A 55,062-nucleotide genomic window follows, 5' to 3' on the forward strand; every position below is an offset into this window, starting at 1 on the left:
ACCGCAGAAATGGATATGTACCCGACAAGCAAGAACCTGGTCGGCTGTCAGGCCGCCAAGGTAAAGACCAAAAAACCGTCAGTAACCGCTCGAACCGTAATCAACCTGAAAATCGAACCCGGTGACCCGCTCGACACCCGTTTCGAGCTGGCCATCAGGCAGGAGCCGCAACCAGCGATACCCCGGAGCCTGCCCCCCGACCTTGAAATCATCGCTGCCCGGCTCAAACTGAATACAGGTCGAAGGCGAGGCAATCAGGCGCACCCCCTTGCGCAGCTGATCAATCTCCTGATGCACATGCCCCCATAAAACAGCCCGCACCTGCGGAAAACGATCGAGCACCGCAAACAACGCCTCAGGGTTTCGCAACCCGATCGGCTCCATCCACGCACAGCCAATCGACACCGGATGATGGTGAAAACACACCAGATGATGCCGCTCCGGCGCCTCACTCAGCGACCGAGCCAACAACTGCAACTGCTCATCCTGCAAATACCCCGGCACCGAACCCGGCACGGCCGAATCGAGCAACGTGACCCGCCAGTTAGCCACATCCACCACCGGCTCCAGCAACGCGCTCTGCACCGCCGCCTCGGCCATGATCTGTGGTTCATCGTGATTGCCCGGAATCCAGCGCGCTGGCGCATCCAGTTGATGGGTGAGCTCGCGGAACTGCTGATAAGACTCCAGCGTCCCGTCCTGAGACAAATCACCGCTGGCGATGACCAAGTCGATATGCGGTTGCTGAAGCTGCACCAACTCGATGACTTTTTGCAGGCTGTCCCGGGTGTTCATGCCCAGCAACGTTCCGTCCGCTTCGGCGAACAAATGGCTGTCGGAGAGTTGCACCAGCAACGCCGGATCGGCGGTGGTCAATGTGGATACGCTCGGCAAGGCGTTCTCCCAGGGCTGAATCACGGGTGTGGATGGGTACCGCAATTATGCTGGGGGACGCTCAAAAGGGGAAATCCGTGAGCCAGACGCAGTTCACAACTACTACCGAACGACGGCGTACTCATGCCCGCAGGCCAGACAATGGCTCAGCCATTCCCCCAGAAACATATTCAGCTGGGCCTTTTCGTCCGGCTGGTGCATCGACGCATTCGGGTAAGGATAGATGCTGCGAAAACGCCGTGCATGTTCGGCGCTGACGACTTCGGCCATGCAGGCGTCGTGATAGACCTGCACTTCCAATTGCGGTATCGGCAGCCAGGGCAGGCTGTGCTCCTGGCGCACTTGCAGGGTCGTGGTGTACGGACAGACCTGCAACACTTCCAGCGCCAGCACGCCGAGCATCTGTTCGCCGTGGGTCACGGCAATGCGCCGCGCCGCCGGCTCGTCACGCATGTCTGGCAGCAGTCGCATCAAGCGCGCGTAGTTCGCCTCGCAGGAAGCTTGCAGCCCGGCAAGGTCCACTCGATAACGATCGCGCAGCTTGTTTACGACCATAACCCCCTCACTTCAGCGCGGTTTAAAGCTAACCATTGCAAGGCAATGATGCTGGCCGCGTTGGCAATTCGTCCGTCACGTACGGCTTGCAGGGCATCTTCGAACGCCCAGACCGTGACGCGGATATCTTCAGCTTCTTCCTCCAGCCCATGCAGGCCGCCAACCCCGTTCGTGTCGCAACGCCCCAGGAACAGGTGCACAAATTCATTGCTGCCGCCCGGCGACGGGAAATATTTGATCATCGGCCAGAGCGCCCCGAATACAAGCCCAGCTTCCTCCTGCCCTTCGCGGTGAGCAACTTCTTCCGGCACTTCTTCCTTGTCGATCAGACCAGCGACCAGCTCGATCAGCCAAGGGTTGTCGGTCTTGCCCATGGCACCGACACGAAATTGCTCGATCAGCACCACTTCGTCGCGTTGCGGGTCGTAAGGCAGCACGCACACCGCATCGTGACGAACGAACACTTCACGATTGATCTCGCGACTCATTCCACCGGCGAACAGTTCGTGGCGCAAGTGCACACGGTCGAGCTTATAAAAGCCCTCGTAGCACTTTTCGCGCCGAACGATATCAACGGCGGTCGGAATGGCGTTGGCAAAATCAGTCATGAAAATCCTCTTTACTGCAAATCCGTTACGAGGCTTTTTTTACTTTCAACCTCGACTTCGCGCCATCCTAACGCGCCTGCGACATTTGATGCAGCCCCTTTCCCGTCAGCGGGATAGACGGTGAGGGCGAAACCAACTCTAATTAGCTTAGTGGCGAACTGACTGCTTCGTTGATAGTCGAAGCGGATAACTTTTTGCCTTTCCCTTTTTTGCAAAGGACGCCCATGTCGCTTTTTAAAATTGCCTCCGTGGCCGCAATCGCCCTGACGCTGGGCGCCTGCCAGAGCCTGTTTCAGCCGAGCTACCGGGCGCCGCTGGAAACCACTCGCGACGCCACCGAAACCCTGAAACCGGGGTGCACCACATCGGAATGCCCGCTGGTAAACATCGATACGATACGCTTCCCCGCCGAACCGCAGCTGGACGCCATCGTCGAAAAGCGCCTGCTGCAATTGACCCGCACGTCACCGGACGCCCCAGCGGCACCCACACTGACGGCCTATCGTGACGAGTTTTTGCGCACGGCCGCTCCGCGCTCCAGCAGTTACCTGCAAGCCAAAGTACGTGAGCAGCATGACGGCTTGGTGATCGTCGAGTTTTCCAGCTACCTGGACACCGGCGGCGCTCATGGCACACCGGGTCGCAGCTTTATCAACTATTCACGCCAGCAGCACAAAGTCCTGACCCTGTCGGACATGTTGATTCCAGGCCAGGAAGAAGCCTTCTGGAAGGCAGCACAGGTCGCGCACAACAGCTGGCTGATCAGCACCAAGCTCGATCAGGAACCGGAGTTCGTGAAGAGCTGGCCGTTCCAGAAGACCCAGAACGTGGCGCTGACCTACGGCGGGGTGATCCTCAAGTACGAAACCAGCACCATTGCGCCTTACGCGCTGGGCCATATCGAACTGAAGATCCCCTACCCTCGCCTGAACGGCATCCTCAAGCCCGAGCTGTTTCCCGGCCGTAGCTGAAGGCCCGGCCCAGCACCAACTGCAGCAGCCCTGCCAGAATCAACGACGGCAGGGTTGCGCCGATGTCCGGATACAGATTGGCCAGCATATGATAGGTGCTCACCCCGCCCAACCAGGCGAGCAACGCCGGCCAGCGTAAGGCGGCTGACGCCACTAGAGCCGAGCGTTTGCGCAAGATGAAGTGATCCACCAGCACCACGCCGAACAGCGGCGCAAACACCGAACCGATCAACAGCAGAAAGTTCTGGTACTGCGCCAGTGGCGCCAGGCACGCGATCAGTGTGCAGATCACGCCGATGGCCAGCGCCAGATGTTCGACTTTCAAGCGCAACAAAATCCCGCTGGAGACGGCCGCCGAGTGAATATCGGCGAAGGCGTTTTCCGACTCGTCCAACAGGATCAGCAGCAGCGGAATGCCAAGGCCGGCACCGGCCAGCGCCAGCAGCAAGGCATTCACTTCACCGCTCGGCGCGAACGCCAGGGTGTAGGCCACGCCCAGGCTCATCAACCAGAAATTGCCGATAAAGAAACCGATGGCCGTGCCGCCGAAGACGTTTTTCGCACGCTTGCCGAAACGCGAGTAGTCGGCAATCAGCGGCAGCCACGACAGCGGCATCGCGATGGCAATGTCGAAACCCACGGCGAACGGCATCGTTCCATCACCGGCCTGCGCCCACAAGGCGGGCAGATCGGCTTTGGCGAACAGGTTCCAGGTCAGCCAGATGCACGCGGCCAGCAACAGCCAGATGCCCCACTTGCGCAGGATTTGCCGCACGAAGGTCAACGGACCGCTGACGGCCAGCAAGGTCGCAAGGGCGCCGAAGAACAAGGTCCAGAGCAGCGGATTCGACAGCAGGCTGCCTTCGCTGAAGGCCCGCGCGCCCAACAGGCTGGCGGCGTCGCGCATGACAATGATTTCGAACGAACCCCAACCGATCAGTTGCAGCAAGTTCAACACGGCCGGCAAGCTCGCACCTCGTTTGCCGAGGCTGAGTTTGAGCGCGGCCATCGACGACAGGCCGGTGTCGCTGCCAATCACGCCGACGGCGGCCAGCAGCAAAACGCCGACCAGGGTGCCGAGAAAGATCGCCAGCAACGAACCGGACAGGCCCAGGCCTGGCGCGAGCAGTGCGCCGGTCTGCAGCACCATCAAGCCGATGCCGAGGGAGAACCACAGGGAAAACAGATCGCGGCCGCCGAACACACGTTTATCGGTCGGTACCGCGATGTCGGGGGAATACGTACTCGGTTGAATGCTCAAGGGTGTTGACTCATAGAGATGATAGCCACAAGCCGCAAGCTTTAAGCTGCAAGTGAGAAGCAGGCGTTATGCGCGCTTCTAACTTGCAGCTTGCCGCTTGCCGCTTAAACCTTTTTGTAAAGCTGACTGCCTTCCTGCTTGAACCGCTCAGCCTGTTCCGCCAATCCTTGGGCAACCTCGGCATCCACGGTTTCGATCCGCTGGTTGGCCGCGTATTCGCGGACTTCCTGGGTGATCTTCATCGAGCAGAATTTCGGACCGCACATGGAGCAGAAGTGCGCGACCTTGGCCGAGTCCTTCGGCAGGGTTTCATCGTGATACGAACGGGCGGTGTCCGGATCCAGACCGAGGTTGAACTGGTCTTCCCAACGGAATTCGAACCGCGCCTTGCTCAAGGCATTATCGCGAATCTGCGCACCCGGATGCCCTTTGGCCAGATCGGCGGCATGCGCGGCGATCTTGTAGGTGATGATCCCGGTCTTCACGTCATCCTTGTTCGGCAGGCCCAGGTGTTCCTTCGGCGTCACGTAGCACAGCATGGCGCAACCGAACCAGCCGATCATTGCCGCACCGATCCCCGAGGTGATGTGGTCGTAACCCGGCGCGATGTCGGTGGTCAGCGGGCCAAGGGTGTAGAACGGTGCCTCGTCACAGCATTCCAGCTGCTTGTCCATGTTCTCTTTGATCAACTGCATCGGCACGTGGCCGGGGCCTTCGATCATGCATTGCACGTCGTGTTTCCAGGCGATCTTGGTCAGCTCGCCGAGGGTTTCCAGCTCGCCGAATTGTGCGGCGTCGTTGGCGTCGGCAATCGAACCCGGACGCAGGCCATCGCCCAGCGAGAAGCTGACGTCGTAGGCCTTCATGATTTCGCAGATGTCTTCGAAATGGGTATAGAGGAAGTTTTCCTTGTGGTGCGCCAGGCACCACTTGGCCATGATCGAGCCGCCACGGGAAACGATACCGGTCACGCGCTTGGCGGTCAGCGGCACGTAGCGCAGCAGAACGCCGGCATGGATGGTGAAGTAGTCGACGCCCTGCTCGGCCTGTTCGATCAGCGTGTCGCGGAACAGCTCCCAAGTCAGGTCTTCGGCAGCGCCACCGACTTTTTCCAGGGCCTGATAAATCGGCACCGTACCGATCGGCACCGGCGAGTTACGGATGATCCACTCGCGGGTTTCGTGAATGTGTTTGCCGGTGGACAAGTCCATGACCGTGTCCGAACCCCAGCGAATGCCCCAGGTCAGCTTCGCCACTTCTTCTTCGATGGACGAACCCAGCGCGCTGTTGCCGATGTTGCCGTTGATCTTCACCAGGAAGTTACGGCCGATGATCATCGGTTCCAGTTCGGTGTGGTTGATGTTGGCCGGAATAATTGCGCGGCCACGGGCGATTTCGTCACGAACGAATTCGGGGGTGATGATTTTCGGCACGCTGGCGCCGAAGCTGTGGCCGGCGTGTTGCTGGTCCAGCAGGCCGGCGGCGCGGGCCACTTCCAGCTTCATGTTTTCGCGGATGGCGACGTATTCCATCTCGGCGGTGATGATGCCTTGGCGGGCGTAGTGCATCTGGCTGACGTTGGCCCCGGCCTTGGCGCGGCGTGGGTTATTGACGTGAGCGAAGCGCAGTTTGGTCAGTTCGGCATCAGCGAGGCGCTCCTGGCCGAAGTTCGAGCTCAAGCCCGGCAGGCGCTCGGTGTCGCCGCGGGACTCGATCCACGCTGAACGCACATCGGCCAGGCCTTTGCGCACGTCGATGATGACATTGGGGTCGGTGTACGGGCCCGAGGTGTCGTACACAACCACCGGCGCGTTGATCTCGCCGCCGAAATCGGTCGGGGTGACATCCAGGCTGATTTCGCGCATCGGTACGAGAATGTCGGGACGCGAGCCCTGGACATAGATTTTTTGCGAGCGGGTAAACGGTTGAACCGACTGTTGATCGACTTGGGCCGAATCACTCAGGTTCATCGTGTTTTTTGGTTTTATCGTCATCACGGGCTCTCCAGACAGCATCCAGGCAGTGGGATTTTGTCGGAGCGAACCTGTAACGAATGGACGCAGCCAATCAGCCATGACAATGCCGTTGGTGCTGTGCTCAGTGCTCGAGGGGTGTTCGATTGTCGAACAACATCCCGGACGAAGCACAAGAGGACTCGCCGGGTGACGAGAAATCTTGTTCCCTACGCAGGCGCTAACCTGATCAGGTTCAACGGGATCCGAAATTATTCGATCTCAGCCTCATAGCAAGGCACCCCGACAAGAACCCGGCCAGTCTAGACACAACTGGCAGAGAACGCCAATACCGCTACAAACACCATGATGAATGGCGCATTCCGGATTGTTCACGCCCTCTGGCGCAACTACACTCGCTACGCCAAGCCACGCATTGACGTGGTACGCGCCGCGCCTTAGCCTTGGCGCTCAAATTATTTGTGTAATATTTATTCTAGGGAACGCCTATGCTGCGCAAACTTTCACTGGTTATTGCCGTGTCTTGTGCGTCCAATGGGATGGCCTGGGCAGCAGAAGCGCCCGTATCAAACAAAAACGATCTGGTGAGCGTCTACCAGGAAGCGAAGGCCAACAATGCCGACCTTGCGGCGGCCATTGCTCAATACGGCGCACAGAAAGAAGTCGTACCCCAGGCCCGTGCCGGCTTGCTGCCCAATCTTTCGGGCGGTGCCGAACTGGCCAACGTGCGCACCTCTATCGATCAGCCTTCATCGACCGCCAATCGCAGCGCAAATTCGTATCAGGCCACCTTGGCGCAGCCACTGTTCCGCGCCGATCGCTGGTTCCAGTTCCAGGCCGCCAAGGACGTCAACGAACAGGCCGCCCTGCAACTCTCGGCCACCGAGCAAAACCTGATCCTGCAGACTGCTGAAAATTACTTCAACGTGTTGCGCACCCAGGACAACCTGGCGTCGACCAAGGCCGAAGAAGCGGCCTTCAAACGCCAGCTCGACCAGTCCAATGAACGTTTCGACGTCGGCCTGTCGGACAAGACCGACGTGCTCAACTCACAAGCCAGCTACGACACCGCACGCGCCAACCGGATCGTTGCGCAGCGTCAGGTCGATGATGCGTTTGAAGCCCTGATCACCCTGACCAACCGTCAGTACAGTTCGATATGGGGCGTCACCCACAGCCTGCCGATCTTGCCCCCGTCTCCGAACGACGCCAAAGCCTGGGTCGATACGGCGGCCAGACAGAACCTGAATTTGCTGGCCAGCAACTACGCGGTCAGTGCCGCAGAACAAACCCTCAAGCAGCGCAAGGCCGGTCATTTACCGACGGTCGACGCTGTGGCGAAATACGAAAAAGGTGACAACGACGCACTGGGTTTCAGCAACCCGAACGGCTTTGGTCAACCGTACAGTGGCAACGTCGAGCAAACGACCCTGGGCCTGCAATTGAACATCCCGATCTACAGCGGTGGCCTGACCACCTCCCAGGTGCGTCAGTCGTATGCCCAGCTGGACCAGACCGAGCAGCAACGCGAAGCGCTGCGTCGGCAAATCGTGGAAAGCACCCGCAATCTCCACCGCGCGGTGAACACTGATGTAGATCAGGTTTCGGCGCGCAAGCAGTCGATCATCTCCAACCAGAGTGCGGTGGAAGCGACCGAAATCGGTTATCAGGTAGGGACACGCAATATCGTCGACGTACTGGATGCGCAGCGTTCGCTGTACACCTCGGTACGCGACTATAACAACACTCGCTACGACTACATCCTGGACAACCTGCGCTTGAAACAGCAGGCCGGCACTTTAAGCCCGGGTGATCTGGAAGACCTGAAGCGTTACCTCAAGGCCGACTACAACCCCGACAAGGACTTCCTGCCACCGGGTCTGGCGAAGGCAGCGGAAGAGCAATTGAAAGCAAGACCTCCGCAGTAACAGGTCACCGATGTGGTGAGAGGGAATTACTTTCTCACCTCATTTATCAGCGATCGATCAACCGCCCCAGCCCATCCAGCAACCGCTGCAACGCCCCTTGATTGGTGCGCATCACCTTAAGCCCCGCCTCTGCCATCCGCTGCGCATCGCGCGGCAACTCGAACAGCCGCTGCACTGCCAGCGCCAGACCTTCGGCATCCTCCACTTCCTGCAACGCCCCGGCGCTGCGCAATTGCGCGGCGATTTCGAGGAAGTTGAACAGGTGCGGGCCGCTCAGGACAGGCTTGGCCAGCGCGGCCGGTTCCAGCAGGTTATGCCCGCCGTTCGGCACCAGGCTGCCCCCCACGAAAGCGCTGTCGGCCAAGGCGTAGAGAAACAGCAATTCGCCCATGGTGTCCCCCACCAGCACCGAGGTGGCCGAGGTCACCGGCTCGCCCGTGGAACGACGCAGCGTCGCAAAGCCCTGCTGCTGACACAGCTCGAACACTGCGTTGAAACGCTCCGGATGGCGCGGCACCAGAATCAGCAACGCATCGGGATGATTGGCCAGCAACTGGCGATGAGCCGCGAGGACCACTTCGTCTTCGCCTTCATGGGTACTGGCGGCGATCCACACCGGCCGATGGAGCGCCTGCCACTGAGTGCGCAGTTCGACGGCACGTTGCAGCAATTGCGGGTCGATGGTGAGGTCGAACTTGATCGAGCCGGTAACCTCCACGGTGTCAGGACGCGCGCCCAACTCCTGGAAGCGCCGGGCTTCAGCCTCTGTCTGTACCGCAAACAGGCTCATCTCGGCGAGCATCGGCTGTGTCAGTTTGCGAAAGCGGCCATAGCCCTTGGCCGAGCGTTCGGACAGTCGCGCGTTGGCCAGTGCCACGGGAATACCGCGTTTGGCGCATTGGTGGATGTGGTTGGGCCAGAGTTCGGTTTCCATGATCACCGCCAGCGTTGGCCGGACCCGATCAAGGAAGCGCGCAGCGGCGCAGGGCAAATCGTAGGGCAAATAGCAGTGCTGGATGCGCGGCTCGTTGGCGAACAAGGCCAGGATGCGCTCGGAGCCGGTCGGGGTCATGCAGGTCACGGTTATCGGTAACTGTGGATAACGTTGCAGCAAGGCACGAATCATCGGCGCCGCGGCAATGCTTTCGCCCACCGACACCGCGTGCACCCAGATACCGCCCGGCTTCATCACCGGCAGTCCAAGGGAGAAACGCTCGCCAATACGCTTGGCGTACGCCGGCGCCTTACGCGCCCGCAGCCACAGCCGAATCGCTACCAGTGGCAGCCCCAGGTAAAACAGCGCGGTATAGAGAGTTCTATTCATGGCGGCGGAGTTTATCGACTTTTCTCGCCGATCGCCTGCAAGTGCACGGCAAAACGTTCCGCCAACCAGCGAGCAGCCGGGCCCAGCGGTTCATCACGACGCCATACCAGTTCCACCACCAGCGCCGGCGGGGTCCATTCGCTGCTCAACTCAACCATCAGGCCCTGATACGCCGGGTATTGCACTACATGCCGTGGCAACCAGGCCCAACCGAGGCCGCGCACCAGCCATTCGGCCATCACGTAGAAACTGTCCGCGCGCCAGACTTGCGGGCTGGCCGGTTCGCTGCCGGGATAGACACTAGACTGTGTGGACATCAACAGTTGTCGATGCTGCGCCAGACCCTGGCAATCGACTTGAGCCTGTTTCGCCAGTGGATGGCCGACGCCGCAGACTGTGACCATCTCGACGCTGCCCAGCACTCGTCGCTCAAGGGCTTCGGGGATCTGGTCGTGATAAAACAGCAACCCGAGATCGGCCCGGCGCTCCACCAGTTTGCGCGCCACATCGCCTTGGGCAGCGCTGGTCAGTTGCACTTCGAGGCTGGGAAATTTTTCCGCCAGGGCTTCGAAGCTTTCGATGATGGGCTGATAGGGCATGGCCTCATCCTGCGCCACGCGCAGACGTGCTTCCTGGCCACGCATCATGGCCAGCGCGCGGCCATTGAGGCGCTCGCACTGACGCAACACTTCACGCGCTTCTTCCAGCAAGGCATTGCCGGCCTCGGTGAGTTTCGGCTGACGGCCACTGCTGCGGTCGAACAGGCTCACGCCCAAATCTTCTTCCAACAGTGCAATCGAACTGCTGACCGCCGACTGCGCCTTGCGCTGATTACGCGCCACGGCAGAAAAAGAACGCTGCTCCGCTACGCTGACAAACAGTCGCAGTTGCTCAAGATTCCATTGCATAGACCAACCCATCTTCAGAACAGATAGGTAATGACTTTACCGCATCTGAAGAGTCTCTAAAATGCCGATCTCAGAAAGCAACACTTCACCCAGAGGATGCCCCCATGACCGCTTACTACTACCTGGCCATCGCCATCTGCGCCGAAGTGATCGCGACCGTTTCGATGAAAGCCGTCAAAGGCTTCAGCACGCCCCTGCCATTGGTTCTGGTGATTGTCGGTTACAGCATTGCCTTTTGGATGCTGACCCTGGTGGTGCGCAGCGTTCCGGTGGGCGTTGCTTATGCGGTGTGGGCTGGCATGGGCATCGTGATGGTCAGCGTCGCGGCACTGTTTATCTACGGGCAGAAACTGGATGTGCCGGCGATGCTGGGGATGGCGTTGATTGTGCTGGGCGTTGTCGTCATCCAGTTGTTCTCCAAAACTGCAGGCCACTAAGAGCAGCTGCAAGCTGCAAGAGGGATATTCTCCGGCTCTTGCTTGCAGCTTGAAGCTTGAAGCTTGAAACTTGCAGCTTCGCTTTGAACACTGAGGTCGCCGCCATGCCATCCCCTATTTCCACCGACGTTCTGATTGTCGGCGCTGGTGTCGCCGGCCTCTGGCTGAATGCGCGTCTGCGCCGCCAGGGGTATTCGACCGTGCTGGTGGAAAGCGCCAGCCTCGGCGGCGGGCAAAGTGTGAAGTCCCAGGGCATCATTCACGGTGGCGCCAAGTACGCGTTGCATGGCGCTCTCACCGGGGCGTCGGAAGCCATTGCCGACATGCCGCGCCGCTGGCGTGAAGCACTGGCGGGTGATGGTGAGCTGGACCTGTCTGGCGTACGCCTGCTGTCCGAAGCCCACTACCTCTGGTCCCCCGGCACGCTCGCCGGCAACCTCACCAGCTTCTTCGCCAGCAAGGCCGTTCGCGGCCGTGTCGATCAGGTCAAGGGCGAGCAACTGCCACCGGCCCTGCAAGACAAACGCTTCAAGGGCAAGGTCTATCGCCTGGCAGAACTGGTGGTCGATGTGCCAAGTCTGATCCAGCGCCTGGCCGATCTGGCCGGTGATGGCCTGCTCGCCGGACAGAAAATTGAACCGTTGCTGGAAGGCAACGTTCTGCTCGGTCTCAAGGTCGACGAACGCGAGATTCGTGCCCAGCGCATAGTCCTGAGCGCCGGTGCCGGTACGGCGGCATTGCTCGAAGCGCTGGGGCTGAGTCAGCCCGCCATGCAGCGCCGGCCGTTGCACATGATCATCGCCAAAGGCCCGGGCCTCAAACCGATGTACGCCCATTGCCTGGGCGGTGGCACCAAACCGCGCCTGACCGTGACCACTCACCCGGCGGCCGATGGCCAGTGGGTCTGGTACATGGGGGGCGATATCGCCGAAGCCGACGGCGTTGCCCGAGAGCCCGCCGAGCAAATCGCCACCGCCAAGCAAGAAGTCGGACAGTTGCTGCCCTGGATCGACCTGAGCACCACGCAATGGGCCACCTTGCGCGTGGACCGCGCCGAGCCGCTGCAATCGGGGCTTATCCGCCCCGACAACGCCTTTGTTGCCGAGCAGGGTCGGCTGTTGGTCGGCTGGCCCACCAAACTGGCGCTTGCGCCAGACTTCGCCGACCGGGTCATCGCGAACCTGGCGCGTGACGGCATCCAGCCAGGCCAGACCACGCCGCTGCCACCGCTGCCAAAACCACCGATGGGCGTGCCCGCCTGGGATCAACTGCTGCCATGAGCCAACCGACCCTGCACGATCTGCACCGCCCGCTGGGCAGCACCGGCCTGCTGGTTTCTCCGCTGGGCCTGGGCACGGTAAAACTCGGCCGCGACCAGGGCGTGAAGTATCCCGACGGCTTCCAGATTCCCGACGACGACGATGCCCGCCGACTGCTCAAACTCGCCCGCGACATGGGTATCAACCTGATCGACACTGCTCCGGCTTATGGCCGCAGTGAAGAACGCCTCGGCCCCTTACTGCGAGGCCAGCGTCTAGACTGGGTGATTGTCAGCAAGGTCGGCGAAGAGTTTACCGACGGCCAGTCGAGCCATGACTTCAGCGCCGCCCACACTCGACTGTCGGTGGAGCGCAGCCTGCAACGCCTGGAAACCGACTTTATCGACCTGGTGCTGGTGCACTCCGACGGCAACGATCTGGCAATCCTCAATGACAGCGAGGTCTACGCGACCCTCGCCGAGCTCAAGGCCGAAGGCAAGATTCGCGGCTTCGGTTTTTCCGGCAAAACCGTCGAGGGCGGTTTGAAGGCGCTGGAGCAAGGTGATTGCGCGATGGTCACCTACAATCTGAACGAGCAGAACGAGAAGCCTGTCATTGACTATGCTGCTGCTCACGGCAAAGCCATCCTGATCAAAAAAGCCCTCGCCAGCGGTCATGTATGCCTGGGGCCAGGCGTGGACCCGGTGCGCGCCAGCTTCGAGTTGTTGTTTGAACATCCCGGTGTTGCCAGTGCTATTGTCGGCACCATCAATCCGCTGCACCTCGCCCATAACGTTGCGACCGTTGCCCAGGTCCTGCGTAGAAACTGATGCCGCCCGCGCGGCCTTAAGCAGGAGCCGACATGCCGCGTACGCTCATAAGAAAGAACCCGAACAACTTCAAGACCCTGCCGCTGTACGTCGAAGCGACTCCCGAAGGCTTGTGCTATCAGAGCGTCGGAATGCCGCTCAATTTCTCTCAGACCCTGCAACGTCGCCGCCTCGTGACGGTGGCCAGCACCGAACGATTTGCGTTGGAACTGGCCAATCTCGGCGTCTCGGTGCGCCTGACCCTGCATTGGCAGAATCGTGATTACTGGGTGCTGGTGCGTCAGCGTCGGCAAGACCGTGGCGACGTGGTGCTCAAGTTGATCTCTGGCTACGTACCGGCCCATGAGTTGAACCTGCCGCTGCACACCGCGATCCAGGAAATCGCCGAAGAATGCCTGCTGGAAACCCCGGAAGGCTGGCTCGGCGGGCGTTTCAACGACACGTGGCTGCCGGCACCCTATGCCAGCGCCCTGCATTATCGCGAGGCGCTGCCGTTTCGCCTGACGCCGCTGTCCGGTTCGGCGCGGCCGGTGCGTTGCGCCAGGCTTCAGTTGATCGAACGGCCGCGCGCCTACGTGCATTTGCCCACCGCGTCGTTGCAACTGATCTATGACTTACGCCTGGACGTGCCTAAAGAAGCCAAATCCCTGAGTCTGTTTCATGTCGACGAGCGGCTGGAAGGCGATCAACTGGTGGCCCGGCTCGACCGCAAGCGCCCGGACTTGTACCTGATGCCATTACAGGACGGCCAGCCGATGGCCGAGCTCTATACGCTGAAGAAAGATCAGCTGTACCCGGCGAGTACTCGTGGGTTGTTTCTGGCAGAGAGTTTTGCCCGGCAGGAAGGCTGGGTAGTGCGAGATGAGCGGATTCGCTGGAAGGATTGGGTGAGCCAGCAGGGGCTGAATCCACCGAGGAAGGACTCGGGCCTGGCGCGGTTGCGCGGGAAGGCGAAGCAATTGCTGAAGAAAATCGTGCCGCGTAAAAAAGTCAGCTCTTAGAGCAAAAGGTCAAAAGATCGCAGCCTCGTTTCACTCGACAGCTCCTACATTGAAATGCGATTCCCTGTAGGAGCTGTCGAGTGAAACGAGGCTGCGATCTTTTAGGCTTCACTCGGATTGGCGGATTTTTTCGACGATCGCCGTGGTTGAGCTGTTTGCCACCAGCCCCAGTACTTTTACCGTGCCGCCGTAAGCCGTCACGATGTCCGCGCCGACCACTTGGTCAATCCCATAGTCGCCACCCTTGACCAACACGTCCGGCTTGACCTCGCGCAGCAGGTTTTCCGGGGTGCCTTCAGGGAAGCTGATGACCCAGTCCACTGCGCCCAATCCAGCCAATACCGCCATGCGACGGTCGACGCTGTTGATCGGACGACCCGGCCCTTTCAGGCGGCTGACCGAAGCATCGTCATTGACCGCAACGATCAGACGATCACCTTGGGCACGCGCCTGCTCAAGATAGGTCACGTGGCCGGCATGCAGAATGTCGAAGCAGCCATTGGTGAAAACGATCTTCTCTTTGTGCGCACGCGCATCGTCGACCGCCAGCAGCAATTGCTCAAGGCCCAGCACACCGCGCTCCGAACCTTCTTCACGCTGGATAGCGCGACGCAGTTCCGGGGCGCTGATGGCCGCCGTACCGAGTTTGCCGACCACGATGCCCGCCGCCAGGTTGGCCAAGGCTACCGCGTGGGGCAATTCTTCGCCCGCCGCAATCGCGGCTGCCAGGGTAGAGATCACGGTATCGCCGGCACCGGTCACGTCGAACACTTCACGGGCGCGAGCTGGCAAGTGCAATGCCGGATGATCAGGGCGCAGCAAAGTCATGCCGTGTTCGCCACGGGTCACGAGTAACGCGCCGAGGTCCAGGTCGTGCATCAACTGCGCGCCTTTGCTCACCAGCTCGTGCTCATCGGCGCAACCACCAACGATGGTTTCGAACTCACTGAGGTTCGGAGTGATCAGGCTGGCGCCACGGTAGATCGAGAAATCCTTGCCCTTGGGATCCGCCAGTACCGGAATGCCACGGGCACGGGCTGCCTGGATCAGCACCTGATGGTTTTTCAGTGCGCCTTTGCCGTAGTCGGACAGCACCAGCACCTTGATGCCTTCGAGCAATTCATCAACTTGCACACCAAGCGCCAACGCATCGGTGGCGAAGGGTTCTTCAAAGTCGATACGCAGCAGTTGCTGGTGACGACTCATGACCCGCAGCTTGACGATGGTCGGCTGGTGCGCGATGCGCTGGAATAACGCACGAACCCCGGCACCCTTGAGGCTATTGGCCAGGCTGTCGGCAGCTTCGTCGTCGCCGGTCACGCCGACCAGCGAAGCCGGAGCACCGAGCGCAGCAATGTTCAACGCAACGTTGGCGGCACCACCCGGGCGGTCTTCGATTTGCTCGACCTTGACGACCGGTACTGGCGCCTCGGGGGAAATCCGTGAGGTACCACCATGCCAGTAACGGTCGAGCATGACATCGCCGACCACCAAGACAGGGGCTTGATCGAATCGCGGCATGGACAACTTCATGGAGCAACCCACATACAAAATGAACAGGGGCGCGATATTACCACAGGGTTGGCACTGGCTTGCGCGACGGCTGTAACGGAATGATTTTAAGGGGCGACCTGGTTATTTATTGAGCAGAAAACGCTGAAAACCGGGCGCATTGCGCACCCGGTGAGCAGGGGTCAGGCGATGTCTTCAGCCGGGGCGTCGAGGCCCATGGCGTTCAGCCGGGCGTAGTAACCGTTTTGCGCCAGAAGCTCGGCATGGGTGCCGCGCTCGACAATCCGGCCCTGATCCATCACCAGGATCAGGTCAGCCTTTTCGATGGTCGACAGACGGTGAGCGATCACCAGCGTGGTCCGGCCTTTCATCACTTGGTCCAGCGCCGCCTGAATGTGGCGCTCCGATTCGGTGTCGAGCGCCGAGGTGGCTTCGTCGAGAATCAACAAGGGTGCGTTCTTCAACAGGGCCCGTGCAATGGCCAGGCGTTGACGCTGACCGCCGGACAGCAGCACGCCGTTCTCGCCGACTTGAGTGTCCAGGCCTTGGGGCAACTGCGCGATGAAGTCCATTGCGTAGGCATCTTTCGCGGCTCTTTCGATCGCGTCACGAGGTGCGCCAGCCAGATCGCCATAAGCAATGTTATTGGCCACTGTGTCACTGAACAACGTCACATGCTGGGTCACCTGGGCGATGTGCTTGCGCAGGTTCAACAGTTTGTACTGCTCCACTTCGACACCATCGATCAGGATCTCGCCCTTGTCGTGGTGGTAGAAGCGTGGGATCAGGTTGGCCAGAGTCGACTTGCCGCTGCCCGACCTCCCAACCAGCGCCACCATTTGCCCTGGCTCGGCCGAGAAACTGATGTCATTGAGAACCAGGCGATCAGTGTCCGGGTAGGTGAAGCTCAGATGGCGCACGTCCAGGCGACCGCTGACGGCGTCGCGCTCGACGGTACCGGTATCGATTTCAGGCTCGACGTCCAGTTGTTCGAAAATACTCTCGGCCCCCGCCACACCTTTCTGGATGGTCGAGCTGACTTCGGACAACTGGCGGATCGGCTTGGGCAACAGGCCAGCCAAGGTGATATAGGCAACCATGTCACCGGCCGATGCATCGCCACGCAGGAACAGCACCAGGAACATCAACACCGCCATGGCGCTGTAGATCACCAGTTGCAGCAACGGCGTGTATATGGCACCGGTGCGAGTCATGCGCAGTTGTTTGTCGGTGTTGCCCTGACTGGCGGCGTAGAAACGCTTCTCTTCGTAGACTTCGCCGCCAAAGCTGCGCACCACGCGATAGCCCTGGATGGTTTCCGACGCCACGTGGGTCACATCACCCATGGCCACCTGGATTTTCTTGCTCTGCTTGCGGAATTTCTTGCTCGCGGTGCGCACCATGATGGCGATCAGCGGCAGGATGGCGATCATGACCAGCGTCAGGCGCCAGTTCATGTACAGCAGCGAGGCAAACAGGAAGATCACGGTCATGCCTTCACGGATTACGACCTTGATCGCATCTGTGGCCGCCCCGGTGACCATCGTCACGTTGAAGGTGATACGCGAAATCAGATGACCCGAGTTATGCTTGTCGAAATACCGATTGGGCAAAACCAGCAGGTTATTGAACAGCTGTACCCGCAAGTCATGGACGAGCCCGAGGGAAACCTTGGCCAGAAAGTAATTGCCCAGATATGATCCCAGCCCCTGCCATGCGGCGATCAGAATGATCAGCAACGGTACAGCCTGCAACAGTTGCAGGTCGCGCAGGTAAGGCACCGTGGGAAAAAGCACTGCCTCAGGGTTGGACAGGCCATCGACAAAGTATTTGAGGATGTAACCGAGCATCGGCTGGGTCGAAGCGAAAATCAAAAAGCCGACAATGCTGATCAGAAACAAACTGATGTACGGCCGGACATAGCCGAGCAGGCGGAAGTAGATTTTCAAGCTCGATGGGCTTGCGGAGAGACTAGAGTCGGTCATATCACGCGTTTGTCGATAAAAAGGACGCTGACTTTAGCACAGCTTCTTCAGGGTTCTGGCAATCGACTAAAGGCTGTTATTGTTAGGCATTGAATTAAGCATCAATTGGCCATCACCCCGAAATGGCCGATCAACTTCAGGATTGAATCTCTCAGCATGCAACTCAGCGGCTTCAATAGTGTGTCAAATCGAGTTTTCGATTTCATTTGCCTCTGGATTCTTCCACTTGGCTATCTCTTGTTTCTATGCGCACTGTTCTTCTTGCCAGGCCGAAGTCTGCACCACAAACTTTTTTATGGCCTGTTCAGCATTCCGACGCTGATCGCCCTGTGTCTGCGCCCCCGCGAACTCAAGGAATTGGTCCGCGACCCGATCTTCAGTGCCGTACTGATGTTCTCGGGCTGGGCGCTGGTGAGTTTGTGCTGGGGACCGGAAAAGGATGGCTTCGCCAGTCAATTCAAAGCACCGCTGCATACCCTGATGCTGTTCGCTGGCTGCTACATGGTGGTGCGCTATCGCAGCGAAATCGTTCACCCGCTGCTGTTCACTGCGGCACTGGTCGGACTGGTCGGCACCGTCCACAGTCTGTTCATGTTCGCACGCGTGTACGAACCGGGTATGCGCTTGGTCGGGGGGGGTGCGTTCGACAACCCGCTACTGAGTTCTCACATGTATGGTTTTTACGCGACCTACTGGCTGAGCATGAGCATGATCTGCAAGCGCCGACTGATGCTCTGGCTGAGTCTTCCGGCATTGGCAATCATGTTCGCCGCTGTAATCGCCACCGGCTCCAGAACGCCTCTGGTTGCACTGACGATGGCGGCGCTCTGGCTGGGTTTTATTTGCTGGAACCGTCGCTCCGTCGTATTGCTGGGCGCGCTGGTTGCCAGCGCAGCCACGGTTTATATGCTCTTTGCTCGAATGATCATCGAGCGAGGTGACTCTTACCGCTTCGAAATCTGGCAACTAGCCATCAATAAAATAGCCGATCACCCCTGGATCGGTCATGGTTATAGCGCCAATCTCGCCATCGATCCCGGCGTCGGCATCAATTTCCAGGAACCCCACAGCTTTGCCTTGGGCGTCCTCTATTACGTCGGGATTTTTGGTTTACTGCCATGGCTGTTTTTCCATGCCTGGGGCTTGTTGAGCTGTTGGCGCAATCGTGTGCAACCCCTGTTTATCATCGCCTCAACCTGGCTGATATTCGGAATCGGTGCAGGCCTTACCGAGGGTGGCGGAATCATCTCCCGACCCAAGGAGCATTGGTTCCTGCTGTGGATTCCGCTGGCGCTGATCGTCGCTCTTTGCATCAACCAGCGCGCCCGACGCTTGTTGGCGATGCCCATCAAAACGCTGACGCCAACGGCCCAGCAGCAATTGACCGCCAATGCACAAGTGATCGAAGAAGATGGTCTGGGCCCCAAAGTCTTGCGCCTGCTCGATGGCAGCTTCCTCAAGCTGTTTCGCGGCCGTCGTTGGTACACCTCAGGCAGTTTCAACCCCTACTCCGAACGCTTTGCTGTCAACAGCGAGCAATTGCGCAGCATAGGGTTCCCGACCCCGCCGATTCTTGATCTTTATCGCCTCGCGGACGGCAGCAGTGCCGTGCACTATTCGCCGCTGCCCGGCAATACACTGCGCCAGGTCCTGCAAGGCATAACCGCACCCGCAGTGCGCCAGGCGCTGGTGGAGCGTTTTGGCAAGTTCATGGCTCAACTGCATGAACAAGGTGTCTATTTCCGCTCGCTGCACCTGGGTAACGTGCTGGTACTTGAAGATGGCGAGTTCGGTCTGATCGATGTCGCCGACCTGCGCATTTACCCGTCTTCATTGAGCCTGGCCCTGCGTCAGCGTAATCTGCGCCATATGCAGCGCTACACCGTAGACCGGCGCTGGCTGTTCGAAGAACACTTTGAAGCCCTGCTTCAGGGCTATGCCATGACGGCATCGAAGTCCGCTGTTGATAACCTGCACAGGCAAGTGCTGGCCGGGAGCTCCCCGGTCAAGGCTCATTGATGACTGAAACCAATCCCCTCATTGCGCTAGCAGGTTATCTGCTGGCCATTTTGACCGCCGCCCTGCTGTTGCGCGCCGTGCCGAAAATCGCCCGTCAAATCGAACACTCCAGTGAAAGCCGTTATGCCAGCATTGATGGGCTACGCGGTTATCTGGCGTTCGGAGTGTTCGTGCACCATGCGATCATTACCTTGATCTTCCTGCGCACAGGCGTGTTTGATTTTCCGCCGAGCAATTTCTACTCTCAGCTCGGGCAAGGCAGTGTCGCGCTATTTTTCATGATTACCGGTTTCCTGTTTTGGAACCGACTGCTGACCCAGGGACGTCAGCACGACTGGCTGGCCTTTGCCGTATCGCGATTGTTTCGCCTGTATCCGTTGTATTTGCCGCTGATGCTGATCGTGTTTGTCACGGTGTTCTACCTGCAGAACTGGGAGCTCAAGGACTCCTGGATTCAGTTATTTGGCCAGACTCTGGCCTGGCTGACCTTTGACCGACCAGACGTCAACCAGTACCACCAAACCGGCATGCTGATCTCCAACGTCACCTGGACCTTGAGTTACGAGGTGTTTTTCTATCTGGCATTGCCCCTCGCCGGCATGGTGTTTATCTACCGGGGCAGCTGGCAGCAAACGGTGTTGTGCCTGATCGGCATCTACGGCTTGTATGAATTGATCGGCATGGAGCACTCGCTGAAAAAACACTTTCTGGCGAGCTTTCTCGGCGGCATCGGCGCTGCGTACTGGGTTCGCCGGCCGCAACTGGTGGCCTGGGGTCAGACTCGAATGGCGGGGATTATCGCGCTGCTGGCATTGGCCATTGCCTTCACGGCATTCAACCGTGCTTTCGCCCTGAGGCCATTGCTGCTCATGTCGTTGTTTTTCGTGATTGTTGCGTCCGGAAACACCCTGTTCGGCGCACTGAAACCACGCAGCATCCGCTGGCTCGGCGAAATCAGCTACAGCACCTATTTGCTGCACGGCTTTGTGCTGTGGGTGTTCATCCAGCGCCTGCCGCTGGTGCTTGATCTAGACGTTAGTGACATCTGGACCTTTCTGCCGCTGATGGCCCTGTGCAGCTGTTTGCTGATCATCATCAGCAGCCTGACGTTCCTGTACATCGAGAAACCGGGAATAACGGCGGGCAGAAAGGTCTTGCTGTGGCTGCGCCAAGGCAAAAAAGCCAACAAGAGCCTGGCAGAGGACATCGCTGGCTGAAGCTGCTACACGACGCATCGAAGCTGGATCAGTCTTTTTCCAGCGGCGAGAAATACAGTCGACCGAGACCGCGCCAGGTCTTCTTGTTCCAGGCCCTGAACGGGATCTGCGCCAGCAGCTCACGGGCCAGCTTGCGATCACGGTTGGCGGTCTTGAGGAACATCGAGCTGAGGAACTTGTAGCGAACCTCGTCGTACAGTGGATGATCGCTGAACAGCGCGTAGGTACGCAGGATGCTGTCGATCATGAAGCGGTGGTTTTTGTAAGAGTTGGTGGCGTGTTTGCGATAGCGCGCCATCAGCACATTCAGGCCATCGATAAAGTAACCCGCATGGGTCACCTTCAGTTCGATCAGCAAATCTTCCAGGCGAATATTCGGATCGAATCCGCCTACCTTGTCCAGCGCTTCCCGACGGATCATCAGGGTCGGGGCGGGTGGATAGGGTTTACGCTCCAGAAACATGTCATCGAAGTCCAGACGACGAAACGGCACATCACGGCGCTGACGCTTCTCCGGGTACAGATTACCGTCGGCGTCGATCAGCTCGATATTGCCGGCACAGATACCCACCTCGGGCTTGCCATCCATGTGCGCCACCTGAGTGGCGATGCGCTCCGGCAGCATGATGTCATCAGAACCGAACGGCACGATCAGGCTACCGCTTGAGCGAGCAATGGCGCCGTTGAGGGTGTTGGTCAGACCCTGATTCTGCTGAACCCGAAAATCGAATCCATATTGCGCCTGCAGCACCTTGATGCGTTCAACGCTGTCGTCTTTGGAACCGTCGTCCACCACCAACAATTCGATGTTCTTATAAGTCTGATTGAGGACGCTGAGAATGCTTTCCTCGATGTAGCGAGCGTGGTTGTACGACGCGATGATGACCGTGACGAGAGGTTGCGCGGCGCTCATGGGTGTTCCTTGCGGGCCTGTTCCAGGCCGGAATCGATCAGGTTCAGGTATTCCTGACGGAACACCTCAATGTCATGTTGTTCCTGCAGATAACGATAGGCCTGCTCACCCTTGGCCTTGAGTTCGTCATCCGACAGGCCGAGGTAATTATCCAGCGCTGCGACCAGGCTCGGCACATCCTTGGGTGTAATCGCCAGCCCGCCCGCTCCTTCAATCAGCGGCAGCATGGCGGGCACGTTGGAGGCGATCACCGGCAGATGCCCGCTCATGCCTTCGAGCAGCGCCAGCCCGAGACCTTCAGCCAGGGACGGCATGGTCCAGATGTCGAAGGCACGAATGTACTGCAAGGCGATTTCCCTGAAGCCCAGAAGGTGTGCGCGTCCGCTCAGGCCCAGGCGTTCGATCTCGGCGTTCAGGCGCGACTCTTCGCGGCCGGCACCAATGATCGCCAATTGGGTGTGCGGGTACTTGTCCTTGAGCGCAGCAAACGCCTGCAACAGGTAGGTATGACCCTTGACCGGCACAAGACGCCCCAGAGCGCCAATCAAGCGCACCGACGGATCGATACCCAACAACTCACGGGCACGCTCGCGGCTGTGCTGCAAACCTTCGGCCTGTTCGATGTCGATGGCGTTAGTGATTGCGTAGGTATTCTGATCGGTAAAACCGCAGTCGCAGTCCAACAGATACTGTTTAACGGCCGGCGACACGCCGACAAAACGCCAGTGTCGATCGATCAGACGCTGGGTCTGGCGGCGCCGGTAAAACCGGTCGTACTCACCGAAACCGTGGGAAATACCGATGCACAGTGGCACTTTCAACCAGCGGTTAAGCGCCAGCATCATGTTCACGGGTTTGAAGCGGTTACAGATCACCACGTCGAATTTTTCCGCGCGGCAAAACTTGTACAGCGTCCACATCGCCCGCAAGCGCATGCCTTTGAGGGATTTGTCGGAAAACTCGAAATACACCGAACGGTCGGCCCGGCTTATAGCCTCACCCGGCCCCGGCTTGCCACGCAGGAACGCCGCCGTCACTTCGAAGCGATCACTGGGCAGCGCCTTGACGATCTGCTCTGCGAGGTCGGCAAAATCATGGGCTTTGACGTTGTAGTCAGGCTGCAATTGCAGAACCTTTAGCCGCTGGCTCATAACTCTCCCCGCTGAGAAGCGTTGATTGGTGTGTGCTTGAGTATCCACAAAAGCTCGTGACGCCGAACGGCCTTGCGAAAGAATTCGTTCTCGCCGTAGGCCGGCGGCTTGCGCCTGGCTAACAGCCGCTGGATGACCCGGCGCAGGCGTCGCTTGACCGGCATCGAGGGTTGCAGGTCATGCATCATGCCCAGCGCCATGGCTTTGTCGCGCTGAAGTTCCAGCGACAGCGGCAGGCAGCAAGGCTGCATCGGCGTCGCCGCGTCGAACGCTGGCGGCAATGCAATGCCATGCCCCGCATCGCCCATTGGCCAGCGGTCGTTGTCGTGCAGATGGTTGGCGTAGCCGAGCAGTGTGGTCGGTTGCCATTCCAGGCCTTTCAAGGCTTCGAGAACCGCTTGTTGAGCACACATATGATCGGGATGCGGATCGAGGGTCGGGTGCGGCAATACGATTACTTCGGGGCGCGCGCGCAGCAGTACTGCACGCAGATCGGCCAGTAAATTGTTCCAGGTGGGTGCACCGTCAGCATCGCCCGGCAAGGCAAACGGGTTCAACTGGCGAAACAGGCGAGTGTCGCTCAAATCCGCTTCCCGCGAAGCGACCGGTTGCGCCGGCGCGGCCTGCATTGCCGCCAGTTGCAGACAGAAGTAACCCAGCTGCACGCAATGAGCCTCCGGCACGCCGGCCCAACGCGGCACCGCGATGCTGTCCCACGCGCGCAAACGGCCCTTGAGCCGCGACGCTTCGACCTTGTTCAAGCCGATCTGTTGGTAGTGTTCGGCTTCGATTTCACCGGCCGTCAGTGTGACGATCCAGGCTTCGTCGGCCTGACTGTACAACCCATAGGCAGCCAGTTCAGCGTCATCGGCGTGGGGTGCGATCACCATCACCCGTTGCCGGCGGAAGTCGGGTTGCTCCAGCGCCCACAACACCGGCTCGCCGAGCAAGCGGCAGTAGCGTCCACACAGTCGCAACTCACCACGCGAAAGCACTTGCGCCTGACCACTGAGGTTCAGGTAACGCAGGCCATTGACGCCGCGCTCAAACGTCAGTCGGTCCGGGTTATCACCACCCGACAGCTCCACCACCGGGTCGATAAAGCGCCCCAGCCAGGTGCTTTTCACCCGTAGCGCCAACACCAGCGTGGCGTCGTCGACCAGCATCACGCCTTCGTCCAGGCGCAAGCGCTCGCCGTCCAGATGCACCTTGGGCTGCGGGGTGTAGGGCGGGAAGCTGTATAGGTAGTCGTCTTTGGGGGAGTAAAACAGGTGGTCGGCGAACCAGGCCTCGTGGGCAATCCAGCCCAGCACCGCCAACACCAGTGGCAACCACCAGGCCACCAGCACGCCGATAGCAATCAACAGCATCAACGCGATCAACAGGCTGATGCGTTTGTTGCGCCGATGGCGCTTGAGCAGTTGCTGTTTGCGGCTCATGGGTTCACTCACACGGTAAAAACCGGCACAGGGTTGCACCAGCGGCCCTTGTATTCCCGGTCGGCACGACCGAAAGAAAACCGCAAAGGCTTGTCCAGGGCGCGCGCGTGCTCCCAGGCACTTTGGGTGTTTAGAAAACTCAGCACGCTGCCGGGGCTGAACTCACGGGTTTCGGGATCGACGCCACCGTTGATGTACTCGACGCTGATCCACTCCGGCGCTTCGACGCGGTACACCAGTTGAATGGCGATCGGGGCATCGTTGAGGAAAATCACCGAGCCGATCAGCAAGTCGCGCAGCAGCTCGATCACCTCACCCATGCGCTCGGCACCCGTGGCCGGAAAGCCCCAACGGCGCTGGAACAGGTCGCAATAAATCGCCGCCAGCTCAGTACTGGAAAACTCGGCCACCGGACGCACAACACCACCGGCTTCTTCCAGCAGACGCAATTCACGGCGCTGGTTGTAGCGGAATTTTTTCGACAGTTCTTCGGGCGTGCGCGCCATGGCCAGTTGTTCGGCCTGCAGCTTGATATCGGTGAATCGGCCTTCGCTAAGCGCCGACAAATAACGTCCGCGATGGCGCAGCGCTGCTTGTGCATCGGCGGCAGCTGGCAGGATCACCTCGGCATTGCCGAGGTCGAACAGGCCTTTTTTACCACGGCGCTTGAGCACGTCCTTGGACAGCGCCAGGTCGCGCCCCCAGGTCGGGATGGCGGCTTTCACTTCACCGTTCTGCTCCCAGGCCAGGTAACGCACCGGGATCTCGGCCAACTGCGCCAGGCGCTCGACCACCATGGGATGCGTCGCAACACTACCGCCAAATCGCTGCCAGGCCTGTGCATAAGTCGAGGCGTCGACCAGCGTCCAGCCACGTTCGCGCCAGCCTTGAAATCGGTTGAGCATCAGCCCCTCGGTGCCAGTTCTGTAACGTGTGGCAAATGCCAGAAAGCATCGCGCACGGCGCGGTCGGAGAAATGCTCACGCAAACGGTCAAGCATCATCTCGGCGCATTGATGACGTTGCTGATCGTCCATTGCGGCCAGATGTTGCAGTCCTTGAGCCAGACGTTCGGCATCGCCCAACGGGAACAGGATGCCGACCCCTTCAACGACTTCCCTCGCACCACCGCAAGCCGTCGCGAGCAACGGCACGCCAGCGGCCATGGCTTCCAGCAGCACCATGCCGAAAGGTTCGTGATCGGAACTCAAGGCAAACACATTGAAGGCACGGAAGTAACGACGGGCATCCGGCACCTGGCCGAGAAACAGCACCCGGTCCCCAATGCCCAGTTCGCGTGCCAGTTCCTTGAGGTCCTGTTCCAGCCGACCGCTACCGAGAATCACCAGTTGGCTGTTGGCCGGCAGTTGCGGCAATGCCAGGGCAAAACCGTGCAGCAGCGTGGTCTGGTCTTTGTCCGGATGCAACCGCCCGACGTTGCCGACAATCCAGGCATCCGCTGACAGACCCAGGGTTTCCCGGGCCTCCCGAGCCGAAACCTGACTGGTCTGCATGGCCGGCACATCGATTCGGTTATAGAGCGTCTGAATCCGCCCGACCGGCCATTTCGGCAGGCAACTGCGCATGTCGTCACGCACCGCATCGGAGACCCCGAGCAGACTCAGACGCTTGCGGAAAATATGGGCGAACAGTTTGCGGGTGCCGCGTTTGTAATCGCCAAAGGCATGATGCACGCCAATGACCGGCAGCGACGTACCGAGCAAGGCGATGTAGATCGGCTTGAAACGGTGGGCAATGCAGAAACTGAAGTTGCGCGAGGCAGCGATCTTGCGCAGATCGCCGATGGCGCCCAGCTTCAGGCCACGAATGGCCTTGGAGCTGTATTCCATGAACAGCACTTCATCGGAAGCGCAGCCCGCAGCGACGTCGCTATCGGCGGCCCCGGTCAGAAAGACCGTGGTCACTCGATTGCCAGTCCCCGCGAACAGGCTGGCGTACTGCCGGGCACAGTCCAGAAACGGGCCGTCATAGCCGTGACAGAACTGCAGCACATGGCGTTCAGCCGAGCGAGTCATAAGCGTTGGCGCCCTCTTTAACCACCAGGATGTCTTCCATGATCAAGTACTGTAGATCGGAACCGAAGAACATGTTCAGGGCATCGGTAGGCGAGCAGATCATCGGCTCGCCACGACGGTTCAGCGAGGTGTTCAGCGACACGCCATTGCCAGTCAGCACTTCCAGCGCCTTCATCATGTCGTAGTAGCGCGGGTTGTACTCGCGCTTGAGCACCTGGGCCCGGGACGTACCGTCTTCGTGGACGACTTCCGGTACGCGGGTTTTCCACTCTTCAGCCACTTCAAAGGTGAAGGTCATGAACGGCGCCGGGTGATCGATCTTGATCATCTGCGGAGCAACGGTGTCGAGCATCGACGGGCAGAAAGGCCTCCAGCGCTCGCGGAACTTGATCTGGTGGTTGATGCGGTCAGCCACGCCGACAGCGCTCGGGCAACCGATGATCGAACGACCACCCAAGGCACGCGGACCGAACTCCATGCGCCCCTGGAACCAGGCTACGGGGTTACCGTCGACCATGATCTTGGCGATGTTTTCCGGCATGTTGTCGAGCTTGCGCCAGACCGGTTTGCTCGGGTGACGGGCGCAGGCTGCGAGCACGTCTTCGTTGGTGTACGAAGGGCCGAGGTAGACGTGTTCCATCTTCTCGACCGGCACGCCACGAGCGTTAGACACATACGCCGCTGCGCCGACCGCCGTGCCGGCATCGCCGGACGCGGGCTGCACGAACAGCTCCTTGACGTCATCGCGGGCGATGATTTTCTGGTTCAGCTTGACGTTCAACGCACAGCCGCCGGCGTAAGCCAGTTTGCCGGTTTCCTTGAGCACGTCGCCCAGGTAGTAGTCGATCATCTGCAGCGAAATCTTTTCGAACAGCGCCTGAATGCTCGCGGCGTAGTGGATGTAGGGTTCGTCGGCGATATCACCTTCGCGCTTCGGACCCAGCCACTCGATCAGCTTCGGCGAGAAGTAGTAACCCTTGCCCTTCTCTTTGTAACGACGCAGGCCGATGACGTTGGCGTATTCGGTGTTGATCACCAGTTCGCCGTTTTCGAACGAAGCCAGGCGTGAGAAATCGTATTTGCTGGCGTCGCCGTACGGCGCCATGCCCATGACCTTGAATTCGCCGTCGAGCATATCGAAACCGAGGAACTCGGTGATCGCGCCATACAGGCCGCCGAGGGAGTCCGGATCGAAGAATTCCTTGATCTTGTGGATCTTGCCGTTTTCGCCGTAACCGAAGAAGGTCGTGGCGTACTCACCCTTGCCGTCGATCCCCAGGATCGCGGTTTTTTCTTTGAAACCGGAACAGTGGTAAGCACTGGAGGCGTGGGCCAGGTGGTGCTCGACGGGTTCGATCTTGATTTTCTTCGGATCGAAGCCCAGTTGCTCGAGGCACCAGACAATTTTGTTGCGATAGCGCTTGTAGCGACGGTTGCCCATCAGGATCGCGTCGAGGGCGCGGTCCGGGGCGTACCAGTAACGCTTGGCGTACTGCCAGCGAGCCTTGCCGAACAGGCTGATCGGGGCGAATGGAATCGCAACCACGTCAACGTCGGATGGCTTGATACCCGCCTGCTCCAGGCAGAACTTCGCCGACTCGTAAGGCATGCGGTTCTTTGCATGTTTATCGCGCACAAAGCGCTCTTCCTCAGCCGCCGCGACCAGCTTGCCGTCGATGTACAAGGCTGCTGAAGGATCATGGCTAAGGGCGCCGGACAGGCCAAGAATCGTCAATGCCACAGGGGTCTAGCCTCTTTAGTCTGCATGCAGGCGACAAGCGCCTCAAAAATTAATGTGCCCTCGCAAGCAGCGAGAGACAGCTAAAGGGCGGGATTATAGCGTAAAAGCAGCGGCAAGCCTCTAGCGTCAAGCGGCAAGCTCACGCGTTGACAGTAGAAAGACCTCGACATAGTTACCTGCGGCCTAACTGACCATAAATACTGAGATTGCCTTCGGTGGTCTGCCGGTAAAGGGTATAGGGCAGGCAAACCGTGTCGAGGGCACCGGACAAGGCCAGGTCCATCAGTACAAAGGATGCGAGGTAACCTCCCGGATCAGGCGGGGCATTCAAGTAGCAGAAATCGTAGGCCAGGCCGCTGTAAATGCGCGGGATGGACTGGCAGTAGGTTTTTTGTTTTCTGAGACGGCGCGCTGCGTCTTCGTCAGATTGCAGCACCGTGGCAGCGGTGCCGCAACCAGCGAGCGCGAGTGAGATGGCGCTGATCGCAATAGCTGTTTTTAACGACAAAATCTGCCCTCCATGAACGTCAGGCAAACTAGCATCGTGGCTAGTCAGGGCACAGTTCATGGGTTCAGCGGATCATGTAGGACGATTCTAAAAAACTTGTCCTCTAGATCCAGGGCGGCTGATCTGGCCTCATCGCGAGCAGGCTCGCGATAAGGCCGAAGGTCCGAATCAGTCAGCGCTGGAAACTTCCTTGGGAAGACGCTGATCAATGACCTGATACAGCGCACTGCTCTCAGGCCAGTTGCGCATAAACCGCGCCCGATCCCGCGCATACGCCGGGGCAAAGCTGCTCACTGAGCCGTGCTGACACATTGAATCCAGATCAATCAGCGCCCAGCGATCATCCTGCCAAAACAGGTTGTGCCCCTTGAAGTCACCATGGCTGATGCGCTCGCCAATCAACTCGGCAAACAAATGATCCAGCGCCAGCAGCTCCGCCTCAGGGGCTTCACCGCTTTCAACGTAAGGCGCGAAACGTTCGATGATGTCCGGCCCCGGCAAATACTCGGTCACCAGATACGCCCGACTGCGCAGCCAGAGAAACCGCTTTTCCAGCAACGCCAACGGCTTGGGCGTGGCAATGCCGAGGAACGCCAGGCGATTGCCTTCGTGCCACGAGTGCCAGGCACGGCTCGGGCGCCAGAATCGCTTGAGCCAATGCGCAAATCCCTTGATGTTGTAGCGTTTGATCACCAGCGTCCGACCGTCAACCTCGACTTTTCCCACACTCGCCGCGCCCCCCGTCTTGTACAGATGGCCTTGATCGAGCAACGCGTCGGCCTGCTCAAGCACCGGCAGCATCGCAGCCTCTTCCTCGCGACGAATCGCGCGCAAGGCAAATGCGCCGCGCCGGACGCTGAACAGCGTGCATTCACGGCCGACTTTGACCAGGAAGTCCTTCAAGCGCCAGGCGCGAACTTTGTCGATCTGCTTCTGCAAGGCTTCCATCGGCAGGGCGTGCTCGCCGTTACTCAACAAGTAATACACCAGCAATTCTTCGATGAACGGTTCCAGCGTCTTGGGCAGCTGCGCAAAAAACACGCCGAGGTTTTCCAGGACTTTGTTGCGTGACAGCGCCTGCCCCGGTGTTTCAGCACAGACGCCGCCGCCATCGATCAGGTACAACCGCCCGCGCTGACGCAAGAGGTTGTCCAGATGCAGGTCTTCCTGCCAGAGGCCCTTGCGATGCATTTGGCCGATTGCACCCAACGCCTCAGCCAGCACGGCGCCTTGCATATCCGCCAGCACCGGCAGGTGTTCCACTTTTTTCCAGGTATCCCCCAGGCTCTCGGCATCTTCGAGGAAGTCGAACAACAGCCAGCCGCCCTCGCCTTCCTTGAGGCCATCGGCGAGCAATTGCGGCGTGGTCAGGCCTTGATCGGCGAGCAAGCGCACGCCGTTCAGTTCACGCTGAAAATGCCGCGCTGCCTTGCTGCCCACCAACAATTTGGCCAACACCGGCCGGCCGCGCCAGACCCCTGCGCCAACGTACCGTTGTCCCGGCAAGACCCGCAGCAAGCTCAGCAGCTGCAATTCGGCGGGACCGGCGGCATCGGCCAGCGAAATGTTCATCGGCAAGCTCGGGCTGCGGCCGGCGTCTTTCAGTTCGGACAGGCGCATCAGCGCTTCTCCTTGTGGCTGCGACGCGCGGTCAGTCGCGAAACCCAACTGTCCACGAGCGAACTGTTCTGAGACTGATCGACATAGGCCGCCAACATCTCGCGCAACTGCGCTTCGGTCCACTGCGGCGCGCGGCGCAGCAACGGTTCCAGGTCCTTGACCCGGTCACGCTGACCGAACAGCAGCGGCCGGGTCTTTTCCAGGTCAATCAACTGAGCCTGAAAACCGTCGCCCTTGGCTTGCAGAAAAATATGTTTGGGATAGAAGCAGCCATGCACCTGACGCACGCTATGCAGCCGTCGCGCCAAAACACCACAGGCTTTGAGAATGGCCGCGTGTTGCGCCTCGCTCAGGCTCGACCAGCGCTGTAACAGCGAATCGAGATCATCCCATCCGTCTAGTGCGCGGGTCAGCAGCACTGCGCGGACTTCACCGTTGACTTTGCGCTCACCAAAAAACACCGCTTGCAGCGCTGGTATGCCCAGCTTTTGATAACGGCTGATGTTGCGAAACTCACGGGCAAAACTCGGCTCGCCGAAGGGCGCGTGAAAGGTGCGCGTCAGGTAGTTGCTCTGGCGCTTGAGGTAAAAACCACGACCTTCCAGATCCAGTCGAAACACGCTGCTCCAGCCACCGCTGACGGTGTTGGGCTCATCCACGGCGTCGAGCTGTTTGGCCCAGAGCGCATCGAACGTGCCGAGGCCATGGCGCTCAAGCAGCGCACGGTCTTCAGCGGCCAGAAAATCAGTCATTCGCGCCCCTCGAAAAATCTCACCACGTGCCGGATCCGTTTCTTGTCGGCGGCATTGAGCCGGTCACGCTGACGATATTGCAGATAAAAGCGCAGGCGCTGGGTGGCCGACAGGTGGTATTTGGCCACTTTGTCGAGGCAGGCCAGGTCTTTGGTGATCCGGTATTTAAGCCAGAAGCCGCGCCAGAAATCACCATTGGGGCAATCGATCAGGAACAACCGGGCTTGATCGTCGATCAGCAGATTGCGCCACTTCAAATCGTTATGCGTGAAACGATGGTCGTGCATGGTCCGGGTATAAGCGGCCAACTGCCGGCTGACCGTGTCGACCCAGGCGCGGTCCGACAATTTGGGATCGAACCGCTCAGCAAGGGCCGACAGGTCTTCGGTGTTCGGCAGTTCGCGCGTGATCATCGCCCCACGATTGTAGGCCGCACCGCGCCGCTCCAGCCCCCAGGCCACCACTTCGGCGGTGGGAATGCCCCACTTGGCGAAGCGTTTGAGGTTCTGCCATTCGGCCTTCACCCGGGGTTTGCCCAGGTAACGGCGCAGGCCTTTGCCGGCACCGGTGTAGCGTTTGACGTAGTAATTGACGCCGTTACGATTGACGCGGATGACCTCGGACAACAGGTCACGGGTCAGCCGCTCGCCCTGCAGCGCGAACACCGCTTCAAGGCTACCGAAATCTTCTGCCAGATCGCTATACGCGGGCTCCAGTTTCCAACCCGCCATCAGAGCGCATCCCCATATCGCTGTTTACGGTCATAAAGTTTATTGGCCTTGCCTTCAAGCCAGGCGAGCAGCGACGCTTCTTCGCCCAGAATCTGGCGTAGCGGCTGCTGGAAGTAACCCTTGAGGAAGCGCAATTTATCGCGCCGGGTCAGGCCGATGTCCAGGGCCGAAAAGTACAGTGCCGCCAGATCTTTGTTGCGCCAACGCCGAGTGATCGCCGGGCGGGTCTGGGCACGGTGCAAGTCGATCACCGAGAGTTTGAAATCATCGGCGGTCACCGGTTTGTCGGTGTGCAGCAGGAAATGGCAAATGTAGCAGTCGCGATGGTTGACCCCGGCGCGGTGCATCATGCCGGTCATGCGCGCGACTTCGGCAATCAGCGCCCGCTTGAGTTTAGGCTCGGGCGGGGTTTTGACCCAATCAATACTGAAGTCTTCGAGGCTGACGGTCGGTGCCAGTTCTTCGGTGACGATGAAAGAGTGCTGGTCCGCCGGATTGCTGCCCTTCTCGCCGTAAGCGACGGCGGTCATGGTCGGCACGCCGACTTCTTTCAGGCGCTGAATGGCTTTCCATTCCTGACCCGCGCCAAGAACCGGCAGCTTGGCCGTCAGCAGGTTTTTGAAGATCTCGCCCCAGCCGATGCCACGGTGAATCTTCACGAAAAAACCATTGCCGTTCACTTCAGTGCGCAAGGTCCGGCGCGCTTCCAGTTCACGGTAAACCTCGCCTTCGAGACCTTCGACTTCGGTGAACGCATCGCGTCCGGCCCAAAGGCTCTTGAACGGTTCAGCCAGCATCAACTTCATTAAGCGTGCTCCGCCAGAATCACATCGGCCGCGTGCTGCGGCATGCTGTAGAGATCGGCCGTCTCGGCGAAGGCCAGACCGTTGCGGCTCCAGGCCGCCCGTGCTTGAGCGTCGTTCAACATGCCGGTCAGGTACTGGGTCAGTTGTGCCTGATCAAACGGTTCGTCCAACACCAGCCCGGCATCCGCCTCGGCGATGTAGTGGGCATAACCACACACTGCGCTGACCAGCACCGGCAGCCCGGCCACCAAGGCTTCGAGCAACACGGTCCCGGTGTTTTCGTTATACGCCGGGTGGATCAACAGATCGGCACCGAGCAGGAAACGCGGGATATCGCTGCGCCCCTTGAGGAACGTCACGTTGTCGCCGAGCCCCAAGGCGGCGCTCTGCATCTGGAATAATTTGGGGTCATCCTGGCCAATTACAAACAACCGGGTACGTTTCTTCAGATCAGCGGGCAATGCGGCCAGCGCCTTGAGGCTGCGATCCACACCTTTGGTCTTGAACCCGGAGCCGATTTGCACCAGCAGCAACTCATCGTCCTTGAGGTTGAATTCGCCCCGGAATCCGGCACGAATCTCGGCGGCATTGGCCGGCGCGCGACGGTCCTGGGAGATGCCTGGTGGCAGCAGATGAAAACGCTCCAGCGGCGTGTCGTAATGCTTGATGAACAACGGCTGCTGCACTTCGGAAATCATCAACACTTCGGTCTTGGCGTCCTTGGCGAACACCGCGCGCTCGTATTCGGCGAAGTGCCGGTAGCGGCCCCAACGGCGATACAGCGAATGACGCAGGTTTTGCGCCTTGTCTTCGAAGCAGCCGTCGGCGGCGTAGTAAACGTCCAGGCCCGGCATCTTGTTGAAACCGATCAGGCGATCCACGGGCCGCTTGGCCAGATCAGCCTCCATCCATTCGCTGAGCTTTTCATTGCGCCGATGATTGAAGAACGCCTTGACCGGCGCCACCAGCACTTCGAAACCCGGCGGAACGTCGCCTTCCCAGATCAGCGTGTAGACGCGAATTTGATGGCCGCGCTGCTGACACTCCAGGGCGATGCGCATGAAGTCGCGCTGCAAGCCCCCGAATGGAAAATATTTGTACAAGACGAATGCCAATTGCATCAGCGCAGCTCCTCAGCCAGTAACAACGTGCTCAGTCGGGTCGCGACACGCTCGGGATTCAGGCGCGTGAAGCACAGAGGCCACTCGCGTTTCAGGTCGAACTGACGGGCATCCTGTTCCGTCGGTTGATAGGTACATTTTTTTTGCAGGCACGGTGCGCAGGGGAAGTCGCTGGCGATGTGAATCTGCGCTTTACCATAGGCGCCGGTCAGGCCCGGATTGGTCGGCCCGAACAGCGACAAGGTCGGGACGTCGAGCGCGGCGGCCAGATGACCGAGGCCCGTGTCTACGGCCACGCAAGCCTGTGCGCCGGCCAGCACCTTGCCGACACCGGCCAGGTTCAGCTTGGGCAGTACTTCGACATGGCGGAACCCGGCGGCGATACGCTCGGCCCGGGCTTTCTCGACTGGATTGCCCCACGGCAGTTTCACGGCAACGCCCAGATAACCGACACGCTCGGCCAGCTCACGCCAGTAAGCTTCCGGCCAGTGCTTGGTGTCCCAGGTGGTGCCATGCAGAAACAGCACGTACGGATTCTTGCGCGGCAATTCCACCAGGCGCTCGACGTTCAGGCCGTAGTCACCCAGGCCTTTGGGCAAGTCGTAGCCCAAGGCCAGGGCGAACAATTGACGCACCCGTTCCACTGCGTGCTGTCCACGGCCCACCGCCAGGCGACGAGAGTAGAAGTGTGCAGCCATCGGCTCGCGCGCCGAATCCTTGTCCAGTCCGGCGACTGGTGCCTTGACGTAACGCGTCAGCCAGGCACTTTTCAGCAGGCCTTGGGCGTCGATCACCAGATCATACTTTTCCGCACGAACGCTTTGCTTGAAGCGCTGCCACTCACCACTCTTGATGGTTTGCCAGAGGTTCTTGCGCCAGCGACGGATCGCCACCGGGATTACCTTGTCCACGGCCGGGTGCCAGGTCGGGATCTCGGCAAAGCCTTCTTCCACCACCCAGTCGAACTTGATGCCAGGAATCGCCCGCGCGGCGTCGGTCAGTGCCGGCAGCGCGTGAATCACGTCGCCCAGCGAGGAAGTCTTGATCAGCAGAACCCGCAAACTATTTGACCTCGACCACAGTGCCCTGCAACCGCTGCAAGGCTTCGTTCACGGCTTGCGGCATGAGCTGGCGCAAGCAGTTGTAATGACCGAAACGGCACGTGCGATCGAAGCATGGGCTGCATTCGATGCCCAGGCGAACCACTTCGACATGCTCGGCCAACGGCGGGGTGAAACCCGGCGACGTCGAGCCATAGATCGCCACCAACGGGCGGTTCAACGCGGCGGCGACGTGCATCAGGCCAGAGTCGTTGGACACCACCGCGTCGGCGCAGGACATCAGGTCAATGGCTTCGGCCAGCGAGGTGCCGCCGCTGAGGTTGACCGCCTCTTCCCGCAGACCGGGAATCAGCCGCGCGCGGATGTCTTCGCCCACGGCGTGATCGTTTTTCGAACCGAACAACCAGACTTGCCAGCCTTCGCGAATCTTCGCCTCGGCGACCTTGGCGTAATGCTCGGACGGCCAGCGCTTGGCCTCACCGAACTCCGCGCCGGGGCACAGCACCAACACCGGACGGTCGAGCGCCAGATCGAATTTAGCCAGCGTCGCTTCGCGGATGACCGGGTCGATCTGCAAGCTCGGCCGTGGATAAGGTGTCGGCAGTTCGGTGCCTGGTTCGTACGCCAGGGCCATGAACCGCTCGATCATCAGCGGATAACGTTCTTTGTCCAGCGTGCGCACGTCATTAAGCAGGCCGTAGCGGAATTCGCCACGCCAGCCGGTGCGTGTCGGGATACTGGCGAAGAACGGCACCAGCGCCGACTTCAGCGAATTGGGCAGCAAAATCGCCTGGTCGTACTGACCCGCAAGGGACTTGCCGATGCGCCGACGGGTCGCCAGCTCCAAGACACCGTGGCCGAGCGGAAAGCTCAAGGCCTGCCGGACTTCGGGCATGCGCTCCAGGATCGGCCGGCTCCACTCGGGGGCCAGGACGTCGATTTCGCATTGCGGGTGGCGTTGCTTGAGACTCTGAAACAGAGTCTGCGCCATCACCATGTCACCGACCCAACTGGGCCCAACGATCAGAATTTTCATGTGGCTTCCAAAAACGAACCGGGGAGGCATACGCCTCCCCGCCTCGAGAATTCTACAATCACCGCAAATTTAATGTGGGAGCGGGCTTGCCCGCGAATGGGCCAGAACCTCCAACATTGATGGTGACTGACACTACGCTATCGCGGGCAAGCCCGCTCCCACAGGGATATTCAGTGTTACAACTATCCTGTTTCAGCTTAGCCCCAGCTCACGCCAGATCCGCATGACCTGTCGCCTTTCATCCGCGAACTGGTCGCCCGGTATCACCCCGGCGTCCTTCTGCAAGGCCTGCCGGTGAGCGGCGGCGCGGTAGGCTTTATAGGCCTCGCGCAACAAGCTGGCGTCTTCGGCGGGCATCAGCCCTTCGTTTGCCAGCTCTTCCAGAATGCGGAAATTATCAGACCAGCGCAGCAATGACGGGCACGTTTGCGACCACGCCAAGGCCGCGTATTGCACCATAAATTCAATATCGACGATACCTCCGGCGTCCTGCTTGAGATCAAACGGCGCCGTGGCTTCGAAGGCATTCGCCCCGGTCCCGGCCGCCGTACTCTTGGTTCCGAGGTTATCGCGCATCTTCGCGCGCATCTCACTGACCTCTTGACGCAGGGTCGCCAGGTCTCGCGGCTTGCCCAGCACCGACGCGCGAACCCGCTCGAATTCCCGACCGACCTCCGCGCTGCCCACCAGCACCCGAGCCCTGACCAGCGCCTGATGCTCCCAGGTCCAGGCTTCGCCGTGCTGATAACGGGCAAATGCACCGATCGAACTCACCAGCAACCCCGATGCACCCGAAGGTCGCAAGCGCATGTCCACTTCATACAGCTGACCGGAGTTGGTCTGCGCCGTTAGCAAGTGAATGATTCGTTGCCCCAGGCGGGTGAAAAACTGCGCGCCATCGATCGGTTTCGGCCCGTCCGTTTCTGCCAGTGGATCGCCATCGTGGATAAACACCAGGTCCAGGTCCGAAATATGCCCGAGTTCCAGCCCGCCGACTTTCCCATAACCGACAATGATAAAGTCGGGATCGCACAATCTACCGTCAGCGCGCGACGGCGTGCCGTACTTGGCCACGGTCTGGTGCCAGGCCAGGGCCAACACTTGTTCAAGAATCGCTTCGGCGAGCCAGGTCAGGTAATCGCTGACCTTCATCAACGGCAGGCTGCCGGCGATTTCCGAGGCGGCGACGCGCAAGCGGTGCGCCAGTTTGAAATGGCGCAGGGCTTCCATCTGCTGTTCGAGGTCGTCCTCGGGAATCCGCATCAGACGTTCGCGTAATTCGGCGGTCAATTCCGGCGCCAGGGGCGGCTTGAACAACCGGCCTTCGTTGAGCAATTCATCCAACAGCAGCGGGAAGCGAGTGATTTGTTCGGCGATCCATGGGCTCGCGGCGCACAAGGTCAACAAACGCCGCAGTGCGCCGGGGTTTTCGGTCAGCAACACCAGATACGCGGAACGACGTGCTACGGCCTCAACCAGCGGCAGCACGCGCTCCAGCACCAAGTCGGGATTGGCATGCTCCACGGCCTGGGCCAGCAAGCGTGGGATAAACGCATCAAGGCGCTCACGTCCCAGCCGCTGCATCGCGCGCAACTGCGCACTGCCGCGCAGACCGGCCAAGGCTTTCAAGGCCTTGGTCGCCTCCTTGAAACCAGCCTCTTCCAACTGACGGCAAGCCGCTTCTTCGTCTTGAGCTTCTTCCCACAGCGGCAACCATTCCCCGCCCACCACCACTTCGCTTTGAGTGCCTTCTTCTTCGTCGGGATCGGCGATGACCTGAGCGAAGTGCCAGGCTACGCGGCCACGCCAATACATCAGCCGCTCATGAAAAGCGTTCCAGTCAGCGAAGCCCAACATAAAGGCAATACGCGCCTGATCTTCTGCGCCATCGGGCAACATCTGGGTCTGGCGATCGGCAATCGCCTGGATCGCGTGTTCGGTGTAACGCAGGAATTCGTAGCCATCGCGCAACTCGCTGATCACCGCCGGCGGCAGATAGCCCTGCCCTTCCAGCGTGTTCAGTACTTTTAATAGCGGGCGTTGTTGCAGGCTCAAGTCGCGACCGCCGTGGATCAGCTGAAACGCCTGGGCGATAAACTCGACTTCGCGAATGCCGCCGGAACCGAGCTTGATGTTGTCGGCCATGCCTTTGCGCCGCACTTCCTGCTGAATCAGCTGCTTCATGGTGCGCAGCGCTTCGATCGCCGAGAAGTCGAGGTAGCGCCGGTAAACGAACGGACGCAGCATCTCCTGCAATTGCGCGCCGGTCACTTGATCGCCGGCCACCACCCGCGACTTGATCATTGCGTAGCGTTCCCAGTCGCGACCCTGATCCTGGTAATACTGCTCCAGCGCATTGAAGCTCAAGACCAATGCCCCGGCTGAACCGTAGGGCCGCAAACGCATGTCGACGCGGAACACGAAGCCGTCGACGGTCATCGGGTCCAGCGCCTTGATCAGGCGTTGACCGAGGCGGATGAAGAATTCCTGGTTATCCAGCGAACGCTTCACGCCGACCGTTTCGCCGCCTTCGGGGTAGGCGAAGATCAGGTCGATGTCCGACGAAAGATTGAGCTCCACGGCGCCCAGCTTGCCCATGCCGAGGATGACCATCGGCTGCGGTTCGCCGCTGCGCCGGCCGGTGGGTACACCGAACTGCTGACAATGACGCGAGTAGAGCCACTGATAGGCCTGATCGATGCTTGCATCGGCCATGTCCGAGAGGTCGCGGCAGGTCTGGACCAGGTCGGCCTGACGGGTCAGGTCGCGCCAGATGATTCGCACTTGCTGGCGGTTGCGCTGACGGCGCAGGGCGCGGCCGAGTTCGTCATCGGTTTGCGCCGCATTCACCGCCGCCGCAATCTGTCCGCACAGCTCGCCGGGGGTGAAACTGCGGTCCAGCTCACCGGACTGCACCAGCGCCAGCAACATCAAAGGATCACGCACGCTTTGTTCTGTCACGAAGTCGCTGGACGCCGTGACGCGGGCAAATTGTGCCCAGCGTTCAGGCGTCCAGGCCGACAGGCCATGATCGTCATCAAGTGCCGCTACGGCGGTACGGAACGACTGCTCGGCGCGGGTGACAAACGGCTGAAGAATGCCGGGCAGTTCGGCAAGCGTGGGGAGGCTCATGGTCTATCCTTGATCGGCGTGGAGACGGCTGCATGTAGTGAATTGTGAAAACCCGCTACCTGAAGGACTGTCGAACAAAAGTTAGAAATAGCTGAAAATTCTTTATTTTTGGCAGCGAACATCAAGCTTTCACCTTTCGGGGTTGGCAAAAGACCAACCTTAACGATTATTCTCACAACGCAGCCGGAGGCCACAAGCCATTCATCTGTAGTTTTACTACTCGTATATACATCCGAAAGGCTGAAATGCCCGAAGATTTGTAGTAAAACTACACGCCGCCGGAACAACCTCTCGGCAATCCAAGAATTTATATCGTCTGCCCACAAGGCCAGTCGCAAACTCAGGCAACCGATTCTGGAAGCCTTTCCGCCCTGGAGCAAGCCATGCAAGACCTCGATCCCGTCGAAACCCAGGAATGGCTGGACGCCCTGGAATCGGTTCTCGACAAAGAAGGCGAAGACCGCGCTCATTATCTGATGACCCGTATGGGCGAATTGGCGACCCGCAGCGGTTCGCAATTGCCTTACGCAATCACCACGCCATACCGCAATACCATTCCCGTTACCCACGAAGCACGCATGCCTGGCGACCTGTTCATGGAACGCCGCATTCGCTCGTTGGTACGCTGGAATGCGATGGCCATGGTGATGCGTACGAACCTGAAAGATTCTGACCTGGGCGGTCACATCTCCAGCTTCGCCTCCAGCGCAACCCTGTATGACATTGGCTTCAACTATTTCTTCCAGGCCCCGACCGACGAACACGGCGGCGACCTGATCTACTTCCAGGGCCACACCTCGCCAGGCGTTTACGCCCGCGCATTCATGGAAGGCCGCATCACCGAAGACCAGATGAACAACTTCCGCCAGGAAGTCGACGGTCAGGGCCTGTCGTCCTACCCGCACCCGTGGCTGATGCCTGATTTCTGGCAGTTCCCGACCGTATCCATGGGTCTGGGTCCGATCCAGGCGATCTACCAGGCACGTTTCATGAAGTACCTGGAAGCCCGTGGCTTCATTCCTGAAGGCAAACAAAAAGTCTGGTGCTTCCTGGGCGACGGCGAGTGTGACGAGCCGGAATCCCTGGGCGCGATCTCGCTGGCTGGCCGCGAAAAGCTCGACAACCTGATCTTCGTCATCAACTGCAACCTGCAGCGCCTCGACGGCCCGGTTCGCGGCAACGGCAAGATCATCCAGGAACTCGAAGGCGTGTTCCGTGGTGCCCAGTGGAACGTGACCAAAGTCATCTGGGGCCGTTTCTGGGACCCACTGCTGGCCAAAGACGTGGACGGCATCCTGCAACGTCGCATGGACGAAGTCATCGACGGCGAGTACCAGAACTACAAAGCCAAAGACGGCGCATTCGTGCGTGAACACTTCTTCAATTCGCCAGAACTCAAGGCGATGGTTGCCGATCTGTCCGACGACGAGATCTGGAAGCTCAACCGTGGCGGCCACGACCCGTACAAGGTCTACGCGGCGTACCACGAAGCGGTCAACCACAAAGAACAGCCAACCGTGATCCTGGCCAAGACCATCAAAGGTTATGGCACCGGTGCCGGCGAAGCGAAGAACACCGCGCACAACACCAAGAAGGTTGATGTTGAAAGCCTGAAGCTGTTCCGCGATCGTTTCGACATCCCGGTCAAGGACGAAGAGCTGGAAAACCTGCCGTTCTTCAAGCCAGAGCCAAACAGCGCCGAAGCCCGCTACCTGAGCGAGCGTCGCACTGCACTGGGCGGTTTCGTACCACAGCGCCGCGCGAAGAGCATCAGCGTGCCAACGCCGCCACTCGATACCCTCAAGGCAATCCTTGATGGCTCGGGCGACCGCGAGATTTCCACCACCATGGCTTTCGTGCGGATCCTCGCGCAACTGGTCAAGGACAAGGAAATCGGCTCGCGCATCGTTCCGATCATCCCGGACGAAGCCCGTACCTTCGGTATGGAAGGCATGTTCCGTCAGTTGGGCATCTACTCCTCCGTCGGCCAGCTCTACGAGCCAGTCGATAAAGACCAGGTGATGTTCTACAAGGAAGACAAGAAGGGCCAGATCCTCGAAGAAGGCATCAACGAAGCAGGCGCCATGAGCTCCTTCATCGCTGCCGGTACTTCGTACTCCAGCCACAACCAGCCAATGCTGCCGTTCTACATCTTCTACTCGATGTTCGGCTTCCAGCGTATCGGCGACCTCGCCTGGGCCGCTGGCGACAGCCGTACCCGTGGCTTCCTGATCGGCGGCACCGCCGGCCGGACCACGCTCAACGGCGAAGGCCTGCAACACGAAGATGGTCACAGCCACATCCTGGCTGCCACTATCCCGAACTGCCGCACCTATGATCCGACCTACGGCTACGAGCTGGCGGTGATCATCCAGGACGGCATGAAGAAGATGACCGAAGAGCAGCAGGACGTCTTCTACTACATCACCGTGATGAACGAGTCCTACCAGCAGCCAGCCATGCCGGCCGGTGCCGAGGAAGGCATCAAGAAGGGCATGTACCTGCTTGAAGAAGACAACCGCGAAGCGGCGCACCACGTTCAGCTGATGGGCTCCGGCACCATCCTGCGTGAAGTCCGTGAAGCAGCGAAGATTCTGCGTGAAGAGTTCAACGTCGGCGCTGACGTATGGAGCGTTACCAGCTTCAACGAACTGCGTCGCGACGGCCTGGCCGTAGAGCGCACCAACCGTCTGCACCCGGGCCAGAAGCCTAAACTGAGCTTCGTCGAAGAGTGCCTGAACGGCCGTAAAGGTCCGGTCATTGCCTCTACCGACTACATGAAGTTGTTCGCTGAGCAAATTCGTCAGTGGGTCCCGTCCAAGGAATTCAAAGTCCTGGGCACCGACGGTTTCGGCCGCAGCGACAGCCGCAAGAAACTGCGTCATTTCTTCGAAGTCGACCGTCATTTCGTGGTGTTGGCAGCCCTGGAAGCACTGGCTGACCGTGGTGACATCGAACCTAAGGTTGTGGCTGAAGCCATCACCAAGTTCGGTATCAACCCGGAAAAACTCAACCCACTGGACTGCTGAGGAGAGATTCTGTGAGCGAACTCATTCGCGTACCTGACATCGGCAGCGGTGAAGGTGAAGTAATTGAACTGTTTGTGAAGGTCGGCGACCGTATCGAAGCCGACCAGAGCATCCTGACACTTGAGTCGGACAAGGCGAGCATGGAAGTGCCTGCGCCGAAGGCCGGTATCATCAAGAGCCTGAAAGTGAAGCTCGGCGATCGCCTGAAAGAAGGCGACGAACTGCTGGAGCTGGAAGTCGAAGGTGCCGCAGCTGCGGCCCCTGCGGCTGCCGCTGCGCCAGCCGCCAAGGCTGAAGCCAAACCGGCTGCTGCGCCTGCCGCCGCTCCTGCTGCTGCGCCGGCTGCTGCCAGCGTTCAGCAAGTGCACGTGCCGGACATCGGTTCGGCGGGCAAGGCCCAGATCATCGAGATCCAGGTCAAGGTCGGCGACACCGTCGCGGCTGATCAATCCTTGATCACCCTGGAATCCGACAAGGCGAGCATGGAAATCCCGTCGCCTGCCGCTGGCGTGGTCAAGGCCATCAGCGTCAAGCTCAACGACGAAGTCGGTACCGGCGACCTGATTCTGGACCTGGAAGTGGCGGGTGCTGCGGCACCGGCTGCCGCCCCGGCCCAGGCGGCTGCTCCGGCACCCGCCGCTGCGCCTGCTCCTGCGGCAGCTCCGGCTGCTCCAGTGGCCGACAGCGTTCAGGACATCCACGTTCCGGACATCGGTTCGGCGGGCAAGGCCAAGATCATCGAAGTTCTGGTCAAGGCCGGCGACACCGTCGTAGCCGACCAGTCGCTGATCACCCTGGAATCCGACAAGGCGAGCATGGAAATCCCATCGCCCGCCGCTGGCGTGGTGGAAAGCGTTTCCATCAAGCTGGATGACGAAGTCGGTACCGGCGACCTGATCCTCAAGCTGAAAGTCAAAGGCGCTGCGCCTGCTGCTGCCCCGGCTCCGGCCGCTGCTGCACCGAGCGCTCCTGCCCCGGCCGCTGCGGCGCCTGCTGCTCCGGTAGCTGCCGCACCTGCCGCTGCACCGGCCAAGCCGGGCGCCAAGGTTCACGCTGGCCCGGCAGTACGCCAACTGGCCCGTGAATTCGGCGTCGAGCTGAACGCCGTCGGCGCCAGTGGCCCGCACGGTCGCATCCTCAAAGAAGACGTGCAGGTTTACGTCAAGGCGATGATGCAGAAGGCCAAGGAAGCACCGGCCGCTGCTGCGGGCGCAACCGGCGGCGCGGGCATCCCGCCGATTCCGGTTGTCGACTTCAGCCGTTTCGGTGAAACCGAAGAAGTGCCGATGACTCGCCTGATGCAAATCGGCGCGTCGAGCCTGCATCGCAGCTGGCTGAACATTCCACACGTGACTCAGTTCGATTCGGCTGATATCACCGAGCTGGAAGCGTTCCGCATTGCTCAGAAAGCCGTTGCAGAGAAGGCTGGCGTCAAGCTGACCATCCTGCCACTGCTGCTCAAGTCCTGCGCGCATATGCTCAAGGAACTGCCGGACTTCAACAGTTCGCTGGCACCAAGCGGCAAAGCGATCATCCGCAAGAAGTACGTGAACATTGGCTTCGCCGTCGACACCCCTGAGGGCCTGCTGGTACCGGTCATCAAGAACGTCGACCAGAAAAGCCTGCTGCAACTGGCAGCCGAAGCCGCTGCGCTGGCTGCCAAAGCCCGCGACAAAAAGCTCACCGCTGACGACATGCAGGGCGCTTGCTTCACCATTTCCAGCCTCGGCCACATTGGCGGCACCGGCTTCACGCCGATCGTCAACGCGCCGGAAGTGGCGATCCTCGGTGTTTCCAAGGCAACCATCCAGCCTGTCTGGGATGGCAAAGCCTTCCAGCCGAAGCTGATGCTGCCGCTGTCGCTGTCCTACGATCACCGCGTGATCAACGGCGCCGCTGCTGCACGCTTCACCCAGCGTCTGAGCAGTCTGCTGGCGGACATCCGCACGATCCTGCTGTAACACCGAGCGGCCCTCCCTCACCGGAGGGCCGCTCGCGTTCTACGTTTTCCGAGCGCCACGCTCGTACCTCAACCCCGCCAATTTGGCGGGGCTTTTTTTTGTCTTGATTTTTCCTACATTCGTGGCTGACAACGACCACAACGCCAGTCCACTTCCGCCCGATATTTTTCGCGAGCCAATAACTAGTCTTAGTCCGACTGACAGTTGATGAAACTGCATCAGTCATTTTCTGCTTAGTTAGCAATTACTTCGAATGGATTCGAACATGTTCAAACCAACTGTCGGCCCTATTATTGGCCACACTACAACTAATCACGCGCGCATATTTGTGCGCGGTGAACTTCAAAATAACGCACTGGTATTTGCAGGCATTCGTTATCGGTGCGTGGGTGAAGAGCACTGGTCACAAGGGACATTTGTAAAACTGACGCTCTTGCGCGATATGTCCGATGTCATCGCACTCAATGATTTGGCCAGCGACAGCGAGTACGAATATCAGGCCGGCTGGTTCAGCCCGATGAGTCCGGTGCATACCGTGGAGACCATTCAGGAACTGCCACTGCAATGGCCACGGGAGATTTACCGGTTTCGCACCCGGTCGAGAAAGACCAGCACGCCACGGGCTTATGTAGTCGGATCGTGCCGCTATCTGCGCATGACGGCGGGTATACCGTCTGCACCGCAACTAGGCGACCGGATTTTTGCTTCGATTTCCAATCTGGCACAGCAGGCAGACCCGCCTGTCAGCGCGATGCTGATGACCGGCGACCAAATCTATGTCGATGACCTGAACCTCATTGCTCCCGACCGGGACTACAAAGAAATACTCAGTAAATATCGTGCAGCATTTTCCCAACCGAACATCAAAAAGTTAATGTCCAACCTGCCGACTTACATGATCATCGACGACCATGAAATAGAAGACAACTGGCCCGCCAACGAAAGCAAGAGCGATGCTTACTTGTACAAAAATGCCATCGCGGCCTATGAGCTCTATCAAGCCAGCCATTGCCCGGCACACGAACTTTTAGCCAACGGACAAATAAGCAGAAAACTTGAACAGTATTGGTATCAGTTCGTCGAAGGCGATATTGAATGGTTTATCACCGACAGCCGCACTCGACGCAATTTATCAGCCGATGATCGCCGTATCCTCGACGAAGAACAGGAACAGGCACTGCTCAAATGGCTGATCCACAGCCAGGCGAGGGTCAAATTCGTGGTCACCAGCGTGATGTTCTACCCCGACCGCAAACTCCATGGCGATGACGCCTGGAAAGCCTTTCCGGAACAACGCCTACGGTTGCTGGAAACTATTCGTACGCACCGGATCAAGAACGTCGTCTTCGTATCGGGTGATGTTCATGGATCCTTGACGAGTCGCCTGACCCACAGCGAAGACCCGGACTTCGAGGTTCACACCATCGTCTCCTCGCCACTGTGTAACAGCAAACTGCTGCCGTATGCCAAGGCCTCCACGTTCATCCTGGATCAGGCGCTGGTGCAAACGGCTGCGGGGGACTATCGGCATGAACTGACCAGCAACGTGGTCAGCCAGGACAATTTCGCCCACCTGATCGTTGATCGCGGGCAGATTCAGGTCAATTACCACGATCGGGACGGCAAGCGATTACAAAGGGTCAACATCCCTCTGCACTAAGGCGAAGAAGGCCAAATGCGTTAGTTTTTAGCCAGTATTGGAGAAAACTTCACTCCTGCCGACATATTCTTATAGCACTTGGCCTTCATGTCTCTTGTCAGTCGGGGCCGCAATGATGCAACCTTGCCGCAGACAACAGTTAAGAGGGCGAGAGCCCGGCGCGTTCAGCATATTCGAAGCGAGTTTCCCTCCATGAAAAGCCAACCCGATGCCGCCAGCCGTATGGTGGCCGAGGTAGTGACGCAGTTGCCTGTGCCCTCGCGGCTCGGCATGCTGCGTTTCGAACGGCTGAATGAACCTAGCTGGGCGCTACTGTTTCTGGACCCTAATTGCGAACGTCATTTCGGGCTGCCAGCCGTAGACTTGTGTGCGCTGGTCGACTCACCCTACGCCAGCCTGATGGAGCCCGAAGCGCGCTATCAGCTGCATGACGCGGTCCAGCAGCAACTGACTGACAGTCCGAACTACCAGATCCGCTACACCTTGCACACGGCCTCGGGCGCCTTGAACCTGCTGGAACTGGGCGAAGCCTATAAACAGCACAATCGGCACCTGTTACGCGGCTATCTGCTCGTGGTCGACGACCTGCTCGACAGTAGTCCGCTATTGCCCGATCTGGAATCACAGAACTCGCGCCTGCAAATCGCCCTGGAGCTCAATCAGCTTGCCCAGCAGGTACAACTGCAGCATCTGGAGCGGGTACGCGCCCAGCAGGATCTGATCCTGTTGCTGACTCGCCAGCGCTACAGCAGCAACAACTCTCTGCAAGAAGCCGCCGAACTGATCACCCGCAGTGCCTGTGATATTTACCAAATTGACTGTGCCAGCCTGTGGAACCTTGAAGGTTCGATGCTGGTGCCGATTTCGGCCTATCACCGCGCCAACGGGGAATACCAGTTGCCGGAGCCGATCGATGTCAGCGGCTTCCCCGATTACCTCGAGGCCTTGCACAGCAGCCGTGCCATCGACGCCCAAAACGCCATGCGTGACCCGCGCACCCGGCACATGGCCGAGCGCCTGCGCCCGCGCGATGTGAACGCAATGCTCGACGCCAGTATCCGTGTCGACGGTCAGGTCGTTGGCGTGCTGTGCCTGGAACAGAGCGGTGCGAGCCGCGCCTGGCAGTCGGACGAAATCGCTTTTGCCGGCGAGCTGGCGGATCAGTTCGCCCAGGTCATCAACAACCACAACCGCCGCACCGCCACCAGCGCCCTGCATCTGTTCCAGCGTGCGGTGGAACAAAGCGCCAACGCCTTTTTGCTGGTCAATTGCGACGGCGTGGTGGAGTACGTCAACCCGAGCTTCACCGCGATCACCCAGTACACCACCGAAGAAGTCCACGGCCAGCGGCTGTCGGAACTGCCGGCACTGGAAAACCTCAGCGAACTGCTGTTCGACGCGCCCTCGGCGCTGGCCAAGAGCAATAGTTGGCAGGGCGAGTTCAAGAGTCGACGCAAAAACCTCGAACCCTACTGGGGGCAGCTGTCGATCTCCAAGGTGTACGGCGATAACCGCGAGTTGACGCACTACATCGGCATTTACGAAGACATCACCCAGAACAAACTCGCCCAGCAGCGCATCGAGCGCCTGGCCTACACCGATAACCTGACCAACCTCGGCAACCGCCCGGCGTTCATCCGCAACCTCGACGAACGTTTCGCCCGAGACACTGATACCCCGATCAGCCTGTTGCTGGTGGACATCGACAACTTCAAGCGGATCAACGACAGCCTCGGTCACCAGACCGGCGACAAACTGCTGATCAGCCTGGCCCGACGTCTGCGTAACAGCCTGAGCCCGAGCGGCAGCCTGGCGCGCTTCGCCAGTAACGAATTCGCCGTACTGTTGGACAACACCGACCTGCGCACCGGCCAACAGGTTGCCCATCAGTTGTTGATGACCCTCGACAAGCCGATGTTCGTCGACAATCAACTGATCAGCGTCACCGGCTCCGTGGGCCTGGCCTGCGCGCCGCTACACGGCCGTGACCCGCAAACCCTGATGCGCAACGCCGGTCTGGCGCTGCACAAGGCCAAGGCCAACGGCAAGCATCAGGTCCAGGTGTTCACCGAGGCGCTGAATGCCGAGGCCAGCTACAAGCTGTTCGTCGAGAACAACCTGCGCCGCGCCCTGACCCAGAACGAACTGGACGTGTTCTACCAGCCCAAGCTCTGCCTGCGCAGCGGCCGCCTGCTGGGGATGGAAGCGCTGCTGCGCTGGAACCATCCGGACAAAGGCATGATCCGCCCGGACCAGTTCATCAGCGTCGCCGAGGAAACCGGCCTGATCATCCCGATCGGCAAATGGATCGCGCGCCAGGCCTGCCGCATGAGCAAATCGTTGAGCGCCGCTGGCCTGGGCGATCTTCAAGTCGCCATCAACCTGTCGCCCAAGCAGTTCTCCGACCCGGACCTGGTGTCGTCCATCGCCAACATCCTCAAGGAAGAAGCGTTGCCGGCCCACCTGCTGGAACTCGAACTCACCGAAGGCCTGCTGCTGGAAGCCACCGAAGACACCCACCTGCAACTCGACCAGCTCAAGCGCCTGGGCCTGACCCTGGCCATGGACGACTTCGGCACCGGTTACTCGTCGCTCAGCTACTTGAAAAAATTCCCGATCGACATCATCAAGATCGATCGCAGCTTCATCCACGAAATCCCCGACAACCAGGACGACATGGAAATCACCTCCGCGGTGATCGCCATGGCCCACAACCTGAAACTCAAGGTCGTGGCTGAAGGCATCGAGACGGCCGAGCAGTTGGCCTTCCTGCGCCGCCACCGCTGCGACGTCGGCCAGGGCTACCTGTTCGACCGGCCAATCCCCGGCGACGAGCTGATCGAAAAGCTCAAACGCTATCCGCGTGGCCCGTTCGCCTGACAGCGGCCTGACACTCGGGCAAACTGGCGGTCTGATTACTACATCCCAACCTGACTGAGAGGACTGATCATGGTCTTGCGCTCGGAAATCCTGGTGAACAAAAACGTGCTTCCAACCAAAGAACAAGCTCTGCCTGGCCGCGAAACGCCAATGTCCCTGCCGGAAAAACACTTCGTCCACGACGCGCCACTGCTGGGTCCATTCATCACCGACGTGGATTTTGCGATTTTCGGCCTGGGCTGCTTCTGGGGAGCGGAACGTCGCTTCTGGCAGCGTGAAGGCGTGGTCAGTACCGTGGTGGGTTACGCCGGCGGTTTCACACCGAACCCGACCTATGAAGAAGTCTGCTCAGGCCTGACCGGCCACAGCGAAGTCGTGCTGGTGGTCTACGAGCCGGCAAAAGTCAGCTATGACGAGCTGCTGAAGATGTTCTGGGAACTGCACAACCCGACGCAGGGCATGCGCCAGGGCAACGACATCGGCACCCAGTATCGCTCGGTGATCTATGCGACCAACCCGGAGCAACTGGATGCCGCGCTCAAGAGCAAAGCCGTGTTCCAGGCTGAATTGACCAAGGCCGGCAAAGGCGAAATCACCACCGAAATCGACGAAGCGCCGACGGTCTACTTCGCCGAGGCGTATCACCAGCAATACCTGGCCAAAAACCCTGAAGGGTATTGCGGGATTGGCGGTACGGGCGTGACCTGTCCGATCTAGCGATAGCTACAAGCTACAAGCGGCAAGCGGCAAGACTGGACGCTCGCCGCTTTAAACTTGCAGCTTGCCGCTTGAAACTTGCCGCTGCTACTCAGCAATCAACCAATCCATCTGCCACCTACCTTGGGTCTGTCCCAATTTCTTGGACAACCACGGCAGCAACTCACGCAACTCCTCTTCCAGCCCCCACGGCGGATTAGCAATCGCCAACCCGGACCCGTTCAGACTGTTCGGCGTATCCAGCGGATGCACCAGCAACTCCACGCGCAACAACTTCGGTGCGCCGGAGCCCGCCAGATCCTGATAAAAGCGACGCAACATGCGCTGGTCCTTCACCGGGTACCAGATCGCCGCCACGGTTTGGCGCATCCGGCCAACCGCTTCTTTCAGCGACGCCGCACAGCGCTGCATCTCATCGAGCTGTTCAAATGGCGGATCAATCAACATCACCGCCCGCTTCTCCTGCACCGGCAACATCGCACGCGGCACATGCCAGCCTTCGCCCAAATGCACCTTGACCCGACGGTCGCCGGCCATGTTGTCCTTGAGAAGCAAGCCGTCTTCGGGGTGCTTCTCGTTGAGCATCACCCGATCCTGCGGCCGCGTCAGACGCCGCGCCAGCTCCGGCGATCCCGGGTAATAACGCAACTGACCATCCGGGTTCATGTCGTGCAGCACGTTCATGTAATCGGCGGTCAGCGCCGGCAGGTCCGGCTGATCCCACAGACGCGCAATACCTTCCAGGTACTCACCGGTACGGCTCGCCTGATCACCCTGCAGGTCATACAGACCAATGCCGGCGTGAGTGTCGAGATAGGCAAACGGCTGCTCCTTGCGCGACATCAGGGCGATGAGGCGGGTCAAAGTCAGGTGTTTGAACACATCGGCGTGATTGCCGGCATGGAAGGCGTGACGATAATTCATGATTGCTCCTGCGAAGGCCGGGAAGTTTACCTTGTACCGAGGCGAACGTCAGGGCCTCACAGCCGAGCGGGCAATTCGAATGGGCCCGCCCCTACACGATGATCGTTCCCACGCTCCGCGTGGGAATGCCTCAAGGGACGCTCCGCGTTCCAGCCACACCGCCGGTGTCGAGCCGGGCACCGATTTGACGCAGAGCGTCACGGGCTGCATTCCCACGCGGAGCGTGGGAACGATCATTCGGCGGCGTTAATCCGAAGCCCGAGCCCGCAACCGTCGCCCAATCACATCCAGCACATCACACCCATCCCGCAACGGGATGGCGCACAGCAAAGCAAAATCACTGAGGATGAACGACTCACACTCGACAGACCCGCGCATGGACATGTTCTCCAGCACCTGCGTAACGGCACGAATCCGATAGTTGGCGGCGTCGTATAAAACATCGAGCGGCGCGTGGGTATCGACGAACAGCGTGGGCATGTCAGTGCAGTTGCTGGTGAGGGCCATGAAGCGGTTGCTGGGGTGAGGGATTGGTTTTTCGTAGGGTGGATCTGGCGTTAGCGTCGTCATTTGTAAATTCCATGAGTATGAAAATGAGCTGCCAAACGCCCCCTCCTACAGGTTTGGGTGGCAGCCATGCGCAGGAGTAGGAGTACCGAGCACTCATGAACCTCGGTCACGCCGAAGCGTGTCCCGCGCACAGCCGCCGCGAACGATCATATGGACACGAGTTAAGTGCCGCAATCAAACGACAGAGCTGTTGCATCATGAGAGAGGGCTCCTACACCCTGCCACCACTTGCGCGGTGACAGCCCAAGACTATCCCTGCAACCCATCGCCCACCAGTTCATGGAAGCCGTCACAACTTGAAGGAAACTTCCGATGAGTCCGCCCGAAAACTTCGTAGTAGTTACGTGAACTTTAAACAATACTTAAACATCCCATAGTGTTGGCAATTGGCATTGAGAGAAAAAATGGGACCAGAAAAAAGAAAAAAGAAAAAAGGGGACGGATTTATTTATTACTCCGTAGCAACTCCTTCGAAGCTTGCAGCAAAAATAAACCCATCCTCTTTGTTGGCCTGCCAGCCAATTGAGAATGTATCCATCCCTCGCCGCTCAAAAATCCGGCACCAAACTCAAAAAGCCACATCAATACGAATCACATTTATTTTAATAAATTTTTGGTTAAAAAACGGGTAATCGTAATGAATATCTTGAGCATCGAAATCAATAAAGGATCTTAATACGGCACCATCTAAATAGCCCGCTAACACACATGAAAAACTGTCATCCTCCATTTCAACTCCGACATATTCATCCTGACTTACTTCCATGTCGATGCTATCAGGAAAAACCAATTCAAACTCAACCTCGTAAGTTTTACCGATTTCAATTTTAAATGGGCAGAAGTTAATAAAGCATTGCACCGCTACGCCATTGACAAGCAAAACAACCGCCTCTTCGACGACCTCGTCAATCTCCATGACAAGCGCACTATACTTCTTAGTCATTTACTGGCCTCAACTCGTTATCCTTTGCATTACCGTTTAACATTTTCCAGAAATCTTTTCCACTTTTTACATGCAGGGTTGTGATATCACCGTTATTTTTAGTACCGACAAATGCAAACTTTGTATCACCATTCCTCTGGGAATTGCCCAGCAGTTGCAAATAGGCGACTCTAACTTCTCCTTCATACGGATATTTCACTTTTATGCCTTGATTCACTACATCACGAGAAATTTGTAGGTATTCCTCTTTGCTCTGAGCGTCGAACTCTTTTTTACCGTGTTTTTTATAATGGAGGTCAAGCTTTTCATCATTCCTAAAATTTTTAGCAATGAAAAAGGGGACGGATTTATTTGTTGCTCTTATTAATACAAACAACACCTTCGAAGCTGGTAGCAAAAATAAATCCGTCCCCTTTGTTGCTTTGTTGTCCTTTGTTGATCAAGGAAACTTCCGACGAGTTCGCCCAGAAATTTCGCTCTGGTTCAGAGCTCCCATCTACCAAGTGGATTGGTCTTCAAGTCCCGCTTTGCGAAGATCATCCTTCCACTCCACAGTTGCCAATCGAAAAATATCTTCGAAAAAAGCTCTGGTGTTTTCCATCTCATCCCAACCACAAGGGAAAGACGTATATTCTTCATGGTCATACGCCAGCAGCGATTGAAAATCATAATCTTTATCCTGGAGAGCGTCCTCCAAACTTTTATAAATAAAAAATTTGTGACGGTATGACTTTCTTGTAGGCAAGCAGTATTTAAGTATTATCTCCTCTCTATCAGCCGGGTCATTAGGATCAAGCTTTTCAAGAGCCTCCCCTAGCGTTTCTTCACGGTCATAAATATCAACTCCCCCCAAAAAAAATGCGGGGGTCGGAAGGTAAGGTTGCCCATCATCCGGATCAATAAACATTTCTCACCTATTTAATTGGATATAGCGTAAATGGCACGCCCAAAAAAAGGGGACGGATTTATTTGTTGCTCTTATTAATACAAACAACACCTTCGAAGCTGGTAGCAAAAATAAATCCGTCCCCTTTGTTCTCTTTATCGTGAGTACTTTTACCTATAAAAGCGGAAAAGATTTACTCACCCTCTTATTCAAGGTCTTCCTCAGACTGATAACGCCGTAAACAGTTAAGAAGAACCATCATAAATCCTCTTTGGTCCTTAACATCTTCATCAAAATAAGTGTCAATTTTTGAAAAAACCCCGTCGAAATTGTCACCGCAACCTAAAAAATACTCCAAAGTGTCGATAAGCAATTGCCGCTCTTTTTGGCTATAGACAAAAAATTCCGGACGCATCAAGAGATCAAATAGTTCAGCGAGCTCATTCTCATCATTCACGTCCTTCGAAACTATTATTTCTTCCCTTTTCAAGTCACGTGTATTTTCTATATCGAAAACGAAAAGCAAACTACGTACATCCCAAATATTGTAAGAATTTTTCATTAGTCAAAACCCGTAAAAGCAGTTATCGGCTGACCCGCTGAATTCAAGTAAACTATTGCTTTGGTTTGTTCACCGTACTGCAAGCCGTCTCTCTTAAATCCCTCGCCTATTTTTTTACCCATTTCAATTGGACGCTTGGAAGCATTCAAACCACTCTGTTTAAAAATCAGCTGTGCGCGCTGTATCGCATTAAACTGATCACGATGGCTGAGAAAGTGTGTCGCCGCAGAGGGTATTACGGGCTCGTCCCTTCGCCTTCCCCTCTCGTGCCTTTCTATTTCGCCGGTCCCTGGGTTCCTACCTTCTTGCACTCGCTGATGCTGGGACTGCAGAGAGGTTTGAGCACCATGTTTCTGTAGAAAGTGGGCCTTATCAATTGAATCTTCCATTTCTTTCAATCGCCTATGAAAAACCCCCTCAGCCAACTCATCAATCCGCGCCCTCCGCTGATCACCCGTCAGCTTCGGCAGCGCCGGCTCACCCTCGTCAACCTTAGCGCCAGTCGTATCATCCGGCGCCCCACACCCAGGCTTATTCGGTGGAGGACAGTTCCCGCTCAACCCCAACGGATCAACCCACCCCGTCGGGTTCGGCGTGTACTGGTACTGATTCAGCCCACCCGCCAACTTGATCGGGTCCGGCGTCAGGTATCGGCCAACGTCCGGATCATAGTACCGATGCCGGTTGTAGTGCAGGCCGCTCTCGGCATCGAAGTACTGCCCTTGAAAGCGTAGCGGTTGCTCAAGTTGCTCGCCCCCGCCGAACGCCAGGTGCGTGACTTTGCCGTAGGCGTTGTATTTCGCCGACCAGACAATCTCACCACCAAAATCGGTCAGTTCCTGCGGTGTGCCGAGGTGGTCGAGTTGGTAGTAGAACGGGCAGGCCTTGCGCGGGCCTTTGCCGTCGAGCATGGCCAACGGGCGGAAGCTGCCGGGTTCGTAGACGTAGCTGCGGTAGTGTTCGCGGCCGCTTTCGGCGACGAGGTTGTCGCCTTGCCAAAGAATTCGGTGGTGTGGCCGTCGACGGTTTTGGCGATGCGGCGGCCGAAGGCGTCGTAGCGGTAGCTGGCGGTGCGACCGTCCGGGGTGGTGACGCCGATCAGGCGGTGTTGGCAGTCGTAGCGGTAGTCGGTGACGAGTTTTTGCCCGGTGCCGCGGCGTTCGCGGATCAGGTTGCCGAAGGCGTCGTAGTCGTAGTGGCGGTCGCCTTGCATGAGCAGGCGATTGCCCGCGACTTTCGCGGCGCCAGGGCGGTCCTGCATCAGCAGGTTGCCGGTGGGGTCGTGGGCGAAGGATTCCGGTGGGTCGTCGCGGCTGTGGCGCACGCGGGTCAGGCGGTTGAGTGGGTCGTAGGCGTAGTTGCGCTGGCCGTGGCGGGTGTCGGCGATGCGGTCGAGATTGCCGTTGGCGCTGTAGGCATAGTCGCGGCGATACAGCGGTCGCTGCTGTTGGCTGACGGCGTGAGCCTGCAATCGGCCCTGATCGTCGTAGGCATAGTCGCTGAGCAATTGGCCTTGCTGGCGTTGTTGTTCGCGACCGAAAGTAAATTGGTGGCTGGTGAGCCGCGCGCCGTTGAGGTCGATGGCGGTCAGTGCGCCGCCCTTGGCGTGGTGGTAATCGAGTTTGCTGCCATCCGGCAGGCGCAGGCGCTTGAGTTGGCCGCAGGCGTCGTAGCCATAACGCAGCGTGCCCCAGCCCTGATGTTCGGTGATCAGCCGGTCCTGTGGGTCGTATTCGAATTCCAGCGGATGGTCGTGGCCGTCGTCGACGCCGATCAGGCGGCCGAGGCTGTCGTAGCGGTAGTCGACCTGGATGCCGTCGGGCAGGGTTTTGACCAGTAAACGCCCGGCCGAGTCCCGCTTGTAAGCGGTGATCAGTTGCGAACCGTCAGAACCGAACTCGGTTTTCTCCAACAGCTGACCCTTGAGGTCGTAGGCATACGCGGTACGTTGGCCGTCGAAACCGGTTTCCTGTCGGATCAATCCGCCGGGGGTGTAGTCCAGCTGATATTGCTCGCCGGATTCGTTTTCGATTTCCGTGAGCAACAGTTGCGCGTTGTCGTAGCGATACTTCAGCTGAGTGCCGTCGGCATTGAGGCGGCGGCTGACCAGGTGCAGGTCGTCGAGGTATTCGTAGCGCGTGATGCGGCCGAGTTCGTCGCGTTCGGCAGTGATTTTTCCGTAGGCGTTGTAGCTGTAGGCGC

At 58.9% G+C, this 55,062-nt stretch carries 43 protein-coding genes, 1 pseudogene and 1 riboswitch; of the genes and pseudogenes, 13 read left to right on the forward strand and 31 right to left on the reverse strand.

Annotation, left to right across the window (positions count from 1 at the left end; all coding sequences use genetic code 11):
- Nucleotides 1-78: 78 nt before the first annotated feature.
- The 3 genes from cpdA to PMI22_RS10320 form a co-directional block, all read right to left on the reverse strand.
- Nucleotides 79-894, reverse strand: a complete 816-nt coding sequence (gene cpdA, locus PMI22_RS10330; RefSeq protein ID WP_007946984.1) for a 3',5'-cyclic-AMP phosphodiesterase — start codon at nucleotides 892-894, stop codon at nucleotides 79-81.
- 102 nt (nucleotides 895-996) lie between these two features.
- A complete protein-coding gene (locus PMI22_RS10325; protein ID WP_007946985.1) occupies nucleotides 997-1,449 on the reverse strand; it encodes a DUF1249 domain-containing protein in 453 nt (150 codons plus the stop codon).
- Complete coding sequence (locus PMI22_RS10320) at nucleotides 1,440-2,057, reverse strand: NUDIX domain-containing protein (protein WP_007946986.1); 618 nt, start codon at nucleotides 2,055-2,057, stop codon at nucleotides 1,440-1,442. The genes PMI22_RS10325 and PMI22_RS10320 overlap by 10 nt, the downstream gene beginning before the upstream one ends.
- 224 nt (nucleotides 2,058-2,281) lie before the next feature.
- Between PMI22_RS10320 and PMI22_RS10315 the strand changes: the two genes are divergently transcribed.
- Entirely contained in the window at nucleotides 2,282-3,028 is a 747-nt protein-coding gene (locus tag PMI22_RS10315; RefSeq protein WP_007946987.1) for an RsiV family protein, read from the forward strand.
- Here the strand turns inward: PMI22_RS10315 and cytX are convergent.
- On the reverse strand, nucleotides 2,997-4,289 hold the full coding sequence (cytX, locus tag PMI22_RS10310; protein WP_007946988.1) for a putative hydroxymethylpyrimidine transporter CytX: 1,293 nt from the start codon (nucleotides 4,287-4,289) through the stop codon (nucleotides 2,997-2,999). The genes PMI22_RS10315 and cytX overlap by 32 nt on opposite strands.
- Before the next feature lie 104 nt (nucleotides 4,290-4,393).
- Entirely contained in the window at nucleotides 4,394-6,283 is a 1,890-nt protein-coding gene (gene thiC / locus PMI22_RS10305) for a phosphomethylpyrimidine synthase ThiC (protein WP_007946989.1), read from the reverse strand.
- A 168-nt stretch (nucleotides 6,284-6,451) separates the two neighbouring features.
- A riboswitch (TPP riboswitch) is annotated at nucleotides 6,452-6,557 on the reverse strand.
- A gap of 193 nt (nucleotides 6,558-6,750) precedes the next feature.
- Between thiC and PMI22_RS10300 the strand changes: the two genes are divergently transcribed.
- On the forward strand, nucleotides 6,751-8,190 hold the full coding sequence (locus PMI22_RS10300) for a TolC family outer membrane protein (protein ID WP_007946990.1): 1,440 nt from the start codon (nucleotides 6,751-6,753) through the stop codon (nucleotides 8,188-8,190).
- 46 nt (nucleotides 8,191-8,236) lie between these two features.
- Here the strand turns inward: PMI22_RS10300 and waaA are convergent, their stop codons facing one another.
- On the reverse strand, nucleotides 8,237-9,514 hold the full coding sequence (gene waaA, locus PMI22_RS10295; protein WP_007946991.1) for a lipid IV(A) 3-deoxy-D-manno-octulosonic acid transferase: 1,278 nt from the start codon (nucleotides 9,512-9,514) through the stop codon (nucleotides 8,237-8,239).
- 11 nt (nucleotides 9,515-9,525) lie between these two features.
- Nucleotides 9,526-10,422: a LysR family transcriptional regulator gene (locus PMI22_RS10290; RefSeq protein WP_007946992.1), complete on the reverse strand. Its 897-nt coding sequence runs from the start codon at nucleotides 10,420-10,422 to the stop codon at nucleotides 9,526-9,528.
- 104 nt (nucleotides 10,423-10,526) lie between these two features.
- Between PMI22_RS10290 and PMI22_RS10285 the strand changes: the two genes are divergently transcribed.
- The 4 genes from PMI22_RS10285 (at nucleotide 10,527) to PMI22_RS10270 (ending at nucleotide 13,949) form a co-directional block, all read left to right on the forward strand.
- Nucleotides 10,527-10,859: a DMT family transporter gene (locus PMI22_RS10285; RefSeq protein WP_007946993.1), complete on the forward strand. Its 333-nt coding sequence runs from the start codon at nucleotides 10,527-10,529 to the stop codon at nucleotides 10,857-10,859.
- Nucleotides 10,860-10,963: 104 nt separating this feature from the next.
- Nucleotides 10,964-12,139: an NAD(P)/FAD-dependent oxidoreductase gene (locus PMI22_RS10280; RefSeq protein ID WP_007946994.1), complete on the forward strand. Its 1,176-nt coding sequence runs from the start codon at nucleotides 10,964-10,966 to the stop codon at nucleotides 12,137-12,139.
- Nucleotides 12,136-12,948 (forward strand): aldo/keto reductase, encoded by an 813-nt coding sequence (locus PMI22_RS10275; RefSeq protein ID WP_007946995.1) that lies wholly within the window; start codon nucleotides 12,136-12,138, stop codon nucleotides 12,946-12,948. Before PMI22_RS10280 ends, PMI22_RS10275 begins: the two co-directional genes overlap by 4 nt.
- A gap of 32 nt (nucleotides 12,949-12,980) precedes the next feature.
- Nucleotides 12,981-13,949, forward strand: coding sequence for a hypothetical protein (locus tag PMI22_RS10270; protein WP_007946996.1), 969 nt, complete (start codon nucleotides 12,981-12,983; stop codon nucleotides 13,947-13,949).
- A 108-nt stretch (nucleotides 13,950-14,057) separates the two neighbouring features.
- Here PMI22_RS10270 and hldE read toward each other — a convergent pair whose 3' ends face one another.
- Together hldE and msbA are read right to left on the reverse strand one after the other, a co-directional pair.
- Complete coding sequence (hldE, locus tag PMI22_RS10265) at nucleotides 14,058-15,482, reverse strand: bifunctional D-glycero-beta-D-manno-heptose-7-phosphate kinase/D-glycero-beta-D-manno-heptose 1-phosphate adenylyltransferase HldE (RefSeq protein ID WP_007946997.1); 1,425 nt, start codon at nucleotides 15,480-15,482, stop codon at nucleotides 14,058-14,060.
- 161 nt (nucleotides 15,483-15,643) lie between these two features.
- Nucleotides 15,644-17,446 (reverse strand): lipid A export permease/ATP-binding protein MsbA, encoded by a 1,803-nt coding sequence (gene msbA, locus PMI22_RS10260; protein WP_007946998.1) that lies wholly within the window; start codon nucleotides 17,444-17,446, stop codon nucleotides 15,644-15,646.
- Between the two features lie 156 nt (nucleotides 17,447-17,602).
- Here msbA and PMI22_RS10255 point away from each other — a divergent pair, with 156 nt between their 5' ends.
- The gene (locus PMI22_RS10255) at nucleotides 17,603-19,465 is read left to right on the forward strand and encodes a bifunctional O-antigen ligase/aminoglycoside phosphotransferase family protein (protein ID WP_007946999.1); all 1,863 of its coding nucleotides are present in this window, start codon (nucleotides 17,603-17,605) and stop codon (nucleotides 19,463-19,465) included.
- Entirely contained in the window at nucleotides 19,465-20,682 is a 1,218-nt protein-coding gene (locus tag PMI22_RS10250) for an acyltransferase family protein (protein WP_007947000.1), read from the forward strand. Before PMI22_RS10255 ends, PMI22_RS10250 begins: the two co-directional genes overlap by 1 nt.
- A gap of 28 nt (nucleotides 20,683-20,710) precedes the next feature.
- On the opposite strand, the gene PMI22_RS10245 is transcribed toward PMI22_RS10250, so the two are convergent.
- The 15 genes from PMI22_RS10245 to glnE all read right to left on the reverse strand — a co-directional run bounded on the left by PMI22_RS10245 (nucleotide 20,711) and on the right by glnE (nucleotide 38,728).
- Nucleotides 20,711-21,595, reverse strand: coding sequence for a glycosyltransferase (locus tag PMI22_RS10245; protein WP_007947001.1), 885 nt, complete (start codon nucleotides 21,593-21,595; stop codon nucleotides 20,711-20,713).
- A complete protein-coding gene (locus PMI22_RS10240; RefSeq protein WP_007947002.1) occupies nucleotides 21,592-22,746 on the reverse strand; it encodes a glycosyltransferase family 4 protein in 1,155 nt (384 codons plus the stop codon). The genes PMI22_RS10245 and PMI22_RS10240 overlap by 4 nt, the downstream gene beginning before the upstream one ends.
- On the reverse strand, nucleotides 22,743-24,185 hold the full coding sequence (locus PMI22_RS10235) for a PIG-L deacetylase family protein (RefSeq protein ID WP_007947003.1): 1,443 nt from the start codon (nucleotides 24,183-24,185) through the stop codon (nucleotides 22,743-22,745). The genes PMI22_RS10240 and PMI22_RS10235 overlap by 4 nt, the downstream gene beginning before the upstream one ends.
- A gap of 8 nt (nucleotides 24,186-24,193) precedes the next feature.
- A complete protein-coding gene (locus PMI22_RS10230; RefSeq protein ID WP_007947004.1) occupies nucleotides 24,194-25,090 on the reverse strand; it encodes an antimicrobial resistance protein Mig-14 in 897 nt (298 codons plus the stop codon).
- Entirely contained in the window at nucleotides 25,090-26,220 is a 1,131-nt protein-coding gene (locus tag PMI22_RS10225; protein WP_007947005.1) for a glycosyltransferase, read from the reverse strand. Before PMI22_RS10225 ends, PMI22_RS10230 begins: the two co-directional genes overlap by 1 nt.
- The gene (locus PMI22_RS10220; protein WP_007947007.1) at nucleotides 26,204-27,961 is read right to left on the reverse strand and encodes a carbamoyltransferase family protein; all 1,758 of its coding nucleotides are present in this window, start codon (nucleotides 27,959-27,961) and stop codon (nucleotides 26,204-26,206) included. Before PMI22_RS10220 ends, PMI22_RS10225 begins: the two co-directional genes overlap by 17 nt.
- A 172-nt stretch (nucleotides 27,962-28,133) precedes the next feature.
- Nucleotides 28,134-28,469, reverse strand: a complete 336-nt coding sequence (locus PMI22_RS10215) for a YceK/YidQ family lipoprotein (RefSeq protein WP_081502805.1) — start codon at nucleotides 28,467-28,469, stop codon at nucleotides 28,134-28,136.
- A 168-nt stretch (nucleotides 28,470-28,637) separates the two neighbouring features.
- Complete coding sequence (locus PMI22_RS10210) at nucleotides 28,638-30,089, reverse strand: lipopolysaccharide kinase InaA family protein (RefSeq protein ID WP_007947009.1); 1,452 nt, start codon at nucleotides 30,087-30,089, stop codon at nucleotides 28,638-28,640.
- Nucleotides 30,089-30,841 (reverse strand): lipopolysaccharide kinase InaA family protein, encoded by a 753-nt coding sequence (locus PMI22_RS10205; protein ID WP_007947010.1) that lies wholly within the window; start codon nucleotides 30,839-30,841, stop codon nucleotides 30,089-30,091. The genes PMI22_RS10210 and PMI22_RS10205 overlap by 1 nt, the downstream gene beginning before the upstream one ends.
- On the reverse strand, nucleotides 30,838-31,572 hold the full coding sequence (locus PMI22_RS10200) for a lipopolysaccharide kinase InaA family protein (RefSeq protein ID WP_007947011.1): 735 nt from the start codon (nucleotides 31,570-31,572) through the stop codon (nucleotides 30,838-30,840). Before PMI22_RS10200 ends, PMI22_RS10205 begins: the two co-directional genes overlap by 4 nt.
- Nucleotides 31,572-32,378 carry a lipopolysaccharide core heptose(I) kinase RfaP gene (rfaP, locus tag PMI22_RS10195; RefSeq protein WP_007947012.1) on the reverse strand — a complete coding sequence of 269 codons (807 nt, stop codon included), beginning with the start codon at nucleotides 32,376-32,378 and terminating at the stop codon, nucleotides 31,572-31,574. Before rfaP ends, PMI22_RS10200 begins: the two co-directional genes overlap by 1 nt.
- Nucleotides 32,378-33,499 carry a glycosyltransferase family 4 protein gene (locus PMI22_RS10190; RefSeq protein WP_007947013.1) on the reverse strand — a complete coding sequence of 374 codons (1,122 nt, stop codon included), beginning with the start codon at nucleotides 33,497-33,499 and terminating at the stop codon, nucleotides 32,378-32,380. Before PMI22_RS10190 ends, rfaP begins: the two co-directional genes overlap by 1 nt.
- Nucleotides 33,499-34,560: a lipopolysaccharide heptosyltransferase I gene (gene waaC, locus PMI22_RS10185; RefSeq protein ID WP_007947014.1), complete on the reverse strand. Its 1,062-nt coding sequence runs from the start codon at nucleotides 34,558-34,560 to the stop codon at nucleotides 33,499-33,501. The genes PMI22_RS10190 and waaC overlap by 1 nt, the downstream gene beginning before the upstream one ends.
- A gap of 1 nt (nucleotide 34,561) precedes the next feature.
- Nucleotides 34,562-35,596 (reverse strand): lipopolysaccharide heptosyltransferase II, encoded by a 1,035-nt coding sequence (gene waaF / locus PMI22_RS10180; protein ID WP_033049417.1) that lies wholly within the window; start codon nucleotides 35,594-35,596, stop codon nucleotides 34,562-34,564.
- 192 nt (nucleotides 35,597-35,788) lie between these two features.
- Complete coding sequence (glnE, locus tag PMI22_RS10175; RefSeq protein ID WP_007947016.1) at nucleotides 35,789-38,728, reverse strand: bifunctional [glutamate--ammonia ligase]-adenylyl-L-tyrosine phosphorylase/[glutamate--ammonia-ligase] adenylyltransferase; 2,940 nt, start codon at nucleotides 38,726-38,728, stop codon at nucleotides 35,789-35,791.
- Nucleotides 38,729-39,111: 383 nt separating this feature from the next.
- Between glnE and aceE the strand changes: the two genes are divergently transcribed.
- From aceE to msrA, 5 genes are all read left to right on the forward strand, one after another.
- Nucleotides 39,112-41,757 (forward strand): pyruvate dehydrogenase (acetyl-transferring), homodimeric type, encoded by a 2,646-nt coding sequence (gene aceE, locus PMI22_RS10170; RefSeq protein WP_007947017.1) that lies wholly within the window; start codon nucleotides 39,112-39,114, stop codon nucleotides 41,755-41,757.
- 11 nt (nucleotides 41,758-41,768) lie between these two features.
- Complete coding sequence (gene aceF, locus PMI22_RS10165; protein ID WP_007947018.1) at nucleotides 41,769-43,718, forward strand: dihydrolipoyllysine-residue acetyltransferase; 1,950 nt, start codon at nucleotides 41,769-41,771, stop codon at nucleotides 43,716-43,718.
- A 265-nt stretch (nucleotides 43,719-43,983) separates the two neighbouring features.
- Nucleotides 43,984-45,378 carry an alkaline phosphatase D family protein gene (locus PMI22_RS10160; RefSeq protein WP_007947019.1) on the forward strand — a complete coding sequence of 465 codons (1,395 nt, stop codon included), beginning with the start codon at nucleotides 43,984-43,986 and terminating at the stop codon, nucleotides 45,376-45,378.
- Between the two features lie 192 nt (nucleotides 45,379-45,570).
- Nucleotides 45,571-48,258: a putative bifunctional diguanylate cyclase/phosphodiesterase gene (locus PMI22_RS10155; protein ID WP_007947020.1), complete on the forward strand. Its 2,688-nt coding sequence runs from the start codon at nucleotides 45,571-45,573 to the stop codon at nucleotides 48,256-48,258.
- Nucleotides 48,259-48,327: 69 nt separating this feature from the next.
- Nucleotides 48,328-48,975, forward strand: coding sequence for a peptide-methionine (S)-S-oxide reductase MsrA (gene msrA, locus PMI22_RS10150; protein ID WP_007947021.1), 648 nt, complete (start codon nucleotides 48,328-48,330; stop codon nucleotides 48,973-48,975).
- An 87-nt stretch (nucleotides 48,976-49,062) separates the two neighbouring features.
- Here the strand turns inward: msrA and PMI22_RS10145 are convergent, their stop codons facing one another.
- The 7 genes and pseudogenes from PMI22_RS10145 to PMI22_RS0129505 all read right to left on the reverse strand — a co-directional run.
- Nucleotides 49,063-49,899 carry a 23S rRNA (adenine(2030)-N(6))-methyltransferase RlmJ gene (locus PMI22_RS10145; RefSeq protein ID WP_007947022.1) on the reverse strand — a complete coding sequence of 279 codons (837 nt, stop codon included), beginning with the start codon at nucleotides 49,897-49,899 and terminating at the stop codon, nucleotides 49,063-49,065.
- Nucleotides 49,900-50,145: 246 nt separating this feature from the next.
- Nucleotides 50,146-50,469, reverse strand: a complete 324-nt coding sequence (locus PMI22_RS10140; RefSeq protein ID WP_007947024.1) for a hypothetical protein — start codon at nucleotides 50,467-50,469, stop codon at nucleotides 50,146-50,148.
- Between the two features lie 568 nt (nucleotides 50,470-51,037).
- Complete coding sequence (locus PMI22_RS10135; RefSeq protein WP_007947025.1) at nucleotides 51,038-51,412, reverse strand: hypothetical protein; 375 nt, start codon at nucleotides 51,410-51,412, stop codon at nucleotides 51,038-51,040.
- Complete coding sequence (locus PMI22_RS10130) at nucleotides 51,405-51,809, reverse strand: hypothetical protein (RefSeq protein WP_007947026.1); 405 nt, start codon at nucleotides 51,807-51,809, stop codon at nucleotides 51,405-51,407. Before PMI22_RS10130 ends, PMI22_RS10135 begins: the two co-directional genes overlap by 8 nt.
- 99 nt (nucleotides 51,810-51,908) lie before the next feature.
- A complete protein-coding gene (locus PMI22_RS10125) occupies nucleotides 51,909-52,319 on the reverse strand; it encodes a hypothetical protein (protein ID WP_007947027.1) in 411 nt (136 codons plus the stop codon).
- Between the two features lie 184 nt (nucleotides 52,320-52,503).
- A complete protein-coding gene (locus PMI22_RS10120) occupies nucleotides 52,504-52,860 on the reverse strand; it encodes a hypothetical protein (RefSeq protein WP_007947029.1) in 357 nt (118 codons plus the stop codon).
- Nucleotides 52,860-55,062, reverse strand: a pseudogene (locus tag PMI22_RS0129505) (RHS repeat-associated core domain-containing protein); the annotation flags it as partial. The gene PMI22_RS10120 and the pseudogene PMI22_RS0129505, both read right to left, overlap by 1 nt.

The sequence above is a fragment of the Pseudomonas sp. GM21 genome (assembly GCF_000282215.1).
Lineage (GTDB): Bacteria > Pseudomonadota > Gammaproteobacteria > Pseudomonadales > Pseudomonadaceae > Aquipseudomonas.

Bases quoted from the DNA above. Each gene is read 5' to 3' on its own strand.
- PMI22_RS10325 (WP_007946985.1), bottom strand. From the start codon at position 1,449: ATGGTCGTAAACAAGCTGCGCGATCGTTATCGAGTGGACCTTGCCGGG.
- PMI22_RS10320 (WP_007946986.1), bottom strand. From the start codon at position 2,057: ATGACTGATTTTGCCAACGCCATTCCGACCGCCGTTGATATCGTTCGG.
- PMI22_RS10315 (WP_007946987.1), top strand. From the start codon at position 2,282: ATGTCGCTTTTTAAAATTGCCTCCGTGGCCGCAATCGCCCTGACGCTG.
- thiC (WP_007946989.1), bottom strand. From the start codon at position 6,283: ATGACGATAAAACCAAAAAACACGATGAACCTGAGTGATTCGGCCCAA.
- PMI22_RS10300 (WP_007946990.1), top strand. From the start codon at position 6,751: ATGCTGCGCAAACTTTCACTGGTTATTGCCGTGTCTTGTGCGTCCAAT.
- waaA (WP_007946991.1), bottom strand. From the start codon at position 9,514: ATGAATAGAACTCTCTATACCGCGCTGTTTTACCTGGGGCTGCCACTG.
- PMI22_RS10290 (WP_007946992.1), bottom strand. From the start codon at position 10,422: ATGCAATGGAATCTTGAGCAACTGCGACTGTTTGTCAGCGTAGCGGAG.
- PMI22_RS10285 (WP_007946993.1), top strand. From the start codon at position 10,527: ATGACCGCTTACTACTACCTGGCCATCGCCATCTGCGCCGAAGTGATC.
- PMI22_RS10280 (WP_007946994.1), top strand. From the start codon at position 10,964: ATGCCATCCCCTATTTCCACCGACGTTCTGATTGTCGGCGCTGGTGTC.
- PMI22_RS10275 (WP_007946995.1), top strand. From the start codon at position 12,136: ATGAGCCAACCGACCCTGCACGATCTGCACCGCCCGCTGGGCAGCACC.
- PMI22_RS10270 (WP_007946996.1), top strand. From the start codon at position 12,981: ATGCCGCGTACGCTCATAAGAAAGAACCCGAACAACTTCAAGACCCTG.
- hldE (WP_007946997.1), bottom strand. From the start codon at position 15,482: ATGAAGTTGTCCATGCCGCGATTCGATCAAGCCCCTGTCTTGGTGGTC.
- msbA (WP_007946998.1), bottom strand. From the start codon at position 17,446: ATGACCGACTCTAGTCTCTCCGCAAGCCCATCGAGCTTGAAAATCTAC.
- PMI22_RS10255 (WP_007946999.1), top strand. From the start codon at position 17,603: ATGCAACTCAGCGGCTTCAATAGTGTGTCAAATCGAGTTTTCGATTTC.
- PMI22_RS10250 (WP_007947000.1), top strand. From the start codon at position 19,465: ATGACTGAAACCAATCCCCTCATTGCGCTAGCAGGTTATCTGCTGGCC.
- PMI22_RS10245 (WP_007947001.1), bottom strand. From the start codon at position 21,595: ATGAGCGCCGCGCAACCTCTCGTCACGGTCATCATCGCGTCGTACAAC.
- PMI22_RS10240 (WP_007947002.1), bottom strand. From the start codon at position 22,746: ATGAGCCAGCGGCTAAAGGTTCTGCAATTGCAGCCTGACTACAACGTC.
- PMI22_RS10235 (WP_007947003.1), bottom strand. From the start codon at position 24,185: ATGAGCCGCAAACAGCAACTGCTCAAGCGCCATCGGCGCAACAAACGC.
- PMI22_RS10230 (WP_007947004.1), bottom strand. From the start codon at position 25,090: ATGCTCAACCGATTTCAAGGCTGGCGCGAACGTGGCTGGACGCTGGTC.
- PMI22_RS10225 (WP_007947005.1), bottom strand. From the start codon at position 26,220: ATGACTCGCTCGGCTGAACGCCATGTGCTGCAGTTCTGTCACGGCTAT.
- PMI22_RS10210 (WP_007947009.1), bottom strand. From the start codon at position 30,089: ATGCGCCTGTCCGAACTGAAAGACGCCGGCCGCAGCCCGAGCTTGCCG.
- PMI22_RS10205 (WP_007947010.1), bottom strand. From the start codon at position 30,841: ATGACTGATTTTCTGGCCGCTGAAGACCGTGCGCTGCTTGAGCGCCAT.
- PMI22_RS10200 (WP_007947011.1), bottom strand. From the start codon at position 31,572: ATGGCGGGTTGGAAACTGGAGCCCGCGTATAGCGATCTGGCAGAAGAT.
- rfaP (WP_007947012.1), bottom strand. From the start codon at position 32,378: ATGAAGTTGATGCTGGCTGAACCGTTCAAGAGCCTTTGGGCCGGACGC.
- PMI22_RS10190 (WP_007947013.1), bottom strand. From the start codon at position 33,499: ATGCAATTGGCATTCGTCTTGTACAAATATTTTCCATTCGGGGGCTTG.
- waaF (WP_033049417.1), bottom strand. From the start codon at position 35,596: ATGAAAATTCTGATCGTTGGGCCCAGTTGGGTCGGTGACATGGTGATG.
- glnE (WP_007947016.1), bottom strand. From the start codon at position 38,728: ATGAGCCTCCCCACGCTTGCCGAACTGCCCGGCATTCTTCAGCCGTTT.
- aceE (WP_007947017.1), top strand. From the start codon at position 39,112: ATGCAAGACCTCGATCCCGTCGAAACCCAGGAATGGCTGGACGCCCTG.
- PMI22_RS10160 (WP_007947019.1), top strand. From the start codon at position 43,984: ATGTTCAAACCAACTGTCGGCCCTATTATTGGCCACACTACAACTAAT.
- PMI22_RS10155 (WP_007947020.1), top strand. From the start codon at position 45,571: ATGAAAAGCCAACCCGATGCCGCCAGCCGTATGGTGGCCGAGGTAGTG.
- msrA (WP_007947021.1), top strand. From the start codon at position 48,328: ATGGTCTTGCGCTCGGAAATCCTGGTGAACAAAAACGTGCTTCCAACC.
- PMI22_RS10145 (WP_007947022.1), bottom strand. From the start codon at position 49,899: ATGAATTATCGTCACGCCTTCCATGCCGGCAATCACGCCGATGTGTTC.
- PMI22_RS10140 (WP_007947024.1), bottom strand. From the start codon at position 50,469: ATGACGACGCTAACGCCAGATCCACCCTACGAAAAACCAATCCCTCAC.
- PMI22_RS10135 (WP_007947025.1), bottom strand. From the start codon at position 51,412: ATGACTAAGAAGTATAGTGCGCTTGTCATGGAGATTGACGAGGTCGTC.
- PMI22_RS10125 (WP_007947027.1), bottom strand. From the start codon at position 52,319: ATGTTTATTGATCCGGATGATGGGCAACCTTACCTTCCGACCCCCGCA.
- PMI22_RS10120 (WP_007947029.1), bottom strand. From the start codon at position 52,860: ATGAAAAATTCTTACAATATTTGGGATGTACGTAGTTTGCTTTTCGTT.